Genomic DNA, 56,093 nt, shown 5'->3' with positions numbered 1-56,093 from the left:
CGACAGCAGCAGGGCGGCGACGACCACGAGCGTGATCTGGACGACCGCGACGATCACACGCGGCACGCCGAACCGCACCGCGTGCTGCAGGCGGTTGACGTCGTTCGTCGTGCGGGCGACGAGGTCGCCCGTGCCCGCGCGCTCGACGGTCGACAGCGGCAGCGACGTGACGGTCTCGATGAACTCCTCGCGGAGGTCGGCGAACACGCGCTCGCCGAACACCATCGACGCGCGCTGCGCGAACCGGATCAGCACCGTCTGGGCGAGCACGCAGACCGCGCCCAGCGCGATCAGCCGGTCGACGTAGCCCGCGGTCGTGCCGTCGACGACCGCGTCGACCAGCCGGCCGAGCAGCCACGGGCCCGCGAGGCCCGCGACGGCCGCGAGCGTGTGCAGCGCGGCGATCAGCACGAGCGGCGCGCGGTGCGTGCGCAGCAGGCCGCCCGCGTAGCGGCGCGCGGTCGCCGGGTCGGCGATCGGGAGCTTCATCGGGCACCTTCTGTCACGGCTTCGTCGTCCTGGAGCTGACGCCCGACGACGCGGCGGTAGCTCTCGGTCACGGCCGGGCCGGCCGCACCGTCCAGCAGCTCGGCGTGACCGCCGCGCGCCACGAGGCGGCCGTCCTCGACGAGCTGCACCTCGTCGACGTGGTCGAGCACGAGCGGCGACGCGGTGACGACGAGCGTCGTGCGCCCGCGCCGCGCGTCGGCGAGCCGGGCCGCGATCCGCGCCTCGGTGTGGGCGTCGACCGCGCTGGTCGGCTCGACGAGCACGAGGATCTCCGGGTCCGTCAGCAGAGCGCGCGCGAGGGCGACGCGCTGGCGCTGGCCGCCCGAGAGCGACCTGCCCTTCTCGGGCAGCTCGCCGCCCAGGCCGCCCGGCACCGAGTCGAGCACGTCCTGCGCGTCGGCCAGGCCGATCGCGCGGAGCACGCGCTCCTCGTCGGCCGCGTCGTGCACGTCGAGCTCGGCGCGCAGCAGGCCCGAGAAGAGGTGGGGCGTCGCCTCGGCGACGACGATCCGGCGCCGCACCTGGTCCTTGTCGAGGTCGGCGAGCCGGACGCCGCCGAGCGTCACTGGCGTCGCCGCCTCGGCGTCGTCGTCGAACCGGCCGAGGCGCGTCGCGATCGCGGCGGACTCGTCGGGGTCGGCGCTCACCAGCGCGATCACCCGGCCCGGCTCGACCCGGACGCCCGAGACCTCGTCGACCAGCACGGCGCCCGAGGCGGGGGTCTCGGCGGTGCCGGGCGTCGCGCCCGTCGCCGGCACCACGCGCAGGACGTTGACGACCTTGCCCGCCCCGACGTGGGCGCGCGTCGCGGCCTGCAGCATCATGGTCGCGTTCTGCACCGGCCAGCCGAGGAACGCGGCGTAGCCGTAGGTCGTGACGAGCTGGCCCGGGGTGATCTGGCCGTCGATCGCCATGTGCGCGCCCAGCCAGACGAGCACCACGACGAACGCACCAGGCAGCAGGACCTGGAGCGCGTCGAGCCACGACTGCGTGTACGCGACCTCGACGCCCTTGGCCCGGACGCGCTGCGACTGCTCGCGGTACCGGGCGTTGAACACGCCCTCGCCGCCGATGCCGCGCAGGATGCGGAGGCCGGACACGGTGTCGGCGCCGAGCGTCGTCAGGCGGCCCGACGCCTCGCGCTGCGCGGCCTGCCGGCGCTGGATCGGCTTGACCAGCAGGCCGAGCGCGAGCGCGACGACCGGGAGGCCGAGCACGACCACGAGGCCGAGCGGCACCGAGATGCGCAGCATGAGCACGGCGGCGAACACGTAGGCGACGAGGCTGCCGATGAACTGCGCGAGCTGCGCGTACAGCTCGCCGACCCGCAGCGCGTCGTTCGCGACCGCCGAGACGACCTCACCGGTCGGGAGCTCGGCCGTGATGGCGTGGCCCGACCGCGACACTGCGCGCCCGACGAGCTCCGACGACGTGAGCGACGCGCGCAGCCAGCACGTGATGTCGTAGCGGTGACCGACGGCGCTCCCTGCCGCCGCGATCACGCCGAGCACCGCGAGCGCGGCCGCAGCCCGCCAGAGCGCCGGGCCCCAGCCGTGGTCGATCGCCGCGTCGATGCCCGCACCCTGGAGATAGGGCAGCGCGGCCTGGCACCCGAACCGCAGGATGCCGAGCAGCACGGCGACGCTCAGGACACCCCACTGCAACCGGGCGAGCCACGCGAGGTACGCGATGGGGCCGGTCAGCGGCGGGGTGCCGGGGTCGTCGAGGGGGAGCGAACGCACGCGGCAACGTTACGTGGCAGTACTGACACCGGCGTAAGCCTTATCAGTGCTCGTGAGCGATCCGATCAGTGCTCGTGAGCGATCCGCGACGGCCCCCGCGTGCGGGCCCGGACGAGTCGACGCGCGAGGCCCGCGAGGGGGCCGCAGGCTCGTTGCTCGCAGGCCGGTCGCCGATGAGGGGAAGGCGCGCGCCGCACTACCCTGGACGCGTGACCCAGACGCCGCAGCCGCCCGCTGCCCACCGCCCGGTCCTCGTCGTCGACTTCGGCGCCCAGTACGCCCAGCTGATCGCCCGTCGCGTGCGCGAGGCGAGCGTGTACTCGGAGATCGTGCCGCACACCGCGTCCGTCGCGGACCTGCTCGCGAAGGACCCCGCGGCGATCATCCTGTCCGGCGGCCCGTCCTCGGTGTACGCCGACGGTGCGCCGTTCGTCGACCCCGCGCTGTTCGAGGCGGGCGTGCCGGTGCTGGGCATCTGCTACGGCTTCCAGGCGATGGCCCGCGCGCTCGGCGGCACGGTCGCGCAGACCGGCCAGCGCGAGTACGGCGGCACCTCGGTCGAGGTCAACGAGGCGGGCACGGTCCTCGCGGGCAGCCCCGAGAGCCAGACCGTCTGGATGAGCCACGGCGACGCCGTGCACGCCGCGCCCGAGGGCTTCGAGGTGCTCGCGACGAGCGCCGGCAGCCCGGTCGCGGCGTTCGAGGACCGCAGCCGCCGGCTGTACGGCGTGCAGTGGCACCCCGAGGTCAAGCACTCGCCGCTCGGGCAGAAGGCGCTCGAGAACTTCCTCTACGAGGGTGCGGGCCTCGCGCCCGACTGGAACCCCGGGAACGTCATCGCGGAGCAGGTCGAGCGGATCCGCGCCCAGGTCGGCGACGCTCGCGTGATCTGCGCGCTGTCGGGCGGGGTCGACTCGTCCGTCGCGGCCGCGCTCGTGCAGCGTGCCGTCGGCGACCAGCTCACGTGCGTCTTCGTCGACCACGGCCTGCTGCGCAGCGGCGAGGCCGAGCAGGTCGAGAAGGACTTCGTCGCCGCGACCGGTGTGCAGCTCAAGGTCGTCGACGCGCGCGAGCGGTTCCTGCACGCGCTCGCGGGCCACACCGACCCCGAGACGAAGCGCAAGATCATCGGCCGCGAGTTCATCCGCGTGTTCGAGGACGCGGCGCGCGAGGTGGTCGCCGACGCCGGCGAGCACGGCACCGAGGTGAAGTTCCTCGTCCAGGGCACGCTCTACCCCGACGTCGTCGAGTCCGGCGGCGGCGAGGGGGCGGCCAACATCAAGAGCCACCACAACGTCGGCGGCCTGCCCGACGACCTGCAGTTCCAGCTCGTCGAGCCGCTGCGCGCGCTGTTCAAGGACGAGGTGCGCGCCGTCGGCCTCGAGCTCGGCGTCCCCGAGCCGATCGTCTGGCGCCAGCCGTTCCCGGGCCCGGGCCTCGGCATCCGGATCATCGGCGAGGTGACGCAGGAGCGCCTCGACGTGCTGCGCGCTGCCGACCTGATCGCCCGCGACGAGCTGACGAAGGCCGGCCTCGACCGCGACATCTGGCAGTGCCCGGTCGTGCTCCTCGCGGACGTCCGCTCGGTCGGCGTCCAGGGCGACGGCCGCACGTACGGCCACCCGATCGTGCTGCGGCCGGTCTCGTCCGAGGACGCGATGACGGCCGACTGGACGCGCCTGCCGTACGACGTGCTCGCGACGATCTCGACGCGCATCACCAACGAGGTGCCCGAGGTCAACCGCGTCGTGCTGGACGTGACGAGCAAGCCACCGGGCACCATCGAGTGGGAGTGACGCTGCCGCTCGCGTCGGGCGCGGGTGGCGGGTCGACGGAGCCGTAGGCCGGCTGCGGTGCGTCCGGGTCGGCGCGGACGGCGTCGAGCCCAGGCTCCGCGAGCAGCGCCTCGATCGCGGCGGCGGACCCGGCCACGCCTCCGTAGTGCGGGTCGGTGTCGGCGGCGAGGCACCAGCTGCGGTCGGCGGGCCAGACGAGCGCCGGCGGGCACGCCGGCCGGCTCGCGCCGATCGCCGCCGACCATCCGTCGACGTCGGCGAGCGCGCCGCGGAGCAGGCCGTAGCGACGCACGGCGAGGTCGACCATCGATGCCTCGAGCACCACGCGCGGGATCACGGTGTCGGAGTAGCCCTCCCACGCGCAGAACCACGCGTCGTCCGGCGTCGTGGTGAACCGCGCCAGCACACCGAGCGCGCGCTCGACCTGCGTGAGGTCCGACGGATGGTCCTCGGCGAGCTCGGTGTCGGCCTCCTCCTGGCCCGGCCGGACGGGGTCAGGGATGAACCGCACGCGCGCGTACGCCGCGTAGCCCGGCGGTCCGAGCGTGATGACGCGGAACGCGGCCGGCCACGGCGGGGTGAACGGCCGGGACGCGGCGACGAGCCAGTCTGCCGCCGACACGTCCGTCGACCACGCGAGCGCCACGCGGCCAGGCTACGGCCGAGATCACAGCCGCTGGAGTCCGGGACGCACGGGTTTCCTCGCTAGTCTCGCCCTGCCGAGGAGGACGGAACCCATGAGCGAGACCACCCAGCCCGCCGCCGCACCGGAGGTCGCACGGTTCGTGCGCCGCGCGACGGGCGCCACCCAGCGGTACCGCGCGATGGCGTGGATCACGGGCACGCTGCTGCTCGCGCTCTGCGTCGAGGTGATCCTCAAGTACGTCGTGCACATCCCGCACGACGTGCTGCGGTACATCGAGTGGATCCCGTACGCGCACGGCTGGGTCTACATCGTGTACCTGGTCAGCGTGTTCGACCTGTGGTCCGTGATGCGCTGGCGGTTCGGCCGGCTGGCGACGATGGCCGCTGCGGGCGTGGTGCCGGTGATGTCGTTCATCCTCGAGAAGAAGGTGCACGCGCAGGCGCTCGCCCGCGTCGAGCACGCCCAGCGCTCGCTCTGATCGCACGCACGACGAAGGGCCGGCCCGTCCCCGCGAGCCGGCCCTTCGTCATGCCGGGTCAGACGCGGCGGCTCACGCCGCGCACGCCTTGCCGTCGAGCAGGTACAGCGCTGTCGTCGGTGCCGTCCCGACGCCGACGTAGCCGAACGTCACGCTGTGCCCGGGCCGGATCGTCGTGTCGCGCCCGACGCCGCGGGCGGTCACGTACTGGCCGTGCTGCGTGATCGCGGCGCCGCCGCGCAGCCCCGTGATCCGCTGTGTGCCGTCGAGCGCGTACTGCAGGCGCCACGCCGGGACGGCCGTCGCGCCGGTGTTCTTCACCGTGATCGCGCTGACGAACGCCCCGCGCAGCTGCGTGGTGCTCGCCTTGACGGTGCACGTCGGCGCCGGGATCGGCTGCGCCGCGTTCGCGACGAGCTCGCGCGCCATGTCGGCGAACCACGCCCCGGCCGCGGGGTCCGCGACGCCGCGTGCGGGGTCGACCGCCGACCCCGTGCCGCGGTCGCACTGACCGTCCGACTCGCCCGGCACCTTGATCCACACGAAGCCGTCGATGAGCGAGTCGCCGGTCGAGAGCGTCGGCAGCACGCCGAGGCCGCGGTCCGGCGGGTTGCACCAGACCTGCGGGTCCGGCCAGCCGTTGCCGGCGGGCGGCGTCCACGAGCCCTGGCCGTTGCGGCTCGTGTCGATGATCGACTTCTTCATCACGCTCGGGTCGGGCGCGATGCCCGCGCTCGCGTAGTCGGCCGCGTACTTCTCGTCGGTCAGGTGCCACGTCGACTCGTCGCTCGCCGTCGCCGGGTAGTACTGGCTCGCGCACCATGCGGGCTGCCACCAGGAGACCCGCGTGGAGAGGTCGAGGCACTGGGAGATCCACCGGGAGTACTCGGTGATGCGGAACTGCGACTCGTAGTTCGACGCGTTGAGGAAGAAGCCGTCGGCCTCGGCGACGTCCGCCTTCATCAGGCGGTCGGTGATGTCTCCGACGCCCAGCCAGCCGCTGTGCGTGCCGTCGAGGTAGACCTTGGTGTTCTTGTGCGCCTTCAGGGCCTTCACGGCGTGGGTCAGCTGCTCGTAGCGGTCCGAGACCGCGGTCGCCGGGTCGGCGTCCGAGGGCTTGCACCACTCGGCGTTGCCGTTGATGTCGGTGTTGAACGGGATGATGCCCAGGCTGTCCGGCTCGAGCGCGACGATCGCCTTCTCGTTGCCGATGGCCTTGGCGATAGCGTCGATCCAGGCCTCGTACTCGGCGGTGCTTGTCGCTCCGCCCGCCGAGTACTGCGCGCAGTCGCGGAACGGGATGTTGTAGAGCACGAGCAGCGGCACGGAGTGGTCCTTGCGGGCCGCCTTGACGACGGCCTTCGCGTTGGCCGCGGCCTTGCTCGCGTCGCCCGTGGTGATCCACGTGCCGTACGCCTGGCCGGCGATCGTCAGGGCGTCGGACCGTGCCTGCCCGGTCAGCTTGGCCGCGGCGGACCCCGCGGTACCCGCCACGTTGACGAACAGCCGGTCCGGGGCGGGCTCGTGCGACGTCGCGGAGGCCGGCGTGGCCAGCAGGAACGAGCCGACGACCGTGGCCAGTGCCGCGGCGGGGGCCACGCTCCTTCGGAGGTGAGGTGTCATGGAAGCGCTCCCAGAGATCTCGCCCCTCGGCGCCGTCGCCGAGGGTCCGGCCGCGGCGCCTGCTGGCTGCCCGGGGCGACGGTGCCCCGGGCGGCGAGTGGCCACCGCGGACGCCGCCCAGTGTGCTCCGGTATGTCCGGCTCGCCAAGGGGTCCGGGCCGTCTGACCTGCGGCGGTGACGTCGGGCGCGCCCGGGACCCAACGGGATGAAATGCGCATTCCTCGCTACAGTCGACGTGCGACGACGCATCTCGCGGCGCAACTCGCGGTTTCACGCGGCACGGCAACGGGGCCCGGGCCTTCCCGGGTCTGTCACCACCGGGCGGAAGGAACGAGCGACATGGCGAAGGCAAGCGGCGACAGGTCCGGCGTGGTCCGGGTCGTCGGAGTCCTGACGATCATCTTCGGTCTCATCTACATCGTCGCCGGCGGCGTCACGTGGGGCCTCGTGGCGAGCAACCTGCGCAACGAGCAGATCACGGTGTCCGACGACGCGGCGCACTTCGCCGGCGGTCTCGTCGACACGCCGTGGGAGGCGTGGGCGCAGGCGGACGCGATCGAGCACCACGCGCTCAAGGCGTCGGGCGGCAAGACCTACGCGCAGCTGCCGCAGGACGACCCCACGCGGACGACGGTCATGAACGCGTCGTTCCTCCGGGCGTCGCTCTACACCTCGGTCGTCGCGTTCGGCGTCGCGCTCCTCGTGGTCGGCACCGGCATCGTGCTCCTCCTGCTCGGCTGGGCTCTGCACCGCAGCGGCTCGATCTTCCACCGGGCCGCGGTCGACGGGGTGGGACCCGTGGGCGCAGCGCCGGTCGTCACGGACCGGACCGCCGCGGACGACCGCGCGGCGTCTGACCGGGCGGCGGCCGAGAACGCTGCCGCCGAGCGTGCCGCCGCCGAGCGAGCTGCGGCTGAACGTGCCGCCGCCGACCGGGCCGCGGCCGACCGTGCCGCTGCTCCGCCTGCGGCGGCCGCGGCGCCCGCGGCTGCGGCTGCTGCGCCGGCAGCTCCTGCTCCGGCGGCCTCACCCGCTCCGACGGCGCCCGCCGCCGCAGCCGCGGCGCCTGCTGCCGCGCAACCTCCCGCTGAGCCCGCCGCGGCGCAGCCCGGAGCGGCGGAGCCGGGTGTGAGCTCGCTCGGAGGCGGCGCGGCGTCGGCTCCTGCCGCGACGCCGGCCGCCGACACGAGCGCTGCGGACGCGGCCGACCGCTCCGCGGGCGCGCACGCCGCGCCGCCGGACCCGGTCGCCGAGCCCGAGCGCGACCAGCCCGGAGCCTGAGCCCCGGACACCGACGAGGCCCGACGCACCCCCGCGGTGCGCCGGGCCTCGTGGTCTGCGGACCTCAGCGCCGAGACGCGCGGAGCCCGGAGATCAGCGAGCCGATCAGCAGCGCGGCGCCCGCGCCGCCGATCAGCACGATCAGGGCGAGCTGGCCGTCGACGTTCGCGCCGGCCGCCCAGGCGAGCACACCGATGCCCAGCACGGCGAGCACGAGGCCCCACACCACGGTGCCGACGCGCAGCCGCGGGGCGGCGGGGGGCGCCTGCGGCTCGCCGGGCGCCGGCCAGGCCGCGGTGGCCGCGGGCTGCGCGGGTGCGGGTGCGGGTTCGGGTGCGGGTGCGGCGGGTGCCGGTACCGGCTCGGCGAGGACCGGCGCCGTGAACGCCGGCGACGACGCCGGGAGCGGTGCGGTGGACGCCGCAGGCTGCGAGGACGTGCCCGCCGGCTGCGTGGACTGCTCGCTCGCGGAACCGCCGGGTCGCGGCCGGTCGGCCGTCGTCACGGGATCGAGGACGGCGGTCGGCTCGTCGTCGGCCGGCTCGACGCGCGCCCCGCCGTCGAACGGCTCGACGACGGAGGCGCCCGCCCCGGCGGCCGGATCCGCGATCGACGTCACTGCCGCGTCGTCGGGCTCCACGGGTGCGGCCTCCGTCGCGGCGGCCGGCTCGGAGTCGGCCGGCTCGGCGTCGACCGGCTCGGCCGCGGGAAGGACGCGGGTCGGCTCGTCCGACGGGTCGGTCGAGGGGACGGGGGTGGTCGGTTCGTCGGTCATGAGTGCTCCTGCTCGATCACCACGTCGCCGGCGCCTGCCGAGATGCGGAGGTGGATCCGGTGGGTCTCGGCGCCCGAGAGCGACGAGAAGGACCTGTCGAGGTGGCCGCCGCTCACCTGGACGGGCGAGCCGTCGCCGACGTCCCAGGTGATGGTGCCCGCGCCCACGCGGACGTCGGCGTCGACGGCCGCACCGCTCGCCGGGACCACGATCCTGAGGTTGCCCGCGCCGAGCGCGACCGGGACGGTCAGCGTCTCGTCGGTCAGCGGGACGTCCGTCAGGTCGACCGTCGAGTCGCCGAACGCGAAGCTCCAGCCGCGTTCGGCCTGCGCCCGCGTCACGGGCGTCACGTCGAGCGCCACCGCGTGGTGGTCGCCGCCGGTGGCCCAGTCGCTGCGTGCGGCGACGCCGAGCGGCACCGACAGGATCAGGCCGACGATCGCGAGGAACCCGAGCACGCCGCTCGTGCGGCCGCGCAGCCCGGAGACGACGATGCCGAGGCCCGCGAGGACGATGGCGACGCCGAGCGCGGTGAGCACGATCGGCCCGCGGAAGTCGCCGGCGCGGTTCGCGACGAGCAGGCCGGCGAGCGTCAGCAACGACAGCGCGACGACCGCGCCGGTGGTGGCCACGCCGGGGCCCGACGGTCGCGGCTTGCGCGGCTTGGTGGCGACGGTCGGCACGGGAACCGGTGCGGGCGCCGGCGCGGGCCGGCTCGGGTACGCCGCGTAGGCAGGTGCGTACCCCGTCGGGGTCGGCGGCGGCGGTGCCGTCGCGGTGGACGCGCTCCAGCCGGCCGCCGCCGCGGCGGGGTACGTGGCCGACGCGTACGGCGCGTCGCGGTGGGGCTCAGGCTGCACGGGTGCGCCCGAGGTCGCCGCCCAGGGTGCCGCGGCCGGCGCCGGGTTCGGGGGCTGCGGCGCGGTCCACGGCGACGAGGCGGGCGGCGGGCCCGCCTGCCGGGCAGCGTGGTCCGAGCGGTTCGCGGCGACGGCCGCCACGACCACGGCGATCACCACGGCGAACAGGCCGAGCCAGAGCAGGCCGCCGACGGCGCGCAGTCCGTCCGGCATGCCCGGCCAGCCGAGCAGCCAGCCGCCGCCACGGCTCAGACCCACGATCGTGAAAGCGAGCGCTCCGAGGAAGGCGTAGTCGAACCGGCCGCTGATGACCTCCTCGAGGAGGATGCGACCGTCGCGCCGGTGCGGCAGCAGCATCCAGCCGATGCCGTAGGCCAGGAGGCCGACGCCGCCCAGCAGCACGGTCACCACGAAGATGCCGCGGACGATCAGGACGTCGACGCCGAGCCGTTCGGCGATGCCGCCGGCGACCCCACCGAACCAGTGGTCGTCGGAGCGCCACAGGCCGAGCCGTCGGATGCCGGCGTAGAAGCCGGTCTGCTGCGGCGCAGCGGGCTGCTGCGGTGCGGGGGGTGGTGTCTCCATGGCTCGATCGTCGCGGCCGGCTCGGCCCGGGCGCATCGGGAGCCGACCCTGAACCGACCCTGAACCCGTGCCCCCGCGGTCCGGTGCCGCCCCTGAACCGACCCCTGAACGGACGTCCTCGCGGCCGAGATCGGCATCCGCGGGCGCTCCGACGTGTGACGATCGCTGCGTGACCGCGTCCTGGCCCGTTCCCGGCCCGCCGCCCGGTGCCCCCACCGTGCCCGGGGTGCGGACGCGGCTGCCGCTGCGGCGGCCGACCCGCGGCCGCTGGTTCGGCGGTGTCGCCGCCGGCGTGGCCGCGCACCTCGCGGTGCCGGTGCCGCTGGTCCGCGCGGCGTTCGTGATCCTGACGCCGCTCGGCGGCGCCGGCCCGGTGCTCTACCTGTTCTGGTGGGTGTGCGTCCCGTCGGGCGACCCCGCGGACGCGGCGCACGAGAGCCGTCCGAGCGCGCTCAGCCGCCTCGCGCGCCGGCAGCCCGACGCTCCCGTGCGGCGCTGGCCCGTGACCGACGTCGCCGTCGGGGTGCTGCTCGTCGCGGTGGCGGCGGTGCTCGTGGCGGCGCGGTCGGGCGTCGACGTCGGCGTCGGCTGGGTGCTGCCGGTGCTCGTGCTGCTGGCGGGCCTCGCGCTGGCGTGGAGCCAGCTCGACGCGACCGCCCGCGGCCGGCTGCGCGACCGGGCCGGTGGACGCACCCCCGTCGGGCTGCTGCGCGTGCTGGGCGGCATCGTGCTCGCCGGCGTCGGGCTCCTGCTGCTCGTCGGGCAGGCCGCCGGCCGCGGGGTCGACGCCGCGACGCTCGTGCAGTCCGTGGTCGCGGCGCTCGCGATGCTCGCGGGCGTCGCGCTCGTGCTCGCGCCGTGGTGGCTGCGGCTCGTGAACGAGCTGGGGGACGAGCGAGCGGCTCGGGCGCGCGAGTCGGAGCGCGCCGACATCGCGGCCCACCTGCACGACTCGGTGCTCCAGACGCTCGCGCTGATCCGCGCGCACGCCGACCAGCCGACCGAGGTCGCGCGCATGGCGCGGGCCCAGGAGCGCGAGCTGCGCGAGTGGCTGTACGACGACCGCCCGGCGCCGGGCACGTCGCTCGCGGCGGCGCTGCGCGCTCTCGTGGCCGAGGTGGAGGACTCCCGCACGGGCCGCGACGGCGGCGCGGTCGCGGTCGACGCGGTGGTGGTGGGCGACCGTGTTCCCGACGCGGACACCGGGGCCCTGCTGCAGGCGACGCGCGAGGCGCTCGTCAACGCCGTGGTGCACGGCCGGGCGCCCGTCTCGCTCTACCTCGAGGTGGGTCCGGACCAGGTCGAGGTGTTCGTCCGCGACCACGGCGACGGCTTCGACGTCGACGCCGTCGGCCCGGACCGGTTCGGCGTCCGCGAGTCGATCATCGGGCGCGTGCGCCGTCGAGGAGGCACCGCGACCGTGACGAGCTCGCCGGAGCGCGGCACCGAGGTGCACCTCGTCGTGCCGTGCCGCGCCGCGCCGGGGTCCCCTTCGACGCCGGCCGCCGAGACGCCGCCCGCCGAGACGCCGACCACCACCACGACCCAGGAGGACGCGTGACGCAGGACCAGCAGGTCGTCGACGTGGTGCTCGTCGACGACCACCACATGTTCCGCACCGGCGTGCGCGCGTCGCTCGACGCCCGCGTCCGCGTGGTCGGCGAGGCCGACTCGGTGGAGTCCGCCGTCCGCGTCGTGCACGAGCTGCGCCCGCCGGTGGTGCTGCTCGACGTGCACCTGCCGGGCGGCGACGGCGGCGGAGGCGCCGAGGTGCTGCGGCTGTGCACCGACGTCGGCTCCGACGTGCGCTTCCTCGCGCTCTCGGTCTCGGACGCCGCGGAGGACGTCGTCGCCGTGATCCGCGCGGGCGCCCGCGGCTACGTCACGAAGGCCATCGACGGCCCCGCGCTCTCCGACGCAGTGCTCCGCGTGGCGGGCGGGGACGCCGTGTTCTCGCCTCGGCTCGCGGGCTTCGTGCTCGATGCGTTCGGCACCGCGGCGGGCGACGTGGCGACCGGGGACGACGAGCTCGACCGCCTGTCGGCGCGCGAGCGCGAGGTGATGCGCCTGATCGCGCGCGGCTACTCCTACCGCGAGGTCGCCTCCGAGCTGTTCATCTCGATCAAGACGGTCGAGACCCACGTGTCCGCGGTGCTGCGCAAGCTGCAGCTCTCGTCGCGCCACGAGCTGACGCGTTGGGCCGCCGCGCGTCGGCTGCTCTGACGTTTCTGACGGTTCGTCAGCAAAGCGCTCTGGCGGCTACGATCCTCGCCATGAGGCTCGCGTACGACATCCTGCTGTTCCTGCACCTCGTGGGCTGGGCCATCGTGCTCGGCGGCACGATCGTGACGCTGCGAGAGGCTCGCCTGCCGAAGGGTGCGCTCCACGGCATCCTGACCGCGCTCGTCACGGGCATCGCGATGGTCGGCCTCGCCCAGGCGAGCGACGAGCTGCGCGACCCGAACAACGCGAAGATCGCCGTCAAGCTCGTCATCGCGCTCGTCGTCACGGGCCTGATCGTCTACGGCACCCGCCGGCCCGAGAAGGTGACGCGCGGGCTCGCCGGCGCGATCCTCGGGCTGACGGTCGTCAACGTCGCGGTCGCCGCCATCTGGCGCTGACGGCCCACAACGCAGCACCTCGCGCCCTCGCACGCCGTCGTCGGGAGCCCGTCGCCGACGCGGGTCCGAGCGGGCCTGGGCGGAGCGGCCGGAGTGTCGGTGGCGGCGCCTAGGCTGGGCGGTGCCATGACGTCGTTGTTCGAGAACCTGTCGCTGCCCGTCCCGTCCAGAGTGCCGCCGAACGCCCCGGGGAGCCGGGCCGCGCGCTCGTCCGAGCCGTCGAGCCTGCCCGCCGTCGTCCCGCCGCGCGGTGACGAGGCCGAGCCGGACGCCGCGCTCGAGGAGCGCCGCGCTGCCGCCGAGGCGCGCGCCGCGGCGCTGCTCGAGGGGCTCAACCCGGAGCAGCGCGAGGCGGTCGTGCACCAGGGCGGCCCGCTGCTCATCGTCGCGGGCGCCGGGTCGGGCAAGACGCGCGTGCTGACGCACCGCATCGGCTACCTGCTCGCCACGCACCGTGCCCGCGCGGGCGAGATCCTGGCCATCACGTTCACCAACAAGGCCGCGGCCGAGATGCGCGAGCGCGTCGAGAACCTCGTCGGGCCTGCGGCCGGTCGCATGTGGGTCTCGACGTTCCACTCCGCGTGCGTGCGCATCCTCCGGCGCGAGGCGCAGACGCTCGGGCTGCGCTCGTCGTTCTCCATCTACGACGCGGCCGACTCGCAGCGCCTCCTGACGCTCGTGGCGCGCGAGCTTGACCTCGACCCCAAGCGGTACCCGGCCAAGGCGCTCGCGGCGAAGATCTCGGCGCTCAAGGACGAGCTGGTGGATCCCGAGGCGTTCGCCGCGACGTCCGGCAGCGGCTCGAACGACTTCGACACCGCGCTCGCGCAGGTCTACACGCGCTACCAGCAGCGGTTGCGCCAGGCGCAGGCGCTCGACTTCGACGACCTGATCATGACGACGGTCCACCTGCTGCAGGCGTTCCCGGCCGTCGCGGAGCACTACCGGCGCCGGTTCCGTCACGTGCTGGTCGACGAGTACCAGGACACCAACCACGCGCAGTACGTGCTGGTCCGCGAGCTGGTCGGTCCGGGCAGCGACGAGCTGCCACGCGGCGATCTCACCGTGGTCGGCGACGCGGACCAGTCGATCTACGCGTTCCGCGGTGCCTCGATCCGCAACATCCTCGAGTTCGAGGCCGACTACCCCGACGCGACGACGATCCTGCTCGAGCAGAACTACCGCTCGACGCAGACGATCCTCTCGGCCGCCAACGCGGTGATCAGCCGCAACCCCGGTCGCAAGCCGAAGCGGCTGTGGACCGACTCGGGCGCCGGTGCGCAGATCGTCGCGTACGTCGCGGACACCGAGCACGAGGAGGCGCGGTTCGTCGCGGAGGAGATCGACCGCCTCGGCGACAGCGCCGGCGTGCGCCCGGGCGACGTCGCGATCTTCTACCGTGCCAACGCGCAGTCGCGTGCGCTCGAGGAGGTGCTGATCCGCGTCGGCCTGCCGTACAAGGTCGTCGGCGGCACGCGGTTCTACGAGCGCAAGGAGATCAAGGACGCCGTCGCGTACCTGCGCGCGATCGCCAACCCGGACGACGACGTCAACGTGCGGCGCATCCTCAACGTGCCGAAGCGCGGGCTGGGGGACCGCTCGGAGGCGATGGTCGCGAGCTTCGCCGAGCGCGAGCGCATCTCGTTCGGCGCGGCGCTCGAGCGGCTCGACGAGGTGCCCGGCCTGGGCACCCGGGCGGTCGTGGGCCTGCGCGGCTTCGCGGAGATGATGGCGGCGCTGCGCGACCTCGCCGGCTCGGGCGCAGGCCCGGCCGAGGTGCTCGGCGCGGTGCTCGACCGCTCCGGCTACCTCGCGGAGCTGCGCGGCAGCGAGGACCCGCAGGACGCGTCGCGCGTCGAGAACCTCGCCGAGCTGCACGCGGTGGCGAGCGAGTTCGAGCAGAGCGACCCCGACGGCGACCTCGCCGACTTCCTCGAGCGGGTCTCGCTCGTCGCGGACTCCGACCAGATCCCCGCGCCCGACGGCGGCGACGAGGACACGGACGACAAGCCGGAGCCCGGCGTCATCACCTTGATGACGCTGCACACCGCGAAGGGCCTCGAGTTCCCGGTCGTGTTCCTCACCGGCATGGAGGACGGCACGTTCCCGCACCTGCGCTCGCTGTCCGACGTCGACCAGCTCGCCGAGGAGCGTCGCCTCGCGTACGTCGGCCTGACGCGGGCGCGCGAGCGGCTCTACATCTCGCGCGCCGCGGTCCGGACCGCGTGGGGCGTGCCGAACGAGTTCCCACCGAGCCGGTTCCTCGACGACCTGCCGGACGAGCTCGTCGACTGGCGACGCCGCGAGTCGTCCACCTCGCAGCTGCGCGGCGGCTGGGGCTCGGGCTTCGGCACCGGCGGCGGGCGCGCGATCGGTTCGGGCTGGTCGGGCGGCGGGCAGCGCGGCGGGGGGTCCCGCGGCGCGGAGCGCGAGAAGCGGCCGGAGCTGCCCAAGACCGGTGCGACGTTCGGGTCGGCGACGCCCCGAGCGGAGGGCGCCATCCCGCAGCTCGCGATCGGCGACCGCGTCACGCACGACGCGTACGGGCTCGGCACCGTCGTCGCTCTCGAGGGCGCGGGGCCGAACGCCGTGGCGAAGGTCGACTTCGGCACCGAGGGGCAGAAGCGGCTCTTGCTACGGTTCTCGCCCGTCACCAAGCTGTAGCCGTCCCAACCCGTCTGCCGGGTTGTTCCGTTATCGGTATGTCGGCACGGAGGACCGCGCGCGCGTTCGTACCGTGAGGGAGGGTGCTCGGCGGACGAGCGGAGGTGCGCGTGGCGGACGTCGACGGGCGAAGCGCCCGCGCGGGTATGGCGGGCTACCCGGGCACGGGGCCCGGCGCCTGGGTGAACGGCGCGGGTGCCGATCCGGTTGTCGCGCCTGCCGGGCGTGCGGCGGACGACCGGACGCACGGACGGATCCGCGGCCTGGACGGCCTGCGCGCGTGGGCGGTGCTCGCCGTCATCGCGTACCACGTGAACCCCACGTGGGTGCCCGGCGGGTTCGTGGGCGTCGACGTCTTCTTCGTCGTCAGCGGGTTCCTCATCACGACGCTGCTGCTCCGCGAGGCCGACCGCAGCGGCCGGCTGTCGCTGCCGCAGTTCTGGGCGCGCCGCGCGCGGCGGCTCCTGCCCGCGCTCGCGGTCGTCGTCGCGGTGTCGTTGATCGCGGCGCGGCTCGTCAGTGCCGACCTGCTGGTCGGCACGCGGCGCCAGGTGCTCGGCGCCGCGACGTTCCTCACCAACTGGGTCGAGGTCGCCGCGGGCACCGACTACTTCGCGCAGCGGCAGCCGCAGCTGTTCCAGCCGTTCTGGTCGCTCGCGATCGAGGAGCAGTTCTACCTCGTGTGGCCGGTGGCGCTCGTGGTGCTGCTGGTCGCGCTGCGCTCGTGGCGCGCGCGGGCGCTCGCCGCGCTGGGGCTCGCGCTCACGTCGGCGGTGTGGATGACGGTGCTCTACGGCGGACCGGACGCGGCGACGCGTGTCTACTACGGGACGGACACGCACGCCGCCGGCCTGCTGATCGGCGTCGCCGGCGCGTTCGCGTGGCGGTCCGGACGGCACACGGCGCGCCACGTCGGCCGGGCGCCGTGGCTGCCGGCCGCGGCCCTCGCGGGCCTCACGGTGCTCGCGCTCGTGATGCCGGCCGAGAGCCCGTGGACCTTCCGCGGCGGGCTGCTGCTCGCCGCGGGGCTCGCCCTGGTCGCGGTCGCGGGCTGCGCCGTCGGCGTCCCCGGGTACGTGCGCGTGCTCGAGGCCCGGCCGGTCGTCTGGGTCGGCGAGCGGTCGTACGGGCTCTATCTCTGGCACTGGCCGGTGCTGCTGATCGTCGGCGCGGTGATCGTGGCGCCCACCGGCTCCGGCACGTGGTGGTTCGGCACCGCGCTCGCCGTCGGCCTGACGTTCGCGCTCGCTGCCGCGTCGTACCGCTGGGTCGAGACACCGGTCCGACGGCGCGGCTTCCGGGCGGTCGCGCGCGACGCGGCGGCGTCGTTGCGGAGCGGTGCGCGCCCGCCGCGGCTCGCCGGTGGCGCGGTCGCGGCCGTCGCGGTCGGCGCTGTCGTCGCGCTCGCCACGGTTCCCGGCACGTCGTCCGCCGAGGAGGCGATCGCGGCGGGCGAGCGCGCCATCGAGCAGGCCGGCCAGCAGCCCGCACCGACGACCCACACCACGCCGCCGCCGACCGCGCACGCGTCCCACCCGGGCGCCGGCCCCACGGGCGGCGCGAGCGCGCCCGCGGCCGGCTCGACAGGCGCCCCGACGGGGCATCCGGCAGGCCGCGCGGTGGAGGGCGGCGACGTCATCGCGTTCGGCGACTCGGTGCTCTCGGCGGCCGCGCCCGCCGTGCTGCACGAGATCCCGGGCATCGCGATCGACGCGAAGCCGATCCGCAAGTGGGTCGACGCCCCGAAGGTCGTGCAGGCCGCGGCGGACGCGGGGCGGCTGCGACCCGTCGTGGTGCTCGCCTTCGGCACCAACGGCGGCTTCCAGTTCGCGGGCTCGCAGGACGCGCTCGCGCAGGTGATGTCGATCATCGGGCCGGACCGTCAGGTCGTGTTCGTGAACGTCGTCGGCATCAGCTACTGGGTGGGGTCCGCCAACCACGAGCTCGTCAAGCTCAGCGCCGGCTACCCGAACTCGCGCGTGCTGGACTGGCGCTCGATCGTCACGCCCCACCCGTCGTGGCTGCACTCCGACCGCACCCACCCGTCGATGGCGGGCATCGGTCCGTACGCCGAGATGCTCAAGGACGCGTTCGCGACGATGTCGGTCTCCTGACACGTCCGGTGCGGGAGGGCGATCGTGCCCGGCGGGCGTCGGCCCACTCGCGTCCGCGGCGGGAGTGGGCCGACGCCCGCCGGCCGGTCACAGTCAGGCGGCGGCCGCCCAGACCCGCTCGACGGCGCCCCGGACGGCCTCGGCGCTGACCCCGGTGTCCCAGAGCGCGCGGTAGGCGCCGCAGTCGGGCATCCGCGTCACGGCCAGCAGCAGGTGGCCCGAGTCGATGCGGTTGTGCCGCACCCGGATGGCCTCGCGGAGCGCGAGCTCGAGCAGCTTCTTCGAGCTCGGGTCGAAAGGCACGTGCGCGAGGGGCTTGCGCCGGCGCCCGGCCCGCGGCGCGAGGTCGTCGAGCGCTCCCTCGCCGAAAGTCCGCTCCGCGCTCGTGCGGACCGCCTCGAGGTCGATGCCGAGCCCGGCGAGCGCCTCGGCGTCGATGCTGTCGCTCGGCAGCGCCCGCACCGCGGCCACGACCCGGTCGCGGTCGACGCCGAGCTCCGCCAGCGCGCGCGCCGCGACGGAGGACGGCTCGATGGTCATGCCGAGGAGGACCCGCTCCGTGCCGACGTGGTCGGCCCCGTCGACCTGCGCCTGGGCCTCGGCGTACGTGACGGCCGCACGGGCATCGTGCGTGAATCGCTCGAACATCGTCAGTACCTCTTCCCGTACTTCTTGTGGACGGCCTGCTTCGTGACGCCGAGCGCCTCGGCGAGCTGCTGCCAGGACCAGCCGAGGCGCCGAGCACGCTGCACGTGCAGCTCCTCGAGCCGGTCGGCCAGCGCCCGGAGCGATCGGACGGCGCGCAGGCCGTCCGCCGGGTTCTCGGCCGCCGCGGCGGCCATCAGCTGTTCGGACATGCCGTCAACATAGATTGACGGCCCACCCCGTGTCAACCGATGTTGACACCGCCGCCGCGCGGACCCGGTCGCAGGTGTCGCAGGCCATATCTCTCGATGTGAAGAGATCTCGGCTCGGCGACTACCATCGACGCGGCGCCGCGGCCACACCGAGACTGCGCTGCGCCGGTCGACAAGAGGGGAACCGGACCAGGTGGACCTGTTCGAGTACCAGGCACGTGACATCTTCGAGAAGCACGGCGTGCCCGTGCTCGGTGGCGTGGTCGCGACCACGCCCGACGAGGCCCGCGCAGGCGCCGAGCAGCTGCTCGGCGGTCAGCCCGGCGTCGTCGTCGTGAAGGCCCAGGTCAAGACCGGCGGGCGCGGCAAGGCGGGCGGCGTCAAGCTCGCCAAGACCGCGGACGAGGCGGCCGAGAAGGCCGGCGAGATCCTCGGCATGGACATCAAGGGCCACACGGTCCACCGCGTGATGATCGCGGCGGGCGCCAAGATCGCCCAGGAGTTCTACTTCAGCCTCCTGCTCGACCGCGCCGAGCGGCGCTACCTCGCGATGGCGAGCGTCGAGGGCGGCATGGAGATCGAGCAGCTCGCCGTCGAGCGCCCCGAGGCCCTGGCCCGCGTCGCCGTCGACCCGCGCACGGGCATCGACGAGGCGAAGGCGAACGAGATCGTCGAGGCGGCGGGCTTCCCGACGAAGACCAGCCCCGAGGTCGCCGCCAAGGTCGCGGCGGTCCTCGTCACGCTGTGGGACGTCTACCGCGAGGAGGACGCCACGCTCGTCGAGGTGAACCCGCTGGTCCTCACGGAGGACGGCGAGGTCGTCGCGCTCGACGGAAAGGTCACGCTCGACGCCAACGCGGACTTCCGCCACGCGGACCACACCGAGCTCGAGGACAAGGCCGCGGCCGACCCGCTCGAGGCGCGCGCCAAGGAGAAGGACCTCAACTACGTCAAGCTCGACGGCGAGGTCGGCATCATCGGCAACGGCGCGGGGCTCGTCATGAGCACGCTCGACGTCGTGGCGTACGCCGGCGAGGCGCACGGCGGCGTCAAGCCCGCGAACTTCCTCGACATCGGCGGCGGCGCCTCGGCCGAGGTGATGGCCGCGGGTCTCGACATCATCCTCACGGACCCGCAGGTCAAGTCGGTGTTCGTCAACGTCTTCGGCGGCATCACGGCCTGCGACGCGGTCGCCAACGGCATCGTCGCGGCGCTCGAGATCCTCGGTGACGAGGCGAGCAAGCCGCTCGTCGTCCGCCTCGACGGCAACAACGTGGTCGAGGGCCGCCGCATCCTCGCGGAGGCCGGCCACCCGCTCGTCACGCTCGCCGACACGATGGACGGCGGCGCGGACAAGGCCGCCGAGCTCGCGAACGCCGCCGCCTGAGCCCGCCCGACGTAGAGAGAAGCAGACACACATGGCGATCTTCCTGACCGCGGACTCCAAGGTCATCGTCCAGGGCATGACCGGCTCCGAGGGCACCAAGCACACGACGCGCATGCTCGCGTCGGGCACGAACATCGTGGGCGGCGTGAACCCGCGCAAGGCGGGCACGACCGTCGGCTTTCCGGCCGACGACGGCACTGTCGAGGTGCCGGTGTTCGGCTCCGTCGCCGAGGCCATCGAGAAGACGGGCGCCGACGTGTCGGTCGTCTTCGTGCCGCCGGCCCACACCAAGGGCGCCGTCGTCGAGGCCGTCGACGCGGGCATCCCGCTCGTCGTCATCATCACCGAGGGCGTGCCCGTCAAGGACACCGCCGAGTTCTTCGCGTACGCGCAGGAGAAGGGCGTGCGGCTGATCGGCCCGAACTGCCCCGGCCTGATCAGCCCCGGGAAGTCGAACGTCGGCATCATCCCCGCGGACATCACGGGTCCCGGCCGCGTCGGCCTCGTGTCGAAGTCGGGCACGCTGACCTACCAGATGATGTACGAGCTGCGGGACTTCGGGTTCTCGTCGGCGGTCGGCATCGGCGGCGACCCGATCATCGGCACGACGCACATCGACGCGCTCGCCGCGTTCGAGGCGGACCCCGAGACGGACGTCATCGTGATGATCGGCGAGATCGGCGGCGACGCCGAGGAGCGGGCGGCGGCGTTCATCAAGGAGCACGTGACGAAGCCCGTCGTCGGCTACGTCGCCGGCTTCACCGCGCCCGAGGGCAAGACGATGGGCCACGCCGGCGCGATCGTCTCCGGCTCGTCCGGCACCGCGCAGGCCAAGAAGGAGGCCCTCGAGGCCGCGGGCGTGAAGGTCGGCAAGACGCCGTCCGAGACCGCCGAGCTGGCGCGCGCGCTGCTCTCCTGATCACCGCCTCGACGGCTTCGACGGCCCGGTCGCCCCGCGGGGTGGCCGGGCCGTCGGCGTCCCGTGGTTCGGGCGCTGTGACGTCCACCGGTCGCCGACGCGCCGGGCCAGCCTCGGCCGGACCTGCGCCGTCGGCGGCGACGATGGCACGGTGACCGCCGCCGACACCCGCACCCGCCCCGCCTCGCGGGACGGCGCACGCGAGCCACGCGCCCGCGGCAGGCGGCCGGTCTCGACGTCACCCTTCTTCACCAGCGCGCTCGACGGCGCCCCGCACTGGGCCGTCGGCGCGCTGACGGCGCTCCAGGCGGCGCTGCTCTCGCTGCTCGTGCTCGTGCTGCCCGCGATCGCGGCGTTCGTCGCGACGTCGGCCGACCCGTCGAACGCGGACGTCGGCTGGGTGCGCGCCGTGCGTGTGGGCGCGGCGCTCTGGCTCGCGGGTCACGGTGTGCCGCTGCACGTGTCCGGCGTGACGATCGGGCTCGTGCCGCTGGGCGTCACGGGGCTCGCGGTGTTCGCGTGCTACGCGTCCGCGCGCCGGTCGGGCAGCCCCACCGCGTCCGGGTTCGTCGCCGGCGTCGCGTCCTACGGGCTGTCGGTGGCGCTCGTCGCGGGGGTGGTGGCTCCGGCCGACCTCGCGCGCGCGGTCGCGGGCGCTGTGGTCGTCGCGGTGCTCGGGCTCGGCGGGGGCCTGCTGCGCCGACCCGACGCTCCGTCGTGGCGCGAGACCTCCCGCCCGGTGTGGTCGCGCCTCACCCCCGCCGTGCGGTGCGGCGCGGCCGCGGGGCTGCTCGCCGCGGCGCTGCTGCTGCTCGCGGCGGCGGCCCTCACGCTGCTCTGGATCGTGGCGGGACGGGCGACGATCGGCGACGTCGTGCGCGGCATCGGCGTCGACGGCATCGGGGGCTTCGTGTTCGCCGCGGCGGAGCTCGCGTACCTGCCGAACCTCGTGGTCTGGGCCCTCGCATGGCTCGCCGGGCCGGGCTTCCACGTCGGCGCGGGGACGCACTTCGCGCCCGGCGAGGTGGCGGTCGGCCCGATGCCCGCCGTACCGATGCTCGGCGCGCTGCCGACGGCCGACTTCGCCGGGGGAGCGGCCCGCGCCGTGCCCGTGGTGCTCGTGCTCGTCGGCGCGCTCGCCGGCTGGTACGTGCACCGCCGGCTCCGGAGCACGCGGTGGACCACGGTGGTCGCGGCCGTCGCGACGGCCGGCCTGACGACCGCCGTGCTCGTGCTCGTCCTCGTCGCCGCGGCGAGCGGCTCGGCCGGTCCCGGGCGGCTCGCGGAGGTCGGCGCGCAGGCGTGGCTCGTCGGGCTGTACACCGGCGCCGGGGTGCTGCTGGGCGCGGCGCTCGTCGCGGTACCGACGGACGGCGCGGTGCGCTCCGGCGTGCTGCGCGCGGTGCGCGGTGTCGACGGCGAGGAGCCGCGGGTGCGGGTTCGCGCGCGTGGGGTCGTCGCGGAGGCGCCCGTGGTCGCCGTCCCCGTCGGGGCCGAGGCCGACGACGCCACGCCGGCTCGGGGCGCGGTCGACCCCCAGCCGGACGACGGCGACCAGGGCCTCGAGCCGCGCGACGCGGACCCCGCGCCGACCGACGAGGGGCAGGCGGCCGCCGAGCCGACGGGCGCACCCGACGTGCCTGGCGCGGCCCGGCCCGGCAAGCCTCTGCCCGGCGAGCCCGGCCAGAGCAGGACCGCGTCGCGGCCGCCCGCGTCGCCGTTCGCGGTCCGCACCCGACGCTGACGCGTCAGGGTCGCTTGAACTGCTTCTGCTGGTCCTGGCGGAACTGCTGCTCGCACTCCTGGTGCGCCGTCTGGGTCAGCGCCTGCGCGGAGCACTCCTGGTTCGCGCGCAACGCGTCCCAGCTCACGAGCGAGACGAGGTTCAGGAGCACCCACCCACCCGCGACGAGCACGCCGATGCCGAGCATCACGGGAAGACCGCCGCGGAAGCCCGACCGCGCGGCCGTCGTCAGCGCGCGTACCCCCCAGACGATCGCGAGCACCCCGAAGCCGATCGCGGCGAGCCGCCACGGCAGCCGCAGGGTGCCGACCAGGAGCGACGCGACGACGAGCATCCCGAACGTGCCGGCGAGCCGCGTGACGCGTGCCGTCGCGGCCGCGTCCGGGGCACCGGGACCCGGACCGGCCGCACCTGCGCCGCCCGGATCGCCCGGTCGGGCGCCGTGCGCGGCGCCCCAGGCGGGCGGCCCCTCCGGCCGGGGCGCGTGAGCCGGGGGCGCGACCGGCAGCCCGCGCGGGTCCGGTGCGCCGTCGGGCAGTGGCCGGCCGTCGGGCCCGACCGGGGCCTGCGCGTCGCCCGCGCCGCCACCTGCAGGCTCGCCCTGGGGCGGGCGAGGCCTGTCCTCCGGCGGCGCGTACGGGTTGCTCACCCCCGCATTGTCGCCCACGCCGCCGACAGCGTCGGCGCGGGTAGGGTGCGGCCTCGTGACGACCCCCCCGACCCCGCCCACCCGCTCCGGCGGCCGCCTGGTGGTGCTCGTCAGCGGCACCGGCTCGAACCTGGCGGCGCTGCTCGCGGCGCACGACGACCCGGCGTTCGGCGCGCGCGTGGTCGGCGTCGTCTCCGACCGCCCGGGCATCCGGGCGCTCGAGCTCGCACGCGAGGCCGGCGTGCCGACCGCGGTCGTCAGCCTCCAGGACTTCCCCGACCGCACCGCGTGGGACGAGGCGCTGACCGCCGCGGTCGCCGTCTTCTCGCCTGACCTCGTGGTGGCTGCCGGGTTCATGAAGCTCGTCGGGGCGCCGTTCCTGGCGCGGTTCGGCGGTCGCGTGCTGAACACCCACCCGGCGCTGCTGCCGTCGTTCCCCGGCGCGCACGGCGTGCGCGACGCGCTGGCGTACGGGGTCAAGGTCACGGGTTGCTCGGTGATCCTCGTCGACGCGGGGGTCGACGACGGCCCGATCGTCGCGCAGGTCACGGTCGCCGTCGAGGACGGGGACGACGAGGCGACGCTGCACGAGCGGATCAAGCTCGTCGAGCGCGGGCTCCTGGTCGACGTCGTGGGCCGGGTGGCCCGCGACGGCTACACGCTCGACGGGCGCAAGGTCCGCCTCGGCGGCTGAGGCGGCGCCGGTGCCGGCGTCACCACCTGCACCGACCCGCCCTCATCGCCGGCCCGCGGCCGGCTCGAGCCCGCGACCCCACGCCACGGTCTGCGCCGCGATGCGTTCCCACGGCGTCGGGTCCACGCCGAGCACCCGCTGCGACCCGGTCGAGTCGACGACGAACGGCGCGTCGAACTGGAAGGTCATGCGGCGCACCTCGCGCACCGGTCCCGACGCCAGCCCGATCGCGGCGAGGACCGCCGTCGGCACCGGCGCGATCGTCGGCACGTCGACGCCCGCGGCGTCGGCCAGCCGGGTGGCCAGCTCGCGGAACGTCAGCGGCCCACCGGTCGGCGCGATCCACGGCGAGCCCCACGCCTGGGCCGTCCGGCCCGCGGCCGCCAGCGCGGCGGCGAAGTCGGGCAGGTACGTCCACGAGTGCGGCACGTCGGGGTCGCCGATCGGCCGCAGCGGGCGTCCCTGCAGCAGTGGCCGGACCAGGCGCTCACCGGCGTGTGCGGGACCGACGGCGCCGGGGCCGACGTAGTCGGAGCCGCGGACCTCGGTGACGCGGACCCGACCCGCGCGGTGGCGGCGCAGCGCCTCGTCCCAGACGGCGGCACGCACCGCGCCCTTGCGCTCGGCCGGTGCGGTCGGCGTCGACTCCGTCATCGGCCCGTCGGGGCGGCCGTACGCGTACAGGTTGCCCGCGGCGACCAGCACCGCGCCGGTCGCCTCCGCGGCGTCGAGTGCCGCCGCGTTCAGCGCCGGCCACAGGGCCGGCCACCGGTCGTAGCGCGGGCTCGCGCAGTTGTAGACGACCTCGGCGCCGCGAACGGCAGCGGTCAGCGCCACCGGGTCTGACGCGTCGACCGCGGTGTGGGCGACGCCGCCCGGCGGGACGTCGCGCATGCCGGCCGGCGCGCCGGAGCGGGAGACGACGAGCACGTCCTGCCCGTGATCGGACAGGTGGTGGGCCAGCGCGGTGCCCAGCGGCCCCTTGCCCAGGACGACGTGACGTGGCATCGGAGTGCTCCTTCGGGTCGACGAGAGAGCGGTGCTCTCGAAAGAGAACGATGCTCGCGACCGCCCCGACGTGTCAAGAGCACCGCTCACATTGCGGATCGGTGCTCGCATGGACGACGATGCACCCGTGACCGCAGCCCCCGTCCCCCCATCTGCCGGCTCGGCCCGCGAGCGGGCGCGCGCGACCTTCACGGCCGACCTGCTCGCGGCAGCCCGCCGCCAGGTCGCCGAGGTGGGCGCTGCTCAGCTGTCGCTCCGCGGCGTGGCGCGCGAGCTCGGCGTCGCGTCGTCGGCGGTGTACCGGTATGTCGACTCGCGCGACGCGCTGCTCACGCTGCTGCTGATCGAGGCGTTCGACGACGGGGGTGCCGCGTGCGAGACGGCGTTCGCGCGGGCGCGCGCCGCGGGGGCGTCCGCGGGGGAGACGTGGATCGCCGTCGCCCGCGCCTTCCGCGCGTGGGCCACCGAGCACCGCCACGCGTACGAGCTCGCCTACGGCACGCCGGTGCCGGGGTACGTCGCGCCGCAGGACACCGTCAGCCACGCGACGCGCGTGTGGGGTGTGCTCGGCCGGGTGATCGTCGCCGCGGCGGCGGACGGGGACCTCGCGCCGCTCGTCCCCCCGGCCGACGTGCGCGGGCTCGTCTCGCCCGCGGTCCTCGAGTTCGCGGGGTCGCTGGCCGACGACGGCCGGGCAGCCCCGGGCACGGACGCCGAGGAGGGCGTCGTGCGGTCGGTCGTGCTCTTCGACGCGCTCGTCGGCGCCGTGTCGACCGAGCTGTTCGGGCACCTGCACGGCGTCACCACCGACGCGGACCGCCTCTTCGACGTCACGATCGCCGCGGCGGCGACCGGCGTGGGGCTGGTCCTCCGCCCGGCCGCCTGAGCCTGGCGCCGCGATAGCATGGGCGCGGCCGTGACTGGCGACTCGAGGTGGAACAGACCACCAGGGAGCGGCCGAGAAGCAGACCGTGCACCGTCCGCCTGGGTGCTGGGTCGACGCAGGACCTGGTCCCGCACCTGACCCGACGCACGCACCCCTGGAAGGACGCCATGTCCCACGACCTGTCCCCGCTCCCCGCCGTCGCCGACCCGGGCGCCCCCGAGACCCGCCGCGCCGTCCGCCGCGCGCTCGTCAGCGTCTACGACAAGACCGGCCTCGCCGAGCTCGCCACCGCGCTGCACGCCGCGGGCGTCGAGCTCGTCTCGACCGGCTCGACCGCCAAGACGATCGCCGCGGCGGGTGTGCCCGTGACGCCGGTCGAGCAGCTCACCGGCTTCCCCGAGTGCCTCGACGGCCGCGTCAAGACGCTGCACCCGCGGGTGCACGCCGGGCTGCTCGCCGACACGCGCCGCGAGGACCACGTCCAGCAGCTCGCGGACCTCGACATCGCGCCGTTCGAGCTCGTCGTCGTCAACCTGTACCCGTTCACCGCGACGGTCGCGTCCGGTGCTGCGCCGGACGAGTGCGTCGAGCAGATCGACATCGGCGGCCCGTCGATGGTGCGCGCCGCGGCCAAGAACCACCCGAGCGTCGCGGTCGTGGTCGACCCCGCACGGTACGACGAGGTCGTCGCGGCGGTCGGCGAGGGCGGGTTCACGCTCACGCAGCGCCGTCGCCTCGCGGCCGACGCGTTCGCGCACACCGCGGCGTACGACGTCGCGGTGGCGAGCTGGTTCTCGTCCGTCTACGCGCCGGACGAGACGGCCGCCGAGTCGGGCTTCCCGGCCTTCACCGGCGCCACGTGGCAGCGCGGCGCGGCCCTGCGGTACGGCGAGAACCCGCACCAGCCGGCGGCGCTCTACCTCACGGTCGACGGCGCCGCGGGCCGCGGCCTCGCCGGGGCGCAACAGCTGCACGGCAAGGAGATGAGCTACAACAACTACGTCGACGCGGACGCCGCGTGGCGCGCGGCGCACGACCACCAGGGCCGGCCGACCGTCGCGATCATCAAGCACGCCAACCCGTGCGGCATCGCGGTCGCCGACGACGTCGCGCAGGCGCACGCCAAGGCGCACGCGTGCGACCCGGTCTCGGCGTTCGGCGGCGTCATCGCGTCCAACGTGGCGATCACGGCCGCGGCCGCCGCGCAGATCGCGGAGGTGTTCACCGAGGTTGTCGTCGCGCCGGAGTTCGAGGCCGAGGCGCTCGAGATCCTCACCCGCAAGAAGAACGTGCGCCTGCTGGTCGCCGCGCCGGTCGAGGGCGCCGCACTCGAGCAGCGCGCGGTCTCGGGCGGGCTGCTCGTGCAGCGCACGGACCTCGTCGACGCCCCCGGCGACGACGTCACGACGTGGACGCTGGCGACGGGCGAGGCCGTCGACGACGCGACCCTGGCCGACCTCGTGTTCGCGTGGCGCGCGGTGCGGGCCGTGAAGTCGAACGCGATCCTGCTCGCGCACGACGGTGCGTCCGTCGGCGTCGGCATGGGCCAGGTCAACCGCGTGGACTCGTGCCGCCTCGCGGTCGAGCGCGCGAACGCGGACGGCGCGGACCGGGCGCGCGGGTCGGTCGCGGCGTCCGACGCGTTCTTCCCGTTCGGTGACGGGCCGGCGGTGCTGATCGAGGCCGGCGTGCGCGCCATCGTCCAGCCGGGCGGTTCGGTGCGGGACGACGAGACGATCGCCGCGTGCGCCGCGGCGGGTGTCGCGCTCTACCTGACGGGTACCCGCCACTTCGCGCACTGAGCCACCGACACGACCGTCGGCCGCCGTCGCCCCGTGCGCCGGCGGCCGACGTGCGTCTGGCGGCCCACGCGCGCGTCAGGCCAGCACCGCGTCGCGCAAGCCGCGGGCAAGGTCGGCGGCCGCGGCACGGTCGAGGCGCGGCAGCGTGGCGCCGGCGAACAGCCGGCGCGCGGACCCGACGTCGCGGGGCCGGTCGACCGTGAGCACGGCCTCGAGCTCGTCCGACCCGGGCCGGAACCAGAGCGCGCCCCAGCCCTCGTCGCCGCGCGGGTCGCCGCGGAGGGCGACGTCCGAGCCGGCGCCCGGCAGGCCGAACAGCGCCAGCTCGTGCCCGAGCTGCGTCGAGAACACGTACGGCGCGACGTCTGCGGAGGCGTCGTCGTCGGGCAGCCCCAGCAGGTCGGCGACGAGCTGCGACGGCCCGCGCAGCGCGCCGTCCCAGTGCCCGCCGGGGACCCAGCCGTGGCGGCGCGACCGGCGCAGGGCGACGTCGCCCGCGGCCCGCACCGCGCGGGGCGCGCCGATGACGCCGTAGCCCTCGTCGACGCGCAGCGAGCCGTCGGGCTCGCGGGGGAGCGCGTCCCCGAGCCACGCGGTCGCGGGCCGCGCGCCGACGGCGACCAGCACCGCGTCCGCGGCGAGCCGCGTGCCGTCCGCCAGCGTGACGCCGTCGGCCCGGACCTCGCCCGCGCGCGTCCCGGTCAGCAGCCGCACCCCGGCAGCGTCGTACCAACCACGGGTCAGCGCACCGACCGCGCCGAGCGCGCCGGCGAGCGGCCCGTCGAGCGCCTCGAGCACCGTGACGTCCACGCCTGCGGCCGCGGCGACGCCGGCGACCTCGGCACCGATCCAGCCGGCGCCCACGATCACGAGCCGAGCTCCCGGCACGAGCCGCTCGCGCAGCAGCGCGGCATCCGCCGCCGTGTGCAGCGTCAGCGCGCCGTCCCAGCCGGCGGGCCGCACGGCCCGCGCGCCGGTGGCGATCACCACCGCGTCGGCGGTGCGCTCCCCGGTGTCGGTCGCGACGCGCGCCGCCTCGCCGTCGACCGCGAGCCCGCGTGCCGGCTCGTCGAGCGCGACCTCGTCCGCGAGCGCGAGCAGGTCCGCGCCGACCTCGTCAGCGAGCCACGTGGGCGTCCGCCGGTCGAGCAGGTGCTTCGACAGCGGTGGCCGGTCGTACGGCGCGATCCCCTCGGCACCCAGCACGCTGACGCGCCCGCCGAACCCGCGCTCGCGCAGCGCGGCGACGGTCTGCGTCGCCGCGAGGCCCGCACCCACCACCAGGACGTCGCGGACGGGGCGCGGGTCGGTCACCCGCGCAACGGTAGTCTGCGGCGTCATGGCACATCCGCGGACGGGCGGCACTCCCGTCCCTCCCGAGCAGCGCGCGCTCGACCCCCGGGCGATCGCGCGCGCGTCGCTGCACGCGTCGCGGAACGCCTCGCTGTGGTGGACGAGCGCCGGCGTGGTCGTGTCGATGGTGGTCGCGCTCGTGGCGGGCACGCAGGTCGGTGCCTGGACGCTCGCGGCGCTCGCGGCGGCGTGCGCCGTGGTCCGCGCGGCGCTCCCCTCGCCCGGGCCGGTCGCCATCGCGGCGCGGGCCAAGCCGCTGGACGTCGCGGTGCTCACCTTCTTCGCGCTCGCGCTCGCGGCGCTGGGCGCGATCCTGCCGACCGCCTGACGCCGCGCGGTCGGGCGGGCCGGCGCGCGAGCGCCGAGGAGCCCCCGCGTCAGCGCACCGACCGGAAGAACGCCCGCAGCTCGTCGACCAGCAGGTCTGGCGCCTCCCACGCGGCGAAGTGGCCGCCGCGGTCGAGCTCGGTCCAGCGCGTGATCCGGTGCTCGCGCGAGACCACCAGGCGGACCGACGGGTCCGTCGGGAACAGCGCGACGCCGGTCGGCACGTCGCTCCGCGGCAGCGCGACCGCGGGCGCGACGCGGTTCTCGAGGTAGAGGTTCGCCGACGTGGCGGCGGTCCCCGTGGCCCACACCAACGTCGCGAGGTCGAGCAGCGCGTCGGGGTCGACGCCGCCGAGCGGGTCGGGGTGAGCGGGGTCGGTCCAGTCGTGGACCTTGTCGAGCACCCACGCGAGCTGGCCGACCGGGGAGTCCGCCAGCGCTGCGCCGATGGTGTGCGGCCGGGTGGCGTGGACCGCGGCGTACCCGCCGTCGACCGCGGCGCGGGACCGGCCCCACGCGACGCGGTCGCGCTCGGACCCGGTCAGCGCCCGCTCGTCCTGGTCGGTGAGCGCAGGCAGGTCGAGCGACGCGTGCACGTGCACGCCGACCACGCGGTCGGGCGCGACGCGGCCCACGAGCGGGGAGACGACCGAGCCGGTGTCGCCGCCGGCGGCGCCGAACCGCTCGTAGCCGAGCCGTGCCATGACGACGACCCACGCCCGCGCGATCCGGACGTGGTCCCAGCCGGGACCCGCGAGCGGCGCCGAGAAGCCGGCGCCCGGCAGTGACGGCGCCACGACGTGGAACGCGTCCGACGCCCGGCCGCCGTGCGCGACCGGGTCGGTCAGCGGTCCGAGCAGGTCGAGCACGTCGAGCGTCGACCCCGGCCAGCCGTGCGTCAGCAGCAGCGGGAGCGCGTCCGGCTCGTGCGATCGCGCGTGGAGCGCGTGCACGCGCTGGCCGTCGACCAGGGTGACGACCTGCGGGACCGCGTCGAGGCGACGCTCGACCGCCCGCCACGAGTACGTCGTGGCCCAGCGCTCGACGAGCGGCCGCAGCGCGGCGACCGGCGTGCCGCGCGTCCACCCCGTGCCCGGCACCTCCCGGGGCCACCTGGTCCGACGCAGCCGGTCGCGCAGCTCCTCGAGCAGCGTGCCCGGCAGGTGCGCCACCACCGGAAGGACGCCGCCGGCGGGCGGAGACAGCTCGGGCGCGACGGCCACGCTCGGCGGCGCGGCGACGTCGTCCGTCCACCTCGCGGCCATGACGCCTCCGTGCCCGTCCCGGACCTTGCGTCGCGGACGCCCGGCCGTCCGCGTCCCCACCAGTGTCGCCGGGCCCACCGACAGTCCCACCGACGGCCCCACCGACGACGCAGGGGCGCCCGGCCGATGCCGGACGCCCCTGCGGGTGCGCGGAGCGGAGGCGACGCCTCAGCGCTCGTCGACCACCACCACGTCCTCGTCCGTGACGTAGAGGTCGTCCTCCTCGAGCAGGTTGTCCTCCACGGGCTCGGCGGCGAACGCGCGGTACACGAGGCCCGCGATCGCGCCACCGACCAGCGGCGCGACCCAGAACAGCCACAGCTGCTTGAGCGCCCACGTGTTCGCGAAGATCGCGGTGGCGGTCGAGCGCGCCGGGTTCAGCGACGCGTTCGTCACGGGGATCGCGACGAGGATCAAGATCGCGAGCGCGAGGCCGATGGCGACCGGCGCCTGGCCCTTCGACGCGCGACGGTCGGTGACGCCGAGGATCACGCCGACGAAGATCGCGGTCACGACGACCTCGACGAGCAGCGCGGTCACGAGCGGGAACGACGTCGCGCCGGACGACGCCGTGTGCAGTGGCGAGTGCGGGCCGAAGCCGTTCGAGACGCCGTCGAAGAAGTCGCGCGCGGTGTCGCCCTCCTTCTGCGAGATCAGCGGGGGCAGCGTCTTCGGGATCGCGACGAACAGCACGGCCGCGCCGACCGCGCCGCCGATCACCTGGGCGAGCCAGTAGGGGAGCACGTCGCGCCACGGCGTGCGGCCACCGAGCGCCGCGCCCAGCGTCACCGCCGGGTTGAAGTGGCCGCCCGACACGTGGCCCACCGCGGCGATGCCGGCGAGCACGGCGAGACCGAACGCGAGGCCGACCGCGAGCGTGCCGCCGCCGAGCGAGCCGACGCTGGCGTACAGCGCGACGCCGACACCCGCGAGGACCAGGAAGAACGCACCGAACGCCTCGGCGCCGAGCCGCGCGATCAGGCTGGGGGTCGCGACGACGCCCGTGCCGGCCGGGACGTAGTAGGCGTCGGCCTCGTCGTCCTGGGGGGCGAAGTAGTCGCCGATGCTCGGCTCGCCCGCCGGCGGCGCGAACGCCGGGGCGTCGGTGGGCGCGGTCGGCTCGGCGGGCGCCGCCGCGACCGGCTCGGCTGCGACCGGCTCCGCCGCGGGCTCCGCGGCGGCCTGCGCGACCGGCTCGGCCGGGGTCGTGTCGGGCTCGACGGCGTCGTCGGGCCCGGTGGGCTGGGGGGTGTCGTGCGACATGGCGATCCTGTCGTGTGTCGTGTGAGAGCGGCCCGGGCATGTGCTGACCGGCCTCGGGCGGCCCGTGTCCCCGCCAGCATGCCAGTCCGCGCCCCGCGGGGCACGAGACTCCGGCTGTGCAGGTGCTGGACCCGGCCGGCCCGAGACGCAGGTCGCACGCCTGGTCACGGCCAAAGTCTCTCGACGTCGAGTAATCTTGGGCCATCCCCCGGCTGCAAGGCCCCACCACAGGAGAAGCCCGCATGGCGAAGATCAAGGTCGTCGGCCCGGTCGTCGAGATCGACGGCGACGAGATGACGCGCATCATCTGGCAGTTCATCAAGGACCGCCTGATCCACCCGTACCTCGACGTCGACCTGCGGTACTACGACCTGTCGATCGAGAACCGCGACGCGACCGACGACCAGGTGACGATCGACGCGGCGCACGCGATCAAGGAGCACGGCGTCGGCGTCAAGTGCGCCACGATCACGCCCGACGAGGCCCGCGTCGAGGAGTTCGGCCTCAAGAAGATGTGGAAGTCGCCGAACGGCACGATCCGCAACATCCTCGGCGGCGTCGTCTTCCGTGAGCCCATCGTCATCTCCAACATCCCGCGTCTCGTGCCGGGCTGGAACAAGCCGATCGTCATCGGCCGCCACGCGTTCGGCGACCAGTACCGCGCCACCGACTTCGTCGTGCCGGGTGCGGGCACACTGACCCTGACGTTCACGCCCGCGGACGGCTCCGAGCCGATCCAGCAGGAGGTCGTCACGTACCCCGAGGGCGGCGGCGTCGCGATGGGGATGTACAACTTCGACGAGTCGATCCGCGACTTCGCGCGCGCGTCGTTCGCGTACGGCCTGGACCGCGGCTTCCCGGTGTACCTGTCGACCAAGAACACGATCCTCAAGGCCTACGACGGCCGCTTCAAGGACCTCTTCCAGGAGGTCTTCGACGCCGAGTACGCCGACGCCTTCACGGCCGCGGGCCTCACCTACGAGCACCGCCTGATCGACGACATGGTCGCCTCGGCACTCAAGTGGGAGGGCGGCTACGTCTGGGCGTGCAAGAACTACGACGGTGACGTGCAGTCGGACACCGTCGCGCAGGGCTTCGGCTCGCTCGGACTCATGACCTCGGTGCTCGTGACGCCGGACGGCAAGACCGTCGAGGCCGAGGCGGCGCACGGCACGGTCACGCGCCACTACCGCCAGCACCAGGCCGGCAAGCCGACGTCGACGAACCCGATCGCGTCGATCTTCGCGTGGACGGGCGGCCTCAAGCACCGCGGCAAGCTCGACTCGACCCCCGAGGTCGTCGAGTTCGCCGAGACGCTCGAGCGCGTCGTCATCGAGACCGTCGAGAGCGGCAAGATGACGAAGGACCTCGCGCTCCTCGTCGGCCCGGAGCAGGCGTGGCTGACGACCGAGCAGTTCCTCGGCGCGCTCGACGAGAACCTGGCGGCCGCGCTCGCCTGAGCCCGCGCGACGAACGGCGTCCGTCCCCTCCGGGGCGGGCGCCGTTCCGCGTCCTGGGACCTGCTCGCCCGGGGCGTCAGTCCCCGAGGCCGAAGAACCGCATGACGGCGTCGTAGTCGAACGGGATCTGGTGCGTGACGTCCGCCAGGCTGTTCGCCTCGACCGCGGGCCGGTCTCCCGACGAGCCGTAGCGCGTCCGCGTCGTCCCCGCGGTCGGGGTGTCGTGGCGCACGGGCGTCGCGCTGACGCCGAGCACGTCCGTCCACTGCTTCACGGCCTCGCGCAGGTTCGGGTAGCCGAGCACCGGGTCGGCCGTGCCGTGCCAGAGCTGGACGCGCGGCCGGTGCCCGTGGTAGCCGGGGTAGGCGGCGCGCGCCTCGTCGCCCCACGCCTTCGCGCTGCGCGTGAGCTCGCCGAGCGAGCACGGCACGGAGTAGTCCGCGCTGCCGTTCGGCCCGGGCGGGGGCGCGTCCGTCGCGAAGCAGCCCGCGGGGACGCCCGCGAACGCCGATCCCGCGGCGAACAGGTCGGGGTAGTCGGCGAGCAGCACCTCGGTCGTCATCGCGCCCGACGAGTAGCCGGTGACGAACACCCGGTGCGGGTCCGTCGAGTAGTGCGCGAGCACCCAGCGGACCATGTTCGCGATGCTCGTCGGGTCGCTCCCGCCGTCGTGGCGCAGCGCTGCCGACGACGACACGTCGAAGCAGCGTCCGGGCCGGTCCGCGTCCGGGTAGACGACGAGGAAGCCGTGCTGCTCCGCGAGCATCGAGTACTCGGTGACGTCGTGGAAGTGCTGCGCGTTGTCGGTGCAGCCGTGGATCGCCACGAGCACCGGCGCGTGCTTCGGCAGGTGCTCGGGGACGTCGAGGTACATGCCGATGCCGCCGGGGTTCGGGCCGAAGTCGCGGACCACGTCGAACGCCCCCGGGGCCAGGGCGGCGGACGGCGAGCGGACCGGCGAGGCGCCGGGGGCCGGCGAGCCGGTGGCGGACGGCTGGGCGGCGGCCCGCGGCTCGGCGGTCGTCGGCGCGGTGGTGGACGTGCCGGGGTCCGACGCCGACGACGTCGACGTGCACCCGGCCAGCAACCCGGGCGCGACGAGCAGGAGCGCCGCGGCGGCGAGCACCCGGACAGGTCTGTGCAACGGACGGCCCCCTCGACGTCGTGGCCACTCGGCCGGGCCCCATCGTGGCCCGCGCGCCAGCCTGCCACAAGGCGCTGACCAGCAGCGTCGCGCGTCCACGCGCCTCGTCGAGCGCGTCGCCGTCGGGGTCGCCGCGCGGAGAGGGTGCGGGGCCGGTCCCGCCGCGCCTCGCGGCGCGCGCCCGACCGCCGCGCGGCGCCCGCCCCGGAGGGGGCGGACGCCGCGCGGCTTCCCGGGGTCGTGCACGCGGCCCGCCTCTCCCCGTGGCGCGTCGCGTCCCGGGGTCAGGCGACGGCGCAGGCCGTCCCGTTGAGGGCGAACGACGCCGGGCGCGTGTTCGTGCCGGAGTACGACGCGTTGAACCCGATCGCCTGGCTCGCTCCCGGCGCGATCGTCGCGTTCCACGCCGCGTTGGTGAGCGTGACCGCGCCACCCGACTGGCTCGCCGTCGAGCTCCACGCCTGCGTGACGGTCTGGCCCGAGGGGAACGTGAACGTCAGCCGCCAGCCGTTGACGGTCTGCGACGACGTGTTGGCGATCGTCAGGTTCGCGGTGAAGCCCGTGTTCCACTGGTTCACCTGGTAGGTGACCGTGCACGCGGCGCCCGAGGCGGGCGGGGTCGTGACGGGAGGTGTCGTCACGGGCAGGGTCGTGACCGGCGGGGTCGTCACGGGTGGTGTGGTGACGGGCGGCGTGGTGACCGGCGGTGTCGGCCGCTGGTCGAGCCCGAAGAACCGCAGCGTCGCGGCGGCGTCGATCGCGATGTTGTGCGTGACCCCCTGCTCGCTGTTCGCCTCGACGGGCGCCTGGCCGCCCGTGGCGCCGTAGCGCGTCCGTGTGATCCCGCCCGAGAGCTGCTCGGTCGACGCCGGCGTCTGGCCGACGCCCAGCACGTTGGTCCACTGCTTGACCGCCTCGCCGAGGTTGACGTAGCTCAGCGTCGTGTCGGCCGTCCCGTGCCACAGCTGGACGCGCGGCCGCGTGCCCGACCAACCGGGGTACGCGGCGCGTGCGAGGTCGCCCCACTGCTGCGCGGTCCGTGTGAGCGTGCCGCCCGAGCACGAGCTGTTCCAGCCGGCCTGGCCCGTCGAACCCGGCGCGGCGCCGCCCGTCGAGAAGCACGTCGCGGGCACGCCGGCGTAGGCCGAGCCCGCGGCGAAGAGGTCGGGGTAGTCGGCGAGGAGCAGCTCGGTCATCATCGCGCCGGACGAGAGGCCCGTGACGAACACGCGGCTCCGGTCGGTCGAGTAGTGCTGCTGCACGTACCGGACCATGTTCGCGATGCTCGTCGGGTCGCTGCCGCCGTCGTGCGTCATGGCGGGGGTCGACGAGACGTCGAAGCACTGGCCGGGCCGGCTCGCGTCGGGGTACACGACGATGTAGCCGTACTGGTTCGCGAGCGTCGCGTACGGCGTGTTCTGGTAGAACGCCTGGGCGGTGCCGGTGCAGTAGTGGATCGCCACGAGCACGGGTGCGTTCGCCGGCACGTTGTCCGGCACGTAGAGGTACATGCCGATGCCGCCGGGGTTGGCGCCGAAGCTCGTGACCTGCGTGAGCGAGGCGGCCTGCGCGGGCGCCGCGCCCAGCACCGCGGCGGCGAGTCCGGCGAGCCCCGCGGCGAGCGCCGCACCGGCGGCGACCACGCGGCGGCGGAGGGATGGCGTGGTCATCGGGGGCCCTTCGTCGGCGTCGGTGGACCGGCGCGAGGACCGGTGCGCCGAGCCTGACGACGCGGCCGAGGGGCGGCAATCGGTTGTCCCTCGCGCAAAAGGATTCGCCGCGACCCGGAACTTTCGCCTGGGCGGCGCGGCGAGCGGCCCCCCGCGCCGCGGGTCGGCGGCGAACGCTGCCGGCTACCGGTCGAGCCCGAAGAAGTGGACGGCAGCCGCGGCGTCGACGTGGATGTCGTGCGTGACGCCGTCCTCGCTGTTCGCCTCGACCGTCGCCTGGTCGCCCGTCGTGCCGTAGCGCGTGCGGGTGCGGCCGGGTGCGGGCGTGTCGGTGCTCGCGGGCGTCGCGGCGACGCCGAGGACGTCGGTCCACTGCGCGACCGCCGCCCCGAGGTTCGCGTACGCGAGGGTGGTGTCGGCGGTGCCGTGCCACAGCTGGACGCGCGGCCGCTTGCCGGACCAGCCGGGGTAGGCGGCGCGCACGACGTCGCCCCACTGGCTCGCCGTCCGCGTCAGCTCGCCGGCCGCGCAGCGGGGGGAGTAGTCCGCGGACCGCAGGTCGAGCGGAGGGGGCTGGTCGGACGCGAAGCAGCCGGCCGGCACGCCGGCGAACGCGGCGCCCGCCGCGAACACGTCGGGGTAGTCGGCGAGCAGCACCTCGGTCTCCATCGCGCCCGACGAGAGACCGGTGACGAACACGCGCGCGGGGTCGCTCCCGTAGTGCGCGTGGACCCAGCGGACCATGTGCGCGATGCTCGTCGGGTCGCTGCCGCCCTCGTGCAGCATCGCCGGGGGCGACGAGACGTCGAAGCAGTGCCCCGGTCGCGTCGCCGAGGGGTACACGACGACGAAGCGGTAGCGGTCGGCGAGGTCCGCGAAGTCCGTCCGGCTCGCGAACGCCTGCGCCGAGCCGCCGCAGTAGTGGATCGCGACGAGCACCGCGGGGTGCGCCTGCAGGCCGGCCGGGACGTGGACGTACATCTCGATGCCCGGCGAGGCGGCGTCGAAGTCGGTGACCTGCTCGAGCGGCACGACGCGATCCGGCGAGTGCCGGAGGAGCCCGGCGCCGACGACGATCCCCGCCACCGCCACGAGCGCCGCGAGCCCGGCGACCCACCATCGGCGGCGGGCGGACGTCGTCATCGGCGCTCCTGAGGTCAGGCGACCCGCGCGGGCTGCGGGTCGATCAGGCAGAGTCTGGCGACGTCGGAGCGGACCGGGCAACGGCGATCGCGTGGCGCGCCCGCAAGGGACCGTGTGCTCCCGCGGCGGCGGCACCCGCGGAGTAGGTTGCCGGTAGCCCAGCCGGTCGATCGAAGGAGCTCCCGTGCCCGCAGCCTCGCCCGTCCACGTGACCGTCACCGGCGCCGCCGGCCAGATCGGCTACGCGCTGCTGTTCCGCATCGCGTCGGGACAGCTGCTCGGACCGGACACGCCCGTGCGACTGCACCTGCTCGAGGTGCCGCAGGCGGTCAAGGCGGCCGAGGGCGTCGCGCTCGAGCTCGACGACTGCGCGTTCCCGCTGCTCGCGGGCATCGACATCCACGACGACGCGACCGAGGCGTTCGCCGGCACGAACGTGGCCCTGCTGGTCGGCGCGCGTCCGCGCACCGCAGGCATGGAGCGCGGCGACCTGCTGAGCGCCAACGGCGGCATCTTCGGCCCGCAGGGCGCGGCGATCAACGCGGGCGCTGCCCAGGACGTGCGGGTGCTCGTCGTCGGCAACCCCGCCAACACGAACGCGTTCATCGCGGCCGCGGCGGCACCCGACGTGCCGAAGGACCGGTTCACGGCGATGACGCGCCTCGACCACAACCGCGCCGTCGGGCAGCTCGCCGCCCGGACCGGCGCGCCGGTCACGGACATCGCGCGCGTGACGATCTGGGGCAACCACTCGGCGACGCAGTACCCCGACCTGCTCCACGCGACGGTCGGCGGCCGGCCCGCGCTCGAGGTCGTGGGCGACGACGCGTGGGTGCGCGACACCTTCATCCCGACGGTTGCCAAGCGCGGTGCGCAGATCATCGAGGCCCGCGGCGCGTCGTCGGCGGCGTCGGCCGCGAACGCGGCGATCGACCACGTCCGCACGTGGGTCGACGGCACGCCGGCAGGGGACTGGACCTCGGCCGGCGTCGTCTCCGACGGGTCGTACGGCGTGCCCGAGGGCCTCGTGTCGTCGTTCCCGGTGACCTCCGACGGCGGGGCGTGGCAGATCGTCCAGGGCCTCGAGCTCGACGGGTTCTCGCGCGGGCGGATCGACGCCTCGGTGGAGGAGCTGGTCGACGAGCGCGAGGCGGTGCGCGCGCTCGGGCTGGCCTGACGGCGACCTCGGCACGGGTCGGCCCGCGGTGCGCGTCGCGATCCGGGTCCGGCCCGGTGCGTCGCGCACCCGCGTGGGCGGGAGCCACGGCGACCGGTTGGTCGTCGCCGTGAGCGCGCGGGCGGTCGACGGCGCGGCGACCGAGGCGGCGCTCGCCGCGCTCGCGGACGCGCTCGGCGTGCGGCGCCGGCACGTGACGCTCGTCAGCGGCGCGACGTCGCGGGACAAGCTCGTCGAGATCGACGACGACGCGGCGCAGGGTGCGGCGGAGCGAGTCGAGGAGCTCCGCTCGGGACGCTGACCCGTCGGCGGGTGCGCCGCCCCGGGCCGGTGGCGCGGGCCGTCCCGCCTCCAGCGCTCAGGCAGTGACGGAGCTGGCGCGGACCGGCCCAGCCGCTGACCGGCGGGTCAGCCGAGCGGCGTGAAGGACGTGCTGCACGACCAGTGCGTGCTGCCCTTCACCGCCGTGACCGTGACGGGCACCTTCCGCCCGTACGTGGCGGACGCGACGCGGTACGTCGTCGTCGCCTTGCCGGCCGAGGTCGCGGTCGCCGTCTTCTTCGTGCTCGTCGACTTGTAGTGCGCGACCGTCGTGACCTTGGCACCCTTCGCCAGCTTCGTGACCACCACCTGCGTCGTGCCGTAGTGGTGCGGGTGGGCCACCGTCATGTGGGCCGCGCAGGCGCGCGTCGCGCTCGCCTGCGCCGGTGCGGACACGACGACGGGGGCCAGGACGAGCGCGAGCCCGGCGAGGGCTGCGGCGATGCGACGCGCGGTCACGGAGTCCTCCTCGGAGCGGGGCTGCGCCGACCGTAACGAGCGCCCGGCCTCGCGCGCGTCCTCCGTACGGGTGCCTCGCGGCAGCCCGTCAGCGGAAGACGATCGTGCGCCGGCCGTCCAGGAGCACGCGGTGCTCCGCGTGCCACCGCACGGCCCGCGCCAGGGCGCGCCGCTCGACGTCCTGGCCCAGCGCCACGAGGTCCTCGACGCCGCGCGTGTGGTCCACGCGCTCGACGTCCTGCTCGATGATCGGGCCCTCGTCGAGGTCGCCCGTCACGTAGTGCGCGGTCGCGCCGATCAGCTTGACGCCCCGGTCGTGCGCCTGCGCGTACGGGCGGGCGCCCTTGAACGACGGCAGGAACGAGTGGTGGATGTTGATGACGCGGCCGGCGAGCTCGCGGCACAGGTCGTCGGACAGGATCTGCATGTACCGCGCGAGCACCACGAGCTCGACGTCGAGCTCGGCCACCAGCTCGAGGAGGCGCGCCTCGGCGGCGGCCTTCGTCGTCGACGTGACCGGCACGTGGTGGAACGGGATGCCGTAGAACTGCGCGAGCGGCTCGAGCGCGGTGTGGTTCGAGACGACGGCGACGATGTCGATCGGCAGGTTCTCGGAGCGCTGGCGGAACGCGAGGTCGTTGAGGCAGTGCGCCGCGGTGGAGCCCATGACGAGGGTCCGGACCGGGCGGCCCGCCACGTCGAGCGACCAGTCCATGTCGAACCGCCCGGCGAGCTCGCCGAGCGCGCCCTCGAGCACCTCGCGCGACGCGGCGGCGGTGACCTGCACGCGCATGAAGAACAGGCCGGAGAGCTCGTCCCCGAACTGCTGCGACTCGGTGATGTTCCCGCCGTGGTCGGCGAGCAGCCCCGCGACGGCGGCGACGATGCCGGGCCGGTCGGGGCACGAGAGGGTCAGGACCCAGTGGGTGACGGCTTCCGAGTCGTGGGACACGAAGCCCGAGAGTAGTGCGCCCGCAGCGACGGCTGAGACGATGGGCGCATGCCGCAGGACGACCTCGACATCCGACCTGTCCCCCTCGACGCCGCAGGCGAGCTGCTCACGCTGCGCCGTGCCGCGTTCGTCACGGAGGCCCAGCAGTACGGCGACCCGAACATCCCGCCGCTCACGCAGACGCTCGGCGAGCTGAAGGCCGACCTGCGGGCGGACGGCGTGATCACGCTCGGCGCCTGGGCGGGCCACCGGCTCGTGGGGTCGATCCGCGTGCTCGTCGAAGGGACCAAGGCGACGCTCGGCCGGTTCGCGGTCGCGCCGGACCTCCAGGGCCGCGGCGTCGGCACGGCGCTGCTCGCGGCGATCCTGCCCTACCTGCCCGACGGCATCGAGGAGGTCTGGGTGTTCACCGGGCGCGACTCGCTGCAGAACCTCAGCTTCTACGCCAAGCACGGCTACGAGCACCAGCACGACCAGCACGCCGGCGACCTCACGTACGCGTACCTGCGCAAGCTGCTCGGCCCCGACGTCGCCGACGACCTGGCGGGCGTGGACGAGGCCGACGAGCGCGCCGGTGCCGACGGCTGACCCAGCGGAGCGACCCGCCTTCCTGTCGGGGCGCCCGCCGGGGCCCGTCGCCGTTCCGCGCGCCGTCCGGGCGCTCGTCGGCGCGGCGCCGGACGTCGTCTGGCGCAACGAGCTCGGCGGCCTGACGTTCCGGCTGTCCGACTCCTACCTCAAGTGGGCCCCGGCGCGCAGCGGTCTCGACCTCGACGCGGAGGCCCGGCGGCTCGCGTGGGCGGGCCGGTGGACGCCGGTTCCCGCGCTCCTCGACCAGGGCTCCGACGACGAGGGCGCCTGGATCGTCACGCGCGCCCTCGCCGGGAGGTCCGCGGTCGACGAGCGGTGGCTCGCCGAGCCCCGCACCGCAGCGCGGGCGATCGGCGCGGGTCTGCGCGCGATGCACGACGCGCTCCCGGCCGACGGCTGCCCGTTCGACTGGGGCGTCGGCGCGCGGGTCGAGGCGGCGCGTCAGCGCACGGCCGAGCGACGGGCGTCCGGCCGGCTCGACGCGGCTCTGGAGGCCGAGCTCGACCGGCGCGAGGCGGCGCTCGACGCGCTCCCCGCGGCGCCGCCCGTCGACCTGCTCGTGGTCTGCCACGGCGACGCGTGCGCGCCGAACACGCTGCTGGACGACGAGGGCCGGTGGAGCGGGCACGTCGACCTGGGCGCGCTGGGCGTCGCGGACCGGTGGGCGGACCTCGCCGTCGCGGCGCGGAACACCGTGTGGAACTACGGGCCGGGGTACGAGGACGCGGTGGTCGAGGCGTACGGCGTCGAGCCCGACGACGAGCGGGCCGCGTTCTACCGGCACCTCTGGGACATCACCTGAACGGCGGCCGCGAACGGCGCGGTCGCCGGACGTGCGACAGGGTGGGCCGACCGGTGACGGTCGACCCACCCTGCGGGCGACGTCAGGCGCGGCGCGCGGCCTCGCTGGCGCGGTAGTACTCGGACGACGCGGGCCGCCACAGGAGCACGAGGATCACGACGGCGAGCGCCAGGGACACGATCGACAGCCCGACGGACGCGCCGGCGCTGCGCGGGAGCATCGACAGGGTCGACGCCACGTTAAGGCCGCCCAGCACGGTGGCGACGATGCGGGCCCACGGCCGCCCGGCACCGTTCTTCACCGCCATCCAGATCCACAGGCCGACGCCGACCAGCGCGCTGACGGTCGCGATCGCCAGCGTGACGTTGACGAGCGCGTCGAGGTCGCTCGCGCTCAGCGTCGTGCTCGTGCTGGCGCTCGCGACCTTGTCGCGGATCTGGCTCTTGCTCGCCCACGCGATGACGACCCCGACGACGCTGAGCGCCGCGCCGACGTACATCAGCTGGACGGCGCGCGTGATGGTGGCCGGCCGCTCGGGCGCCGGGACCGGCTGGGCCTGCGCGACGTACTGGGGTGCGCTGGGCGGTGCGCCGTACTGCGGGGCAGCCGGCGGGCCGCCGTACTGCGGGGCCGAAGGCGGGCCGGCGTACTGCGGCGCGGCGGGCGCCGCGGGCGGCTGGGCGGTCGGGTCCTGCTCGGTCATCCGGGTCTCCTTGCTGGGTGCTGGCTGTGGACCGGTCGCCCGGGACGCTATCGGCTACCGGCGCGGGGAGGGGTGACTTCCACGGACCGGATGTCGCGGCTCGCGTCCCGAGCCATCGCCGTCCCTGCCCGTCACTCGCCCCGGTAGGCCGCCTCGAGCTGTGCGATGTCGAGCTTGACCATCTGCAGCATGGCCGCCGTCGCACGCGCCGCGCCCTCGGGGTCGGCGTCCTTGCTCAGCGTCAGCTCCTGCAGCTTGCGCGGCACGATCTGCCAGGAGAGGCCGAAGCGGTCCTCGAGCCAGCCGCACGCCACCTCCTTGCCGCCGTCCGCCAGCAGCGCGTCCCAGTAGCGGTCGATCTCCGCCTGGTCCTCGCAGTCGACGACGAACGAGAACGCGGCGTTCAGCTTCAGGGAGGGCCCGGCCGAGATGGCCTCGACGCGCTGCCCGTCGAGCTCGAACTCGACGACGAACGGGTCGCCCTTCTTGACGTCCGGCATGTCGGCGGGCGCCTGGACGACGTTGACGATCCGGCTGTTCGGGAACACCGAGACGTAGAACTCGGCGGCCTCGAGCGCGGTGTCGGAGTACCAGAGGAACGGGTGGACGATGCCCATGGTCGTGCTCCTTCGTGTGCGGGTGGGGTCGGGATGGGGTTCAGGCGTGCTCGGCGACCTGGGGGGCGAGCACGCGGTCGAGCTTCTCGTAGCCCTGCGTGACGCCGCGCTCCATGCCGCTCTCGACCATGCCGTCGCGGGCCTCGAGGGTCGGGTACACCGAGTGGATGTCGAGGCGGGTGCGGCCGTCGCCGAGGTCGGTGAAGCGCAGGGTCTCGATCGCGACGACGTCCTGGAAGCCCTCGTACTCGAACGTCTGGATCGCGATCTCGTCGGTGCGGACCGTGTGGAACATGCCGCGGAAGGCGTAGCGCCGGCCCTCGTCGACGTCGTCGAACCGCCAGCGGCCGCCCGAGACGAAGTCCCACTCGCCGATCTCGATGTCGAAGCCGAGCCACCGGGCGACGAGCTCGGGCCGCGCGTGGGCCTCGAAGACGCGCGAGACCGGCGCGTCGAACTCGCGCGTGATGTCGATGAACGGGACGCCGGCAGGGGCGTCGATGTGCACGGGGTTCGTCATGGTTCCTGCTCCTGCGGCGGGGTGAGCAGCGCGTCGAGGGTGCGGAAGCGCCGCTCGTGGATCAGCCGGTAGCGGTCGATCCAGGCGGTGAGGCGTTCGAGCGCCTCGGGGGCGAGGTGCACGGGCCGACGCTGGGCGTCGCGCGTGCGGGTGACGAGGCCCGCCTGCTCCAGCACGTGGATGTGCTTGGACACCGCCTGCAGCGACATCGCGTGCGGTGCGGCGAGCTCGTTGACGGTGGCGGGACCCCTCGAGAGCCGGGCCACGATCCGCCGACGCACCGGGTCGGCCAGCGCGAGGAACGCGCGGTCGAGCTGGTCGTCGTCGGGCTCGAGGTCCACGGGGGGCCGCCTTCTTCGTAATCAACCTTGAGGTTGAATACGACCGTACGCCTTGCAGACGGCCCCTGCAACCCCCACCCGCGGAAGGAACCCGCCGGGAGATCGCGAGCGCCGCTGACCGTCGGTGCGGAGAGTCGAGTCGGATGCGACCTCCCGAGCGTGGCGTCGGCCCGCCGTGCTCGACCCTCCGCACGGACGGCGCGGCCGGGACGCAGCGGCCCGGACCCAGGAGCGGCAGATCCGGGCCGGACCGGCGCCGCCGGTTGGTAGGCTGTGCGCGTCGCGACTGGCGCCAGGGTGGGGAACCACCGGGGAGCGACGCAGCAGCAGACTTCGGGTCGGACGCCTGGGCCCACGGTCACCACACCGCGTGTGTGCGTGCCCGTCCGCGTGCCGGGTTCGCGCGTCGCATCGTCATCCGTCCGCTGATGCCGCTGAGCCAAGGAGCCCCGATGAGCGCCGACAGCACCCCGATCCTCGACCAGAACCTGGCCGACCTCGACCCCGAGATCGCCGCCGTCCTCGACGGCGAGCTGGCCCGCCAGCAGGGCACGCTCGAGATGATCGCGTCCGAGAACTTCGTGCCGCGGGCCGTCCTGCAGGCGCAGGGCTCGGTCCTGACGAACAAGTACGCCGAGGGCTACCCCGGCCGCCGCTACTACGGCGGCTGCGAGCAGGTCGACATCGCCGAGAACATCGCGATCCAGCGCGCGAAGGACCTGTTCGGCGCCGAGCACGCGAACGTCCAGCCGCACTCGGGCGCGACGGCCAACGCGGCCGTGCTGCACGCGCTCATCAACGCGGGCGACAAGATCCTCGGCCTCGAGCTCGCGCACGGCGGCCACCTGACGCACGGCATGAAGATCAACTTCTCCGGCAAGCTCTACGACGTCGCGGCGTACGGCGTCGACCCGCAGACCTTCCGCATCGAGCCCGAGGCGGTCCGCAAGGCGGCGCTCGAGCACCGGCCCGACGTCATCATCGGCGGCTGGTCCGCGTACCCGCGCCACCTCGACTTCGCCGCGTTCCGCGAGATCGCCGACGAGGTCGGCGCCAAGCTCTGGGTCGACATGGCGCACTTCGCCGGTCTGGTCGCCGCGGGCCTGCACCCGTCCCCGGTGCCGCACTCCGACGTCGTCTCCTCGACCGTGCACAAGACGATCGGCGGCCCCCGCTCGGGCTTCATCCTGAGCAAGGAGGAGTACGCCAAGAAGATCGACTCGGCCGTCTTCCCGGGTCAGCAGGGCGGCCCGCTGATGCACGTGATCGCCGCCAAGGCCGTCGCGTTCAAGGTCGCCGCGTCCGACGACTTCAAGGCGCGCCAGCAGCGCACGCTCGACGGCGCGCGCATCATCGCCGAGCGCCTCTCGGCGGCCGACGTCGCGGCAGCCGGCGTCTCGGTCCTGACGGGCGGCACCGACGTGCACCTCGCGCTCGTCGACCTGCGCCACAGCGACCTCGACGGCCAGCAGGCCGAGGACCTCCTGCACGCCGCAGGCATCACGGTGAACCGCAACGCGGTGCCGTTCGACCCGCGGCCGCCCCGCGTCACGTCGGGCCTGCGCATCGGCACGCCCGCGCTCGCGACCCGCGGCTTCGGCGACGTCGAGTTCACCGAGGTCGCCGACATCATCGCGAACGCGCTGGTCAACGGCTCCTCGACGGACGTCGACGCGTTGCGCGCCCGGGTGACGAAGCTGACGGAGTCGTTCCCGCTCTACGCCGACCTCCAGCAGTACTGAGGCGCCCGCATGACGGCCCAGCTGCTCGACGGGACCGCCACGGCGGCCCAGATCAAGACGGAGCTGACCCAGCGCGTCGCCGCACTCGCGGCGCGCGGGGTCGTCCCCGGCCTCGGCACGCTGCTCGTCGGCGACGACCCGGGCTCGCAGTGGTACGTCGCGGGCAAGCACCGCGACTGCGCCGAGGTCGGCATCGCGTCGATCCGCGAGGACCTGCCCGCGACGGCGACGCAGGACGAGATCGAGGCGGCCGTGCACCGGCTCAACGAGAACCCGGACTGCACCGGCTTCATCGTCCAGCTGCCCCTGCCGAAGGGCATCGACGCGAACCGCGTGCTCGAGCTCGTCGACCCGGCGAAGGACGCGGACGGCCTGCACCCGACGAACCTCGGCCGCCTCGTGCTCCGCGTCAACGAGCCGATCGACTCGCCGCTGCCGTGCACGCCGCACGGCATCATCGAGCTGATCCAGCGGCACAGCATCTCGCTCGCGGGCGCGAACGTCGTGGTCGTCGGGCGCGGCGTGACGGTCGGGCGCTCGATCGGCCTGATCCTCACGCGTCGCGAGCTCAACGCGACGGTCACGCTGACGCACACGGGCACGAAGGATCTCGCGGCCCTGACCCGGGACGCCGACGTGATCGTGGCCGCCGCCGGCGTGCCGTCGATCGTCACGGCCGACATGGTCAAGCCGGGTGCCGTCGTCGTCGACGTCGGCGTCTCGCGCGCGGTCGACCCGGCGACGGGCAAGAACCGCGTCGTCGGCGACGTCGACCTCGGCGTGCGCGAGGTCGCGGCGTGGGTCTCGCCCAACCCGGGCGGTGTCGGGCCGATGACGCGCGCGATGCTGCTGAGCAACGTGGTCGAGGCGGCGGAGCGGCAGTCGGCGTAGCTCGTCGACGGACGGCCGCGCGGGCGTTCCGGTGGTCCTCGGGCTCACCGGCACGCCCGCCGTACGTCCGGCCCGGTGTCAGCGCGTGGTGACGCGGACGTAGTACCCGTCGGGGTCGACGACGCGGAAGTCGCGCAGGCCCCACGGCTGGTCCGTCACGTCGTCGTCGGGAGTGACGCCGGCCTCGTCGAGGCGTTCCCGGGCGGCCTCGAGGTCGTCGACCTCCAGGACGATCTCGACGCCGACCGGTGGGCGGCGCGGAGCGGTCGGCTTCCGGTCGCGTTGTGCGGCACCGACGAGCGCGTCGCCGCGACGCAGCGCGGCGTACGGCCACGCTGTCCGGCGCTCGTCGCGTTCGACGGCGAAGCCGAGCGCGCGCGTCCAGAACTCGACGGTCGCGTCCAGGTCGGCCGGGAAGATCTCGATGCGGAGGGACGAGCGCACCCGCCCACCGTAGGAGCGGGCGCGACATCGCCGTGAGATGCCTCACCGGCGGCGCTCTTCGGGCGGGCCGTGTCGGTGCCGTGGGGTTGGATGGCCCGCGTGCTGACCATCGCCACCGTGATCGTGGACGAGACACAACACCAGCACACAGCGTCAGGCCGTTGGCTCTTGCGCCCCCGTTCCCAGGTCGCGCAGCCGAGCGGTGATGTCGCGCAGTCGAAGGTACTGCTGCCACGAGTCGGGGAGCATCGACGCGGACCAGGAGAAGTCGAAGACGTACAGGAGGACGGAGAGCACGATCCCGGATTCCAGGTGCGCGCGCGTGGAGCTGACGATCGCGAAGACCTGCAGCGCGACCATCAGCGTCATCGAGAGCGCGAGGTTGACCGTGTCGACATCGGACAGCCTGATGTTCCAGCGGTTCAGCGCTCTGATGTGGTTCCGCGCGAGAACGGGATCGTTGCGGCGCAGGACGTCGACCTGGCGCTCGTACTCGTCGTTGTAGGCGCGGTTGAAGCGCAAGGTCCGACCCGTCGACGTCGCGTAGACGACGCCGATGACACCGGCCATGGCGAGCGCGGCCGTGAACACTGGGACGCTCAAGCCGGCCAGGAAGATCAACGTCCCGACGAACGCGGCGAGGTTGGCGACCACGTCGGGGAGCGTGAACTCGAGGAAGTCGACCACCTCGCGCAGCATGTTGAGACGCGCCGTGCTGGCCGACAGCCCGACGTCGCGCGCGAGCGTGGACGCTCCGAGCTCCTCGTAGATCCTGCCGTACAGGCGCACGTCGTGCAGACGCCGAGCAGTGGCGATCAGCATCGTGGCCAAGCCGATGCCGGCGAGGACGATCAACCACGTGTACGAGCCTGCCAGGTAGCCGTCGAGGGCCCGGCCGATCACGTAGGGCACGGCAACTTCGCCGACCGTGACCGCGAGGACCATGGTGAGCGAGGCGACGATCCGCCATCGGTGCCGTCGGAGCAGCTGCCGCACGAGAACGAGGCTACGGGCGGGCGGGTGTCTCGGGACGAAAGGGACGTCCACCGCCCGGTGTGGTGCACCGCTCCGGCCGTGAGAGGTTGTCCGTCGTGATCACGATCGCCACCGTCAACGTCAACGGCATCCGGGCCGCGTTCCGCCGCGGCATGGGCGCGTGGATCGAGAAGCGCCAGCCCGACGTGCTGCTGCTCCAGGAGGTCCGCGCGACGGACGAGATCCTGGCGGACCACCTCGACCCGGGCGAGTGGCACCTGGCGCACGAGGCAGCCGAGGCCAAGGGCCGCGCGGGCGTCGCGATCGCGTCGCGGCTGCCGATGAGTGCCGTCCGCATCGGGCTGGGCACCGGCATCACGGGCGACACGGGCCGCTGGGTCGAGGCGGATCTCGAGCTGTCCGACGGCCGCACGCTCACCGCGGCGTCGACCTACGTCCACTCGGCCACGGCCGGCGCGCCCTCGATGGACGAGAAGCACGCGTTCCTCGGCCACGTGACGAGGCGGCTCGGCGCGCTGTCCTCAGCGGGCGGCCTCGCGGTCGCCGCCGGCGACGTCAACATCGCGCACCGCGAGGTCGACCTGAAGAACTGGAAGGGCAACCTCAGGTCGGCGGGCTTCCTGCCCGAGGAGCGCGCCTACCTCGACCGGTGGTTCGGCGAGCTCGGGTGGCACGACGTCGGCCGCGAGCTCGGCGGTGCGGGTCCTGGGCCGTACACGTGGTGGTCGTGGCGCGGCCAGGCGTTCGACAGCGACGCCGGGTGGCGCATCGACTACCAGATCGCGACCGATGAGCTCGCGGCCGCGGCGCGCACGGCGGTCGTCGACCGCGCGCCGTCGTACGCCGAGCGGTTCTCGGACCACGCGCCGCTGGTGGTCGAGTACGAGCTCTGAGCGCACCCGCGCTCGACCGCCAGTGGCGACGCGAGACGACGCGTGCACCCACGCTCCGCGACGGGCGGGAGGTCAGCGGCCGACGGGCGTCAGCCCGAGCGCCTTCCCTGCGAGGCCGCGCCGGCGCGACGCGATCGACCGTGCCACCCCGCGCAGCGCGACCGCGCCGGGGGAGTCGGGCTCGGCGAGCACCACTGGCGTGCCGGTGTCGCCGGCCTCGCGCAGCGTGACGTCGAGCGGCACCTGACCGAGCAGCGGCACCTGCCCGCCGGTCAGCCGCGACAGGTTCTCGGCCACGCGCTCGCCGCCGCCCGAGCCGAAGAGCTCGAGCCGCGAGCCGTCGGGCTGCTCGAGCCACGACATGTTCTCGACGACCCCGATCACGCGCTGCCGGGTCTGCACGGCGACCGAGCCGGCCCGCTCCGCGACCTCCGCGGCCGCGACCTGCGGGGTCGTCACGACGATGATCTCCGAGCCGGGCAGCAGCTGCGCCACCGAGATCGCGATGTCGCCGGTCCCGGGCGGAAGGTCCAGCAGCAGCACGTCGAGGTCACCCCAGAAGACGTCCGCGAGGAACTGCTGCAGCGCGCGGTGCAGCATCGGCCCCCGCCACACGACGGGCTGGCCCGGCGGCACGAACTGCCCGATCGAGACGACCTTGACGCCGTGCGCGATCGGCGGCAGCAGCATGTCGTCGACCTTGGTCGGCGGACGGTCGACGCCGAGCATGCGCGGGATCGAGAAGCCGTAGATGTCGGCGTCGACCACGCCGACCGACAGCCCGTCCGCCGCCATCGCGACCGCGAGGTTCGCCGTCACGGACGACTTGCCGACGCCGCCCTTGCCGGACGCGACGGCGACGACCTTCGTCAGCGACTGCGGCTGCGCGAACGGGATGACGGGCTCGCCCGCGCCCCCGCGGAGCTTGCTGCGCAGCGCCTGGCGCTGGTCGGCCGACATCACGCCGAGATCGACCGCGACCGACGTCACGCCCTCGACCGCCGCGACCGCGCCCGAGACCGACGACGTCAGCGTCTCCTTGAGCGGGCAGCCGGGTGTCGTGAGCAGGATGCCGACGCGCGCGCGCCCGTCGTCGTCGACCTCGACCGAGCTGACCATGTCGAGCTCCGTGATCGGCCGGCGGATCTCCGGGTCGAGCACGCCGGCGAGAGCGGTGCGGACGGCGTCGACCAGGGCAGGCTGTGGCATGCCGCTCATCGTAGGTCGGTCGCGAGGGCGCCCCGTCGGGACGTCGTCCTCATGACGATCGCCTGGCGGCCGCCCGACGACGGTCAGGACCGCGCGCGGTCCTGCTCCGCCCGTGCCTCGCGCTTGCGCTCCTGCTCCGCGCGCGCCTCGCGCTTACGGTCGTGCTCGGCGCGCGCCTCGCGCTTGCGCTCCTGCTCCGCGCGCGCCTCGCGCTTGCGCTCCTGCTCGGCGCGCGCCTCGCGCTTGCGGTCCGCCTCGCGAGCCGCCCGCTTGCGGGCCTTGGCCTCCGCCGCCTCGCGCTCGGCCGCCCGGCGCGCGGGGTCATCGGCGTCGCCCGTGGCCAGTGCGTCGTCGGCGTCGCGCTCGTCGTCGTCCTCGGCAAGCTCCTCGGTCAGCTCGGTGAGGTCCTCGAGCAGGTTGCGCAGCTCGGAGCGGACGAAGTCGCGGGTCGCCACCTCCGAGACGGCGATGCGCAAAGACGCCATCTCACGCGCGAGGAACTCGGTGTCGGCGAGGTTCCGCTCGGCCTGCTGGCGGTCCTGCTCGAGCGCGACGCGGTCCCGGTCGTCCTGCCGGTTCTGCGCGAGCAGGATCAGCGGCGCCGCGTACGACGCCTGCACCGAGAAGAACAGGTTGAGCAGGATGAACGGGTACGGGTCCCAGTGCAGGCCGAACAGCGCGAAGGCGTTGATCAGCACCCACACGACCACGAACGCCGACATGTAGAGCAGGAACTTGCCGGTTCCCATGAACCGCGCGAACGCCTCGGCGCCGCGGCCGACCGCGTCCTGGTCGACGGCGGGCCGCCAGCTGCGGCGGGCGGTGCGCGGGGTGTCGAGCCGGCGGTCAGGCACGGCGTGTCCCGGTCGGCTCCGCGGCGACCTCGTCGCCCTCGTCGACCTCGCGCCAGTCCTCGGGCAGCAGGTGGTCGAGCACGTCGTCGACCGAGACGACGCCGAGCAGCCGGCGCTCGGCGTCGACCACGGGAAGCGCGAGCAGGTTGTACGTCGCGAGCCGGCGGGTCACGGAGAGCAGCGGGGCGTCGGCCGGCAGCGCCTCGATGTCGGTGTCGACGATCGTGCCGATCGACTCGTGCGGCGGCTCGCGCAGCATGCGCTGGAGGTGCACGACGCCGATGAACCGGCCGGTCGGCGTCTCGAGCGGCGGGCGCGCGACGAACACCATCGACGCGAGAGCGGGCGTGAGGTCCTGGCGCCGCACGTGGGCGAGCGCGGACGCGATCGACGTCTCGGGGCCGAGGATCACCGGCTCGGTCGTCATGAGGCCGCCCGCGGTGTTGTCCTCGTACGCGAGCAGACGGCGCACGTCGTCGGCGTCCTCGGGCTCCATCAGCTCGAGGAGCTCGGCTGCCTGCTCGTCGGGCAGCTCGCCCAGCAGGTCGGCCGCGTCGTCCGGCTGCATCGCCTCGAGCACGTCGGCGGCGCGGGTCAGCTCGAGGCCCTGGAGGATCGCCACCTGGTCGTCCTCGGGCAGCTCCTCGAGGACGTCGGCGAGGCGCTCGTTGTCGAGCGCCGTCGCGACCTCGAGCCGGCGCCGGGTGCCGAGGTCGTGCAGGACGTCCGCGAGGTCGGCCGGGCGCAGGTCCTCGTACTGCGCGAGGAGCAGGTCCGCGCCCTGCTGCTCGGCGGCGCGCCCGAGGCCGGCGACCTCGTCGACGCCGACCAGCAGCGTCTCGCCGCGGCGGCGCAGCAGACCGCCCTTGCCACCCGTCCGGCGGCGCACGAACAGCTTCGTCACGAGCCAGTCGCCCGAGCGCTGCAGCTCGATGCCGACGTCCTCGATCGTGGCGGCGCCGCTCCCGTCGACGAGCTCGACGGTCCGGTCCAGCAGCTCGCCGACCGCGAGCGTCTCGAACGCGCGCTGCTCGAACCGGCGCATGTTCACCAGGCCCGTCGAGATGACCTGACCGCCGTCGATCGACGTCACGCGGGTGAGCGGCAGGAACACGCGACGCCGGCCGGCGACCTCGACCACGAGCCCCACGGCCCGCGGAGCCCCCTTGGGTCGCACGAGCACGACGACGTCGCGCACGCGACCCACCTGGTCGCCCAGCGGGTCGAACACGATGGTCCCGGCGAGACGCGCGACGAACACCCTGGTCCCGACGCTGCTCACGTCCGAAAGCCTAGCCCGGCGCCACGGACCTGCCCGGCCGCAGGCGGCCCGGCGGCGGGCGTGGCGCGCCGCCGCGCGGTGGGGGAGGATCGCGGCATGTCGTTCGGCGGCCAACCCCGCGTCCCGCGCATCCCCACCCCGCCGCAGGGCGAGACGGTCGCGGCGTTCGGCACCTACATGGAGGCGCAGCAGGCGGTCGACCACCTCGCCGAGCAGCAGTTCCCGGTGCAGCTCGTGACGATCGTCGGCACCGACCTGCGGATGGTCGAGCGCGTGACGGGGCGGATGTCGTACCCGCGCGCCGCGGCGTCGGGCTTCATCGGCGGCGCGTGGTTCGGCCTGTTCGTCGGGCTGCTGCTCTCGCTCTTCTCGACCGCCGGTGAGGCGCCGCTGATCCCGGCGATCCTCTTCGGCGGCGCGTTCGGCCTGCTGTTCTCGGTGCTCGCCTACTCGTTCACGCGGCGCCGCCGGGACTTCACGTCGACGAGCCAGATCGTCGCGTCGTCGTACACGCTGCTGTGCCTGCCGGAGCAGGCGCACAAGGCGCGCGCGCTGCTGCAGGGCCGCGGAGCGGTCGCGGGCGGCTGGCCGCCCGCGCCGACGACGTCCGTCACCCCGCCGGCGCAGACGCTGCCGACGCAGGGCTGGCCGTCGCAGGGATCGCCAGGGTCGGCGCCGCCCGGACCGCCGGCTCCTCCGGCGCAGGCCCCGCCGAGCCCGCGACCGCCCGCCGACCCGTCGGACCCGGGCTGGCCGCCCTCGCAGCCCTGAGGCACGCGCCGCTCGGACTGCGCCCGCCGCGTCAGCCGCCCAGCAGCCCCGCCATCCACGCCTCGACCGCGTCGGGGTCGCGCGGCAGTGCCGCCGAGAGGTTCTCGTTCCCGTCGGCCGTGACGAGCACGTCGTCCTCGATCCGCACGCCGATGCCGCGCAGCTCCTCGGGCACGAGCAGGTCGTCCGACTTGAAGTAGAGGCCCGGTTCGATCGTGAACACCATGCCGGGCTCGAGCACCGCGTCGAGGTAGAGCTCCTTGCGGGCGAGCGCGCAGTCGTGGACGTCGATGCCCAGGTGGTGGCTCGTGCCGTGCACCATCCACCGCCGGTGGTGCTGGTTCTCGGGCTCGAGCGACTCCTCGGCGGTGACGGGCAGGAGGCCCCAGTCGGCGAGCCGGTGCGCGATGACGTCCATCGCTGCGGCGTGCACGTCGCGGAACAGCGCGCCCGGCACCGCGGCCGCGAACGCCGCGTCGGCCGCGTCGAGCACCGCCTGGTAGACGCGCCGCTGCGGCTCGGTGAACCGCCCGTCGACGGGCAGCGTGCGCGTCACGTCGGCCGTGTACAGCGAGTCGACCTCGACGCCGGCGTCGAGCAGCAGCAGGTCACCCGTGCGCACGGCGCCGTCGTTGTCGATCCAGTGCAGCGTCGTCGCGTGCTCGCCGGCCGCGGCGATCGTCTCGTAGCCGACCGCGTTGCCCTCCTGCCGGGCGTGGCCGATGAACGTGCCCTCGACGACGCGCTCGCCGCGCGGGTGGCGCGTCGCGTCGGGCAGCGCGCGGACCACGCGCGCGAAGCCGTCGATCGTCGTGTCGACCGCGAGGCGCAGCTGCTCGACCTCGTACGCGTCCTTGACCAGCCGCAGCTCCGAGAGCGCCTCGGCCAGCTTCTCGTCGCGCCCACCGGCGGCCTCGGTCGCACGGATCTCGTCGACCGCCGCCTCGACGGCCTCGTCGACGCCCGGCACGACGAGCACCTGCACGCCGTCCGCGCCGACGTCCTTCGCGACCCCGTCGCGCAGGTCGTCGAGGTGGCGCGTCCGGATCCCCGTGAGCGTCTCGAGGTCCTCGAGCGTCGGGCGGGCGCCGACCCAGAACTCGCCGTAGCGCGAGTCGGAGAAGAACTCGTCGGTGTCGCGGCCCGCGAGCGGACGGATGTAGAGCACCGCGCGGTGGCCGCTGCCCTCGTCGCCCGTGCCGTCCTCGACCGGGTGCAGCACGAGGACCGCGTCGGGCTCCTGCTCGACGCCGAGCCCTGTGAGGTGCGCGAACGCGCTGTGCGGGCGGAACCGGTAGTCGGTGTCGTTCGAGCGCGTCCTGAACGTGCCCGCGGGGACCACGAGCCGCTGGCCGGGGAACTGGGCGGAGAGCCGCGAGCGGCGCGCGGACGTGAAGTCGGCGGCCGGGCCGCGGACCACGTCCGACGCCGGGCGCTCCGCCCAGCCGGACGTCACGAACCGGAGGAACTCGCCGGACGAGGGACGCTGCGAGCGGTTGCTCCCGCGGTCAGCGAGCGGCTGGCTGGTCTCGGGCGTGTCCGGTGTCTCCGTCATCCCGCCATCCTCGCACCGGCCGCGGACGCCTCCGCCGGGCCGGTCGGCCGGCACCGCTACGTTGACCGGGTGCGCATCGACCTCCACGCCCACTCGTCCGCGTCGGACGGCACGGACGCACCGGCCGGCGTCGTCGCCGCCGCGGGCCGGGCGGGGCTGGACGTCGTGGCGCTGACGGACCACGACACGACGGCCGGCTGGTCGGCGGCCGCAGCGGCGGTCGCGTCGGCCGGCGTGGCACTGGTGCGCGGCACGGAGGTGTCGGCGCGGTCGAGCGGCATCTCGATCCACCTGCTGTCCTACCTCCAGGACCCGCAGCACCCGGCGCTGGTCACCGAGCTGGACCGGACGCGCGACGCGCGCCTGCACCGCGCCGAGGCGATCACCGAGCGGCTCGCGGTCGACTACCCCGTGACGTGGGACGACGTGCTCGGCCAGGCGGCGGGGGCGGTGGTCGTCGGACGGCCCCACATCGCGGACGCGCTCGTCGCGCGCGGCGTCGTGCCGGATCGCGACGCCGCGTTCGCGCGGCTCCTGCGCGCCGACGGCCCGTACCACGTGCCGCACTACGCGCCCGCCGCCGCCGACGCCGTCCGGGCGATCCGGGCCGCGGGCGGGGTCCCGGTGTTCGCGCACCCGGGCGCCGACGCACGCGGGCGCGTCGTCGCCGACGCGGTGTTCGACGAGCTCGCCGACGCCGGTCTCGCGGGGCTCGAGGTCCACCACCGCGACCACGGACCCGAGCAGGTGGCGCGGCTCACCGGCATCGCCGCACGCCTCGGGCTGCTGGTCACCGGCTCGAGCGACTACCACGGGTCCGGGAAGGCCAACCGGCTGGGGGAGAATCTTACCGACCCGGCCGTCCTGGCCGAGATCGAGGCGCAAGGCTTCCTGGAGGTGGTCCGTCCGTGAGCGAGGTGCTCGACGTCCGGCTGTTCACGTCGGTCTTCGTCACCCTGTTCGTGATCATGGACCCCCCCGGGACGGTGCCGATCTTCCTCGGCCTGACCTCGGCGATGACGGCCCGGCAGCGCAACCGCGCGGCCCGGCAGGCGATCCTGGTGGCGTTCGGCGTCATCGTGGCCTTCGCGCTGTTCGGCCAGTCGCTGCTCAACTACCTGCACATCTCGCTGCCCGCGCTGCAGGCCGCCGGTGGTCTGCTGCTGCTGTTCATCGCGATGGAGCTGCTGACGGGCAAGGCCGAGGAGCCGCGTCCCAGCGCGTCGACCTCGGTGAACGTCGCGATGGTGCCGCTCGGCACGCCGCTGCTCGCCGGCCCGGGCGCGATCGTCGCGACGATGGTGTTCGTCAAGCAGGGCGACGGCGGGTTCTCCGACTGGTTCGCGATCCTGCTCGCGGTCATCGCGGTGCACCTCTGCCTCTACCTGGCTATGCGGTTCGCGAGCGTCGTGCACCGTGTGCTCGGCGAGTCGGGGACGACGCTGGTGAGCCGGATCGCCGGTCTGCTGCTGGCGGCGATCGCGGTGCAGCTGCTCGCGGACGCGGTGTTCGCGTTCATCGACGCGCGCGGCTGACGCCCGGGCTCAGCCGGCGGCCGGGACTCCGGGCGCCGCGCGCGCCGGCACGACGCCCGACGCGCCCGGCGGCCGGGACTCCGGGCGCCGCGCGCGCCGGCACGACGCCCGGAGACGAACGACGGCGCCGAGCCGTGAGGGTGAAGTCACGTCTCGGCGCCGTCGTTCGTC

Annotated in this window: 54 protein-coding genes and 2 riboswitches (1 of these 56 only partly in view); of the genes, 26 read left to right on the top strand and 28 right to left on the bottom strand. The window is 74.6% G+C overall.

What is annotated here, in order from left to right; translation table 11 throughout:
* Together QRT04_RS04835 and QRT04_RS04830 are read right to left on the bottom strand one after the other, a co-directional pair.
* Positions 1–489 carry the beginning of an ABC transporter ATP-binding protein gene (locus QRT04_RS04835; RefSeq protein WP_289453916.1) on the bottom strand. The gene continues 1,245 nt to the left of window position 1, outside the view, so 489 of the gene's 1,734 nt are visible here — the first part of the coding sequence; its start codon is at positions 487–489; its stop codon lies off the left edge, out of view.
* Positions 486–2,252: an ABC transporter ATP-binding protein gene (locus QRT04_RS04830; RefSeq protein ID WP_289453915.1), complete on the bottom strand. Its 1,767-nt coding sequence runs from the start codon at positions 2,250–2,252 to the stop codon at positions 486–488. The genes QRT04_RS04835 and QRT04_RS04830 overlap by 4 nt, the downstream gene beginning before the upstream one ends.
* A 209-nt stretch (positions 2,253–2,461) precedes the next feature.
* Between QRT04_RS04830 and guaA the strand changes: the two genes are divergently transcribed.
* Positions 2,462–4,048, top strand: coding sequence for a glutamine-hydrolyzing GMP synthase (guaA, locus tag QRT04_RS04825; RefSeq protein WP_289453913.1), 1,587 nt, complete (start codon positions 2,462–2,464; stop codon positions 4,046–4,048).
* Here the strand turns inward: guaA and QRT04_RS04820 are convergent.
* Positions 3,990–4,694 (bottom strand): hypothetical protein, encoded by a 705-nt coding sequence (locus QRT04_RS04820; protein ID WP_289453910.1) that lies wholly within the window; start codon positions 4,692–4,694, stop codon positions 3,990–3,992. The two genes, guaA and QRT04_RS04820, sit on opposite strands and share 59 nt — an antisense overlap.
* Before the next feature lie 91 nt (positions 4,695–4,785).
* Between QRT04_RS04820 and QRT04_RS04815 the strand changes: the two genes are divergently transcribed.
* Positions 4,786–5,172, top strand: coding sequence for a DUF3817 domain-containing protein (locus tag QRT04_RS04815; protein ID WP_289453908.1), 387 nt, complete (start codon positions 4,786–4,788; stop codon positions 5,170–5,172).
* Positions 5,173–5,244: 72 nt separating this feature from the next.
* Here the strand turns inward: QRT04_RS04815 and QRT04_RS04810 are convergent, their stop codons facing one another.
* Entirely contained in the window at positions 5,245–6,771 is a 1,527-nt protein-coding gene (locus QRT04_RS04810; RefSeq protein WP_289453906.1) for a glycoside hydrolase family 6 protein, read from the bottom strand.
* 364 nt (positions 6,772–7,135) lie between these two features.
* Here QRT04_RS04810 and QRT04_RS04805 point away from each other — a divergent pair, with 364 nt between their 5' ends.
* Positions 7,136–8,077, top strand: a complete 942-nt coding sequence (locus QRT04_RS04805) for a hypothetical protein (protein WP_289453904.1) — start codon at positions 7,136–7,138, stop codon at positions 8,075–8,077.
* Between the two features lie 64 nt (positions 8,078–8,141).
* On the opposite strand, the gene QRT04_RS04800 is transcribed toward QRT04_RS04805, so the two are convergent.
* Both QRT04_RS04800 and QRT04_RS04795 read right to left on the bottom strand, forming a co-directional pair.
* Positions 8,142–8,852, bottom strand: coding sequence for a hypothetical protein (locus QRT04_RS04800; RefSeq protein WP_289453903.1), 711 nt, complete (start codon positions 8,850–8,852; stop codon positions 8,142–8,144).
* Positions 8,849–10,297: a PspC domain-containing protein gene (locus QRT04_RS04795; RefSeq protein ID WP_289453900.1), complete on the bottom strand. Its 1,449-nt coding sequence runs from the start codon at positions 10,295–10,297 to the stop codon at positions 8,849–8,851. The genes QRT04_RS04800 and QRT04_RS04795 overlap by 4 nt, the downstream gene beginning before the upstream one ends.
* Before the next feature lie 169 nt (positions 10,298–10,466).
* Here QRT04_RS04795 and QRT04_RS04790 point away from each other — a divergent pair, with 169 nt between their 5' ends.
* The 5 genes from QRT04_RS04790 (at position 10,467) to QRT04_RS04770 (ending at position 17,696) form a co-directional block, all read left to right on the top strand.
* Positions 10,467–11,858, top strand: coding sequence for an ATP-binding protein (locus QRT04_RS04790; RefSeq protein ID WP_407653555.1), 1,392 nt, complete (start codon positions 10,467–10,469; stop codon positions 11,856–11,858).
* Between the two features lie 47 nt (positions 11,859–11,905).
* Complete coding sequence (locus QRT04_RS04785) at positions 11,906–12,520, top strand: LuxR C-terminal-related transcriptional regulator (protein ID WP_289455710.1); 615 nt, start codon at positions 11,906–11,908, stop codon at positions 12,518–12,520.
* 50 nt (positions 12,521–12,570) lie between these two features.
* The gene (locus tag QRT04_RS04780) at positions 12,571–12,918 is read left to right on the top strand and encodes a hypothetical protein (RefSeq protein WP_289453899.1); all 348 of its coding nucleotides are present in this window, start codon (positions 12,571–12,573) and stop codon (positions 12,916–12,918) included.
* 126 nt (positions 12,919–13,044) lie between these two features.
* Complete coding sequence (pcrA, locus tag QRT04_RS04775) at positions 13,045–15,582, top strand: DNA helicase PcrA (protein ID WP_289453898.1); 2,538 nt, start codon at positions 13,045–13,047, stop codon at positions 15,580–15,582.
* A gap of 110 nt (positions 15,583–15,692) precedes the next feature.
* Positions 15,693–17,696 carry an acyltransferase family protein gene (locus QRT04_RS04770; RefSeq protein ID WP_289453896.1) on the top strand — a complete coding sequence of 668 codons (2,004 nt, stop codon included), beginning with the start codon at positions 15,693–15,695 and terminating at the stop codon, positions 17,694–17,696.
* A 93-nt stretch (positions 17,697–17,789) separates the two neighbouring features.
* Here the strand turns inward: QRT04_RS04770 and QRT04_RS04765 are convergent, their stop codons facing one another.
* Complete coding sequence (locus QRT04_RS04765; RefSeq protein WP_289453894.1) at positions 17,790–18,344, bottom strand: Clp protease N-terminal domain-containing protein; 555 nt, start codon at positions 18,342–18,344, stop codon at positions 17,790–17,792.
* Between the two features lie 2 nt (positions 18,345–18,346).
* Positions 18,347–18,553, bottom strand: coding sequence for an RNA polymerase subunit sigma-70 (locus QRT04_RS04760; protein WP_289453893.1), 207 nt, complete (start codon positions 18,551–18,553; stop codon positions 18,347–18,349).
* Positions 18,554–18,746: 193 nt separating this feature from the next.
* Here QRT04_RS04760 and sucC point away from each other — a divergent pair, with 193 nt between their 5' ends.
* The 3 genes from sucC to QRT04_RS04745 all read left to right on the top strand — a co-directional run bounded on the left by sucC (position 18,747) and on the right by QRT04_RS04745 (position 22,603).
* Positions 18,747–19,940, top strand: coding sequence for an ADP-forming succinate--CoA ligase subunit beta (gene sucC, locus QRT04_RS04755; protein ID WP_289453891.1), 1,194 nt, complete (start codon positions 18,747–18,749; stop codon positions 19,938–19,940).
* Between the two features lie 31 nt (positions 19,941–19,971).
* On the top strand, positions 19,972–20,859 hold the full coding sequence (sucD, locus tag QRT04_RS04750; protein ID WP_289453890.1) for a succinate--CoA ligase subunit alpha: 888 nt from the start codon (positions 19,972–19,974) through the stop codon (positions 20,857–20,859).
* A 151-nt stretch (positions 20,860–21,010) separates the two neighbouring features.
* A complete protein-coding gene (locus QRT04_RS04745) occupies positions 21,011–22,603 on the top strand; it encodes a cell division protein PerM (RefSeq protein WP_289453888.1) in 1,593 nt (530 codons plus the stop codon).
* 4 nt (positions 22,604–22,607) lie between these two features.
* Here QRT04_RS04745 and QRT04_RS04740 read toward each other — a convergent pair whose 3' ends face one another.
* The gene (locus tag QRT04_RS04740; RefSeq protein ID WP_289453887.1) at positions 22,608–23,252 is read right to left on the bottom strand and encodes a hypothetical protein; all 645 of its coding nucleotides are present in this window, start codon (positions 23,250–23,252) and stop codon (positions 22,608–22,610) included.
* 55 nt (positions 23,253–23,307) lie between these two features.
* Between QRT04_RS04740 and purN the strand changes: the two genes are divergently transcribed.
* Complete coding sequence (gene purN, locus QRT04_RS04735; protein WP_289453884.1) at positions 23,308–23,946, top strand: phosphoribosylglycinamide formyltransferase; 639 nt, start codon at positions 23,308–23,310, stop codon at positions 23,944–23,946.
* Positions 23,947–23,988: 42 nt separating this feature from the next.
* Here the strand turns inward: purN and QRT04_RS04730 are convergent, their stop codons facing one another.
* Positions 23,989–24,954 carry an NAD-dependent epimerase/dehydratase family protein gene (locus QRT04_RS04730; protein ID WP_289453882.1) on the bottom strand — a complete coding sequence of 322 codons (966 nt, stop codon included), beginning with the start codon at positions 24,952–24,954 and terminating at the stop codon, positions 23,989–23,991.
* A gap of 127 nt (positions 24,955–25,081) precedes the next feature.
* On the opposite strand from QRT04_RS04730, the gene QRT04_RS04725 reads away from it, so the two are divergent.
* Together QRT04_RS04725 and purH are read left to right on the top strand one after the other, a co-directional pair.
* Entirely contained in the window at positions 25,082–25,840 is a 759-nt protein-coding gene (locus QRT04_RS04725; protein WP_289453881.1) for a TetR/AcrR family transcriptional regulator, read from the top strand.
* Between the two features lie 20 nt (positions 25,841–25,860).
* Positions 25,861–25,951, top strand: a riboswitch (ZMP/ZTP riboswitch).
* Between the two features lie 56 nt (positions 25,952–26,007).
* On the top strand, positions 26,008–27,642 hold the full coding sequence (purH, locus tag QRT04_RS04720) for a bifunctional phosphoribosylaminoimidazolecarboxamide formyltransferase/IMP cyclohydrolase (RefSeq protein ID WP_289453879.1): 1,635 nt from the start codon (positions 26,008–26,010) through the stop codon (positions 27,640–27,642).
* A gap of 75 nt (positions 27,643–27,717) precedes the next feature.
* Here the strand turns inward: purH and QRT04_RS04715 are convergent, their stop codons facing one another.
* Positions 27,718–28,956 carry an NAD(P)/FAD-dependent oxidoreductase gene (locus QRT04_RS04715; RefSeq protein WP_289453878.1) on the bottom strand — a complete coding sequence of 413 codons (1,239 nt, stop codon included), beginning with the start codon at positions 28,954–28,956 and terminating at the stop codon, positions 27,718–27,720.
* A gap of 25 nt (positions 28,957–28,981) precedes the next feature.
* On the opposite strand from QRT04_RS04715, the gene QRT04_RS04710 reads away from it, so the two are divergent.
* A complete protein-coding gene (locus QRT04_RS04710) occupies positions 28,982–29,323 on the top strand; it encodes a DUF3017 domain-containing protein (RefSeq protein WP_289453877.1) in 342 nt (113 codons plus the stop codon).
* Between the two features lie 49 nt (positions 29,324–29,372).
* Here the strand turns inward: QRT04_RS04710 and QRT04_RS04705 are convergent, their stop codons facing one another.
* Both QRT04_RS04705 and QRT04_RS04700 read right to left on the bottom strand, forming a co-directional pair.
* Complete coding sequence (locus QRT04_RS04705) at positions 29,373–30,587, bottom strand: epoxide hydrolase family protein (RefSeq protein WP_289453875.1); 1,215 nt, start codon at positions 30,585–30,587, stop codon at positions 29,373–29,375.
* Positions 30,588–30,755: 168 nt separating this feature from the next.
* The gene (locus tag QRT04_RS04700) at positions 30,756–31,850 is read right to left on the bottom strand and encodes an MIP family channel protein (protein ID WP_289453874.1); all 1,095 of its coding nucleotides are present in this window, start codon (positions 31,848–31,850) and stop codon (positions 30,756–30,758) included.
* A gap of 242 nt (positions 31,851–32,092) precedes the next feature.
* On the opposite strand from QRT04_RS04700, the gene QRT04_RS04695 reads away from it, so the two are divergent.
* Positions 32,093–33,310, top strand: a complete 1,218-nt coding sequence (locus QRT04_RS04695) for an NADP-dependent isocitrate dehydrogenase (RefSeq protein WP_289453873.1) — start codon at positions 32,093–32,095, stop codon at positions 33,308–33,310.
* 76 nt (positions 33,311–33,386) lie between these two features.
* Here the strand turns inward: QRT04_RS04695 and QRT04_RS04690 are convergent, their stop codons facing one another.
* The 3 genes from QRT04_RS04690 to QRT04_RS04680 form a co-directional block, all read right to left on the bottom strand.
* Positions 33,387–34,454, bottom strand: coding sequence for an extracellular catalytic domain type 1 short-chain-length polyhydroxyalkanoate depolymerase (locus tag QRT04_RS04690; protein WP_289453872.1), 1,068 nt, complete (start codon positions 34,452–34,454; stop codon positions 33,387–33,389).
* Positions 34,455–34,738: 284 nt separating this feature from the next.
* A complete protein-coding gene (locus QRT04_RS04685) occupies positions 34,739–36,124 on the bottom strand; it encodes an extracellular catalytic domain type 1 short-chain-length polyhydroxyalkanoate depolymerase (protein WP_289453871.1) in 1,386 nt (461 codons plus the stop codon).
* Positions 36,125–36,307: 183 nt separating this feature from the next.
* Positions 36,308–37,267 (bottom strand): extracellular catalytic domain type 1 short-chain-length polyhydroxyalkanoate depolymerase, encoded by a 960-nt coding sequence (locus QRT04_RS04680; protein ID WP_289453870.1) that lies wholly within the window; start codon positions 37,265–37,267, stop codon positions 36,308–36,310.
* 184 nt (positions 37,268–37,451) lie between these two features.
* Here QRT04_RS04680 and QRT04_RS04675 point away from each other — a divergent pair, with 184 nt between their 5' ends.
* A complete protein-coding gene (locus tag QRT04_RS04675) occupies positions 37,452–38,444 on the top strand; it encodes a malate dehydrogenase (RefSeq protein ID WP_289453869.1) in 993 nt (330 codons plus the stop codon).
* 28 nt (positions 38,445–38,472) lie between these two features.
* On the top strand, positions 38,473–38,745 hold the full coding sequence (locus QRT04_RS04670) for a DUF167 domain-containing protein (protein WP_289453867.1): 273 nt from the start codon (positions 38,473–38,475) through the stop codon (positions 38,743–38,745).
* 107 nt (positions 38,746–38,852) lie between these two features.
* Here QRT04_RS04670 and QRT04_RS04665 read toward each other — a convergent pair whose 3' ends face one another.
* Together QRT04_RS04665 and purU are read right to left on the bottom strand one after the other, a co-directional pair.
* Entirely contained in the window at positions 38,853–39,224 is a 372-nt protein-coding gene (locus tag QRT04_RS04665; protein WP_289453865.1) for a hypothetical protein, read from the bottom strand.
* Between the two features lie 88 nt (positions 39,225–39,312).
* Positions 39,313–40,176 (bottom strand): formyltetrahydrofolate deformylase, encoded by an 864-nt coding sequence (gene purU / locus QRT04_RS04660; protein ID WP_289453864.1) that lies wholly within the window; start codon positions 40,174–40,176, stop codon positions 39,313–39,315.
* Between the two features lie 48 nt (positions 40,177–40,224).
* Between purU and QRT04_RS04655 the strand changes: the two genes are divergently transcribed.
* Positions 40,225–40,764, top strand: coding sequence for a GNAT family N-acetyltransferase (locus QRT04_RS04655; RefSeq protein ID WP_289453863.1), 540 nt, complete (start codon positions 40,225–40,227; stop codon positions 40,762–40,764).
* Complete coding sequence (locus QRT04_RS04650) at positions 40,751–41,569, top strand: aminoglycoside 3'-phosphotransferase (RefSeq protein ID WP_289453861.1); 819 nt, start codon at positions 40,751–40,753, stop codon at positions 41,567–41,569. Before QRT04_RS04655 ends, QRT04_RS04650 begins: the two co-directional genes overlap by 14 nt.
* An 82-nt stretch (positions 41,570–41,651) precedes the next feature.
* Here the strand turns inward: QRT04_RS04650 and QRT04_RS04645 are convergent, their stop codons facing one another.
* From QRT04_RS04645 to QRT04_RS04630, 4 genes are all read right to left on the bottom strand, one after another.
* A complete protein-coding gene (locus QRT04_RS04645) occupies positions 41,652–42,272 on the bottom strand; it encodes a hypothetical protein (RefSeq protein WP_289453860.1) in 621 nt (206 codons plus the stop codon).
* Between the two features lie 131 nt (positions 42,273–42,403).
* A complete protein-coding gene (locus QRT04_RS04640) occupies positions 42,404–42,889 on the bottom strand; it encodes a VOC family protein (protein WP_289453858.1) in 486 nt (161 codons plus the stop codon).
* Positions 42,890–42,929: 40 nt separating this feature from the next.
* Positions 42,930–43,409, bottom strand: a complete 480-nt coding sequence (locus QRT04_RS04635; protein WP_289453856.1) for an SRPBCC family protein — start codon at positions 43,407–43,409, stop codon at positions 42,930–42,932.
* Positions 43,406–43,750, bottom strand: coding sequence for an ArsR/SmtB family transcription factor (locus QRT04_RS04630; RefSeq protein WP_289453854.1), 345 nt, complete (start codon positions 43,748–43,750; stop codon positions 43,406–43,408). The genes QRT04_RS04635 and QRT04_RS04630 overlap by 4 nt, the downstream gene beginning before the upstream one ends.
* Before the next feature lie 272 nt (positions 43,751–44,022).
* A riboswitch (ZMP/ZTP riboswitch) is annotated at positions 44,023–44,109 on the top strand.
* A 93-nt stretch (positions 44,110–44,202) separates the two neighbouring features.
* Here QRT04_RS04630 and glyA point away from each other — a divergent pair.
* Together glyA and QRT04_RS04620 are read left to right on the top strand one after the other, a co-directional pair.
* On the top strand, positions 44,203–45,492 hold the full coding sequence (gene glyA, locus QRT04_RS04625; protein ID WP_289453852.1) for a serine hydroxymethyltransferase: 1,290 nt from the start codon (positions 44,203–44,205) through the stop codon (positions 45,490–45,492).
* Between the two features lie 9 nt (positions 45,493–45,501).
* Positions 45,502–46,383 (top strand): bifunctional methylenetetrahydrofolate dehydrogenase/methenyltetrahydrofolate cyclohydrolase, encoded by an 882-nt coding sequence (locus QRT04_RS04620; protein WP_289453851.1) that lies wholly within the window; start codon positions 45,502–45,504, stop codon positions 46,381–46,383.
* A 78-nt stretch (positions 46,384–46,461) separates the two neighbouring features.
* On the opposite strand, the gene QRT04_RS04615 is transcribed toward QRT04_RS04620, so the two are convergent.
* Positions 46,462–46,827 carry a VOC family protein gene (locus tag QRT04_RS04615; protein WP_289453849.1) on the bottom strand — a complete coding sequence of 122 codons (366 nt, stop codon included), beginning with the start codon at positions 46,825–46,827 and terminating at the stop codon, positions 46,462–46,464.
* A 153-nt stretch (positions 46,828–46,980) separates the two neighbouring features.
* Positions 46,981–47,823, bottom strand: a complete 843-nt coding sequence (locus tag QRT04_RS04610; RefSeq protein ID WP_289453848.1) for an ABC transporter six-transmembrane domain-containing protein — start codon at positions 47,821–47,823, stop codon at positions 46,981–46,983.
* A gap of 95 nt (positions 47,824–47,918) precedes the next feature.
* Between QRT04_RS04610 and QRT04_RS04605 the strand changes: the two genes are divergently transcribed.
* A complete protein-coding gene (locus tag QRT04_RS04605) occupies positions 47,919–48,716 on the top strand; it encodes an exodeoxyribonuclease III (RefSeq protein WP_289453847.1) in 798 nt (265 codons plus the stop codon).
* 72 nt (positions 48,717–48,788) lie between these two features.
* On the opposite strand, the gene QRT04_RS04600 is transcribed toward QRT04_RS04605, so the two are convergent.
* The 3 genes from QRT04_RS04600 to QRT04_RS04590 all read right to left on the bottom strand — a co-directional run bounded on the left by QRT04_RS04600 (position 48,789) and on the right by QRT04_RS04590 (position 52,061).
* Positions 48,789–49,925: an Mrp/NBP35 family ATP-binding protein gene (locus tag QRT04_RS04600; protein ID WP_407653553.1), complete on the bottom strand. Its 1,137-nt coding sequence runs from the start codon at positions 49,923–49,925 to the stop codon at positions 48,789–48,791.
* A gap of 83 nt (positions 49,926–50,008) precedes the next feature.
* Complete coding sequence (locus QRT04_RS04595) at positions 50,009–50,779, bottom strand: DUF1003 domain-containing protein (RefSeq protein WP_289453843.1); 771 nt, start codon at positions 50,777–50,779, stop codon at positions 50,009–50,011.
* A complete protein-coding gene (locus QRT04_RS04590) occupies positions 50,772–52,061 on the bottom strand; it encodes a magnesium transporter MgtE N-terminal domain-containing protein (protein WP_289453841.1) in 1,290 nt (429 codons plus the stop codon). The genes QRT04_RS04595 and QRT04_RS04590 overlap by 8 nt, the downstream gene beginning before the upstream one ends.
* Before the next feature lie 96 nt (positions 52,062–52,157).
* Between QRT04_RS04590 and QRT04_RS04585 the strand changes: the two genes are divergently transcribed.
* Positions 52,158–52,832 carry a general stress protein gene (locus tag QRT04_RS04585; RefSeq protein WP_289453840.1) on the top strand — a complete coding sequence of 225 codons (675 nt, stop codon included), beginning with the start codon at positions 52,158–52,160 and terminating at the stop codon, positions 52,830–52,832.
* A gap of 31 nt (positions 52,833–52,863) precedes the next feature.
* On the opposite strand, the gene QRT04_RS04580 is transcribed toward QRT04_RS04585, so the two are convergent.
* Positions 52,864–54,387 (bottom strand): aminopeptidase P family protein, encoded by a 1,524-nt coding sequence (locus QRT04_RS04580; RefSeq protein ID WP_289453838.1) that lies wholly within the window; start codon positions 54,385–54,387, stop codon positions 52,864–52,866.
* Between the two features lie 69 nt (positions 54,388–54,456).
* Here QRT04_RS04580 and QRT04_RS04575 point away from each other — a divergent pair, with 69 nt between their 5' ends.
* Both QRT04_RS04575 and QRT04_RS04570 read left to right on the top strand, forming a co-directional pair.
* The gene (locus tag QRT04_RS04575) at positions 54,457–55,299 is read left to right on the top strand and encodes a PHP domain-containing protein (protein ID WP_289453836.1); all 843 of its coding nucleotides are present in this window, start codon (positions 54,457–54,459) and stop codon (positions 55,297–55,299) included.
* Entirely contained in the window at positions 55,296–55,922 is a 627-nt protein-coding gene (locus tag QRT04_RS04570; protein WP_289453834.1) for a MarC family protein, read from the top strand. Before QRT04_RS04575 ends, QRT04_RS04570 begins: the two co-directional genes overlap by 4 nt.
* The last annotated feature ends 171 nt before the right edge of the window (positions 55,923–56,093 follow it).

The sequence above is a fragment of the Cellulomonas alba genome, from assembly GCF_030362835.1.
Classification (GTDB): domain Bacteria; phylum Actinomycetota; class Actinomycetes; order Actinomycetales; family Cellulomonadaceae; genus Cellulomonas; species Cellulomonas alba.
The sequence above is the reverse complement of the archived record's forward strand: the minus strand, read 5'-3'. Positions and strand labels throughout refer to the sequence as shown.

Bases quoted from the DNA above. Each gene is read 5' to 3' on its own strand.
- QRT04_RS04815 (WP_289453908.1), top strand. From the start codon at position 4,786: ATGAGCGAGACCACCCAGCCCGCCGCCGCACCGGAGGTCGCACGGTTC.
- QRT04_RS04805 (WP_289453904.1), top strand. From the start codon at position 7,136: ATGGCGAAGGCAAGCGGCGACAGGTCCGGCGTGGTCCGGGTCGTCGGA.
- QRT04_RS04800 (WP_289453903.1), bottom strand. From the start codon at position 8,852: ATGACCGACGAACCGACCACCCCCGTCCCCTCGACCGACCCGTCGGAC.
- QRT04_RS04795 (WP_289453900.1), bottom strand. From the start codon at position 10,297: ATGGAGACACCACCCCCCGCACCGCAGCAGCCCGCTGCGCCGCAGCAG.
- QRT04_RS04785 (WP_289455710.1), top strand. From the start codon at position 11,906: ATGTTCCGCACCGGCGTGCGCGCGTCGCTCGACGCCCGCGTCCGCGTG.
- QRT04_RS04780 (WP_289453899.1), top strand. From the start codon at position 12,571: ATGAGGCTCGCGTACGACATCCTGCTGTTCCTGCACCTCGTGGGCTGG.
- pcrA (WP_289453898.1), top strand. From the start codon at position 13,045: ATGACGTCGTTGTTCGAGAACCTGTCGCTGCCCGTCCCGTCCAGAGTG.
- QRT04_RS04765 (WP_289453894.1), bottom strand. From the start codon at position 18,344: ATGTTCGAGCGATTCACGCACGATGCCCGTGCGGCCGTCACGTACGCC.
- QRT04_RS04760 (WP_289453893.1), bottom strand. From the start codon at position 18,553: ATGTCCGAACAGCTGATGGCCGCCGCGGCGGCCGAGAACCCGGCGGAC.
- sucD (WP_289453890.1), top strand. From the start codon at position 19,972: ATGGCGATCTTCCTGACCGCGGACTCCAAGGTCATCGTCCAGGGCATG.
- QRT04_RS04730 (WP_289453882.1), bottom strand. From the start codon at position 24,954: ATGCCACGTCACGTCGTCCTGGGCAAGGGGCCGCTGGGCACCGCGCTG.
- purH (WP_289453879.1), top strand. From the start codon at position 26,008: ATGTCCCACGACCTGTCCCCGCTCCCCGCCGTCGCCGACCCGGGCGCC.
- QRT04_RS04710 (WP_289453877.1), top strand. From the start codon at position 28,982: ATGGCACATCCGCGGACGGGCGGCACTCCCGTCCCTCCCGAGCAGCGC.
- QRT04_RS04705 (WP_289453875.1), bottom strand. From the start codon at position 30,587: ATGGCCGCGAGGTGGACGGACGACGTCGCCGCGCCGCCGAGCGTGGCC.
- QRT04_RS04700 (WP_289453874.1), bottom strand. From the start codon at position 31,850: ATGTCGCACGACACCCCCCAGCCCACCGGGCCCGACGACGCCGTCGAG.
- QRT04_RS04695 (WP_289453873.1), top strand. From the start codon at position 32,093: ATGGCGAAGATCAAGGTCGTCGGCCCGGTCGTCGAGATCGACGGCGAC.
- QRT04_RS04685 (WP_289453871.1), bottom strand. From the start codon at position 36,124: ATGACCACGCCATCCCTCCGCCGCCGCGTGGTCGCCGCCGGTGCGGCG.
- QRT04_RS04680 (WP_289453870.1), bottom strand. From the start codon at position 37,267: ATGACGACGTCCGCCCGCCGCCGATGGTGGGTCGCCGGGCTCGCGGCG.
- QRT04_RS04655 (WP_289453863.1), top strand. From the start codon at position 40,225: ATGCCGCAGGACGACCTCGACATCCGACCTGTCCCCCTCGACGCCGCA.
- QRT04_RS04645 (WP_289453860.1), bottom strand. From the start codon at position 42,272: ATGACCGAGCAGGACCCGACCGCCCAGCCGCCCGCGGCGCCCGCCGCG.
- QRT04_RS04640 (WP_289453858.1), bottom strand. From the start codon at position 42,889: ATGGGCATCGTCCACCCGTTCCTCTGGTACTCCGACACCGCGCTCGAG.
- QRT04_RS04635 (WP_289453856.1), bottom strand. From the start codon at position 43,409: ATGACGAACCCCGTGCACATCGACGCCCCTGCCGGCGTCCCGTTCATC.
- glyA (WP_289453852.1), top strand. From the start codon at position 44,203: ATGAGCGCCGACAGCACCCCGATCCTCGACCAGAACCTGGCCGACCTC.
- QRT04_RS04620 (WP_289453851.1), top strand. From the start codon at position 45,502: ATGACGGCCCAGCTGCTCGACGGGACCGCCACGGCGGCCCAGATCAAG.
- QRT04_RS04600 (WP_407653553.1), bottom strand. From the start codon at position 49,925: ATGCCACAGCCTGCCCTGGTCGACGCCGTCCGCACCGCTCTCGCCGGC.
- QRT04_RS04585 (WP_289453840.1), top strand. From the start codon at position 52,158: ATGTCGTTCGGCGGCCAACCCCGCGTCCCGCGCATCCCCACCCCGCCG.
- QRT04_RS04580 (WP_289453838.1), bottom strand. From the start codon at position 54,387: ATGACGGAGACACCGGACACGCCCGAGACCAGCCAGCCGCTCGCTGAC.